This window comes from Kocuria sp. NBRC 114282 (assembly GCF_030268385.1).
Taxonomy (GTDB): Bacteria; Actinomycetota; Actinomycetes; order Actinomycetales; family Micrococcaceae; genus Kocuria; species Kocuria palustris.
The window spans coordinates 114682-170022 of the sequence record NZ_BSQO01000002.1; the positions used below are offsets into that span (position 1 = coordinate 114682).

Consider the following 55341-nt stretch of genomic DNA (forward strand, 5'->3'; position numbering starts at 1 on the left):
CTTCCCCATCCCGGGGCTGGGCGAGTCCGCGATCGGCATGAAGTCCATCGAGGAAGCCGTGGCGGTGCGCAACTGGGTCTTCGAGCGCATCAGCGCCGCCTCCCAGATGGAGGACGGTCCGGAGCGCCGCAAGGCCCTGACCTTCGTGCTGGTTGGCGGCGGCTTCGCAGGCATCGAGACCATCGGCGAGCTCGAGGACGCGGCACGCAGGGCCGCAGAGCGCAACCCGCGCGTGAAGGTCTCCGACCTGCGCTTCGTGCTGGTCGAGGCGGCCGGGCGCATCATGCCCGAGGTCTCCCAGGACCGCGCGGAGAAGGTCGTGGCCGAGCTGCGCTCGCGCGGTGTGGAGGTGTTGCTGAACACCTCGCTGGAATCCGCTGAGGACGATCACATCAAGCTGATCAACATGCAGGACAAGTCCCCGGCCGGCGAGTTCGACGCCGACACCCTGATCTGGACCGCTGGCGTCCAGGCGAACCCGCTGTTCAAGAAGAACACCCCGTTCCCCGTCGACGACCGCGGCCGCGTCCGCGCCGGAGCAGACCTGCGGGTCACCGGCGACGACGGCCCCATCCCGGGCGCCTGGACCGGCGGTGACAACGCCGCAGTTCCGGATCTGTCCGGTCAGGGCCCCGGCGGCTTCTGCGTCCCGAACGCGCAGCACGCCATCCGCCAGGCTAAGGTCATGGTCAAGAACATCCTGGCCGCTCGAGAGGGCAAGCCGCTCGAGGACTACTACCACGAGAGCCTCGGCACCGTGGCGGGACTGGGCCTGTACAAGGGTGCTGCCAACCTCAAGGGCGTCGAGTTCTCCGGCCCCCTGGCTTGGCTCATGCACCGCGGCTACCACGCCTACGCCATGCCGACTCTGGATCGTAAGTTCCGGATCCTCAGTGAGTGGGCCGCCAACATGGTCTTCGGGCGCAACACGACCCAGATCCGCCACGTGCGCGATCCTCGCCTGAACTTCGAGACCGCCACCGGTCAGGAGGTCGTGCGCAAGCAGGTCAAGCTCTGACCCTGCGGACATTGACCGGACGCCCCTTCCGCCCAGGCGGGAGGGGCGTCCGACGTCCAGGCCCCCATAGCCCAATCGGCAGAGGCAGCGGACTTAAAATCCGCTCAGTCTGGGTTCGAGTCCCAGTGGGGGCACCAGCCGACCCTCGGTTCGACGGCCCGCATCCGATCAGTGACAGATGAGCACCCCATCAGCGCTGATGGGGTGCTCATCTGTCACCAACCGGCAGATTGCCGGGGATCAGGCCCGTGCGACCGGGTACATCTGTGCGCGCAGCTGCGAGGCGGGGACCACCTCGCGACCGAACGGGAAGCAGGTCACGGGGATCAGCTTGAGGTTCGCCCATGCCAGCGGGATGCCGATGATCGTGACCGCCTGGGCCACTGCGGTGATGACGTGGCCGAGAGCCAGCCACCAGCCGGCGATCACGAACCAGACGATGTTGCCGAGCCCGCTGAAGGCACCGGCGCGTCGGGTGGTGATGACCTCGCGGCCGAAGGGCCAGATGACGAATCCGGCGATGCGGAACGACGCCAGCCCGAACGGGATGGTCACGATCAGCAGGCAGGCCAGGATCCCGGCCAGCGCGTAGCCCAGGAAGAGGGTCCATCCGGCGGTCAGGAACCAGATGATGTTGAGGATGAATGACAGGAGGCTTCTCATATACCGAGACTAGCCGACGGGGCGCTGCGGCCGCGGGTCCCCGTGACTGCCCGGTAATGCATCGCTCCAGTTCACAGGGCAGATGAGCGCCCCTGAACTGGGGACCGATAAGGTGCTATCGGGGTGGGGCCCGGTCCTACGATGGGGGAGCGGGTCTGGTCGCCCGCGCAGCTACGACGCAGGCAGAGGAGACGAACATGAGCGCTCAGAGCGAGCTGACAGGGACCTGGAGCATCGATCCGACCCACAGCCGGGTGGGCTTCTCCTCGCGCCACGCGATGGTCACCAAGGTCCGAGGCGCCTTCAACGACGTCTCGGGCACCGCGCAGCTGGATGCCGAGGACATGTCGCGCTCGCAGGTGCGAGTCGTCCTGCAGGTGGCGAGCGTGGACACCCGCAGTCCTCAGCGCGATGCCCACCTGCGCAGCGCCGACTTCTTCGATGCGCAGCAGCACCCCACCATCGAGTTCGACTCCACGGCGGTGGATGAGGTGGACGAGAATCAGTTCATCGTCACCGGCGAGCTCACGATCCGGGGCGTGACCCGCACGATCTCCGTGCCGCTGGAGCTGCTGGGCGTGGACACCGATCCGTTCGGGCAGCTGAGGGCCGGCCTGGAGGGCTCGCGGCGCATCGACCGCAAGGACTGGGGCGTCTCCTGGAACACCCCGCTGGACTCCGGCGGCGTGCTGGTCTCGGACAAGATCACCCTCGAATTCGAGCTCTCCCTGGTGAAGGATGCACCCGCAGGCGCCGATTCTGCCCCGCAGGGCTGAGCGGCTGCCGTCGCGGCCGACGGTAGTGTCCCGGACATGGATTCTCCCCTGAGCGCACCCGAGCCCGGCACCCTGAGCATCGACATCTGGTCGGATGTCATGTGCCCGTTCTGCTGCCTGGGCGATCGCCACCTGGAGCTGGCGCTGGAGCAGTTCGAGCACCGCGACGCCGTGCGCGTGCTCTACCACTCGTTCCTGCTCGCCCCGGAGCTCCCCGAGGGCGAGACCATGCCCATGATCCAGATGCTGGCTGAGCACAAGGGCATGAGCCTGGAACAGATCCATGAGATGCATCGTCCGCTGATCGCCCGAGGCCGCGAGGTCGGGATCGACTATGCGATGGATGACGTGATCTCGTCGTCCACGCGCAGGGCCCACGAGCTGGGCCATTTCGCCCAGGCGCGCGGCCGCGGTCCGGAGATGATGCGGCGCCTGTTCCGCGCCCACTGGTCCGAGGGCCTGAATCTCGATGACGTCGACGTCCTCGTCCGCCTGGCCGAGGAGGTCGGGCTGGATCCCGAGCAGGCCCGTACCGCTCTGCAGGAGCGCACCTGGCAGCGGGCGGTCGAGGACGATCTGACGGTGGCCCGCAGCCTGGGGGTGCAGGGCGTGCCGTTCTTCGTGCTCGACTCGCGCTATGCGGTCTCGGGAGCGCAGCCGCCGGAGGTGCTGCTGGAGGCGCTGGGCACCGCTTGGGCCGCCTCAGCGGAGGGCTCAGAGGCGGACGACGACGGCGCCGCGGGCACTGACGGGCATCGGTCCGCGCACTGATCGGCGGGACGTCAGACCGCTCCCACTTCGATCGGATACCTCGCTGTTTCGAGAGAATCCTTTATCATCGCAAGGTTGCTCGAATCGTAGGAGTCGCCTGGGAATCTCCCCATAGCAGTCGTCATGCCCTCTGGGCGAGGTGCTCGCACGCCCGCTCCTGCGGTTCGACCCGAGCACTCGAATCCAGCGAAGGGAGCACTGCGTGAGCGAATCCGAGCACGAGAGGACAGCAGGAGAAGGAGGACAGCGGACGCCGCTGGACCGCCAGCGCCTCGGCGGCACGGACAAGGACCAGCAGCGCGAGACCAAGCGCGAGGAGAGGCGGGCCCCCGTCTCCTCCTCGGAGCTCTCGGCCGGATACTCCGCCCTGACGCAGGACAGGGGCCCGCAGGTCAACTGGGTGGTGTTCCTGATCGCGGCGTGCGCGATCCTGGCGTTCTCCGCCTTCGCGATGGCCGCCCCGGACAGCGCTCGGGAGACCATGCACGGCATCGTGCTGTGGATCGCCGAGAACCTGGGCTGGTACTACGTCCTGACCGTGACCCTCGTGATCGGCTTCGTCCTGTGGGTGGCCTTCTCCAAGGAGGGCTCCGTCCGTCTCGGTCCGGATCATTCGCGCCCCGAGTACAAGTTCTTCACCTGGCTGGCCATGCTCTTCGCCGCCGGCGTGGGCATCGACATGCTGTTCTACTCGGTGACCGGGCCCATCACGCAGTTCATCCACCCGATCGACGGGGACCCGCGCAGCCTCGAGGCCGCGGAGGAGTCGGTCGTGTGGACCATGTTCCACTACGGCGTGGCCGGGTGGTCCATGTACTCCTTGATCGGCATGGCCCTGGGCTACTTCGCCTACCGCTGGGGCATGCCGCTGTCGATCCGCGCGGCGCTGTACCCGCTGCTCGGCAAGCGCGTGCGCGGGGCCACCGGCGATGTGATCGACATCTTCGCCCTGGTCGGCACCGTGTTCGGCGTGGCCACATCCATGGGCATCGGCGTGGTGCTGCTCTCCGTCGGGTTCTCGACGCTGTTCGGCATCCCCGATGGGCTGGGACTGCAGATCGCCCTGATCATCGTGGCCGTGGTGCTCACGATCGCGGCCTGCACGTCGGGCGTGGACAAGGGCATCCGCATCATCTCGGAGCTGAACATCTGGTCCGCTGCGGCCATGCTCGTCTACATCCTGATCTTCGGGCAGACCGCGTTCCTGATGAACGGCATCGTGCAGAACATCGGCCGGTTCATCTTCACCCTGCCCGAGCGCACGCTGCAGACCATGGGCTACAACCCGGACGGCGCGGAGTGGATGGGCTCCTGGACCCTGTTCTTCTGGGCCTTCTGGCTGGCCTGGGGTCCGTTCGTGGGCCTGTTCCTGGCGCGGATCTCCCGCGGTCGCACCCTGCGCGAGTTCGTGCTCGCCGCGATCACGGCGCCGGTGCTGTGCGACTTCCTCATCGTGACGATCTTCGGCAACTCCGCGCTGCACGAGGTCATGGTCAACGGCAACGAGGAGTTCGCCCAGCTGTCCATGGACAGCCCCGAGCAGGGCTGGTACGCGCTGCTGGAGATGTTCCCGGGGGCGACCTTCCTGATCGGGCTGGCCACGCTGTCCGGGCTGCTCTTCTACCTGACCTCCGCCAACTCCGGCGCCATGGTCATGTCGAACTACTCCTCGACCATCCCGGACCCCGCCGACGACGGCCCCAAGTGGCTGCGCATCTTCTGGGCCGTGCTCACCGCGATCCTCACGATCGCGATGCTGATCGCCGGCGGTGTGACGACCATGGAGTACGCCACGCTCATCTTCGCCCTGCCGGTGACGATCGTGGCCTACCTGATCATGGCCTCGTTCACGAAGGCGCTGCGCATGGAGAAGGCCGACCGCGAGGGCCGTGAGCTGCGTCGTTCCAACACCGCCGCCAGTGGCGGCCACGCCCCCGAGCGCAGCTGGCGCCAGCGCCTCGCCAACCTGCGCTCCTACCCGTCCAAGCGCCAGGTCGCCGAGTTCGTGACCAGCACCGTGCAGCCCGCGCTGAGCGATGTCTCCCGCGAGTTCGAGAAGCAGGGCTATGCATCCACGATGGCCGTCAATGAGCTGGCCGAGCACGGGATCCCGTCCTCGAGCATCGAGGTGGACATGGGCGATCATCGCCCGTTCCGCTACGAGGTCGCCGCCGTGGAGACCAACGTCCCCATGGTCGGCGCGCGCATGGGCCAGAACCCGGAGCGCTACTTCCGCCTGGAGGTCTTCACCCAGACGGGCTCCGAGGGCTATGACCTGATGGGTGTGACCCGCCAGCAGATCATCGACGACGTCCTGGACCGCTTCGAGTCCCACCTCGGGTTCCTGGACTACTCGACGCTGCACTCGACGGCCTCCGTGCTGACCCCTCCGCAGGAGACGGATCCCGCAGACGACCTCACGCCGGTGCCCGGAGATCTGCCCGGCCCGCAGCCGGATTCCTCGCGGGTGGTCATGCCGTCGCCCGATGCCCCGGATCCGGATCAGCGCCGCTGAGGCTCCTGACCGGACACAGGCCCCCGTCCCGACGCCGCGCGTCGGGACGGGGGCCTGTCGCATCCGCGGCTCCGCTTCGACGGCGCCTTCCGACGGCTGCCACGGGGATAGCCTGCTCGACATGAGCACGTCGCACGCGGGGCCGAGCACCGGCCCGAGGGAGGCCCCGGCAGGATCCCCCGCCGTCGTCCTGCGCGGGACCCTGGGGCTGGCGGTGGCCATGGGGCTGGGCCGCTTCTTCTACACCCCGGTGCTCCCGCTGATGGTCGCGGCCCTGAACTGGGGCACCGGGCCGAGCGCCTGGATCGCGACCGCGAACTACGCGGGCTACTTCCTGGGCTGCCTGGCCGTGGCCCGGGGCTGGCTGCGGCCAAGCTCCGCGCTGCTGCGCGTCGGGCTCCTGTCCACCGCCGTCCTGCTCGCACTGGTGGCGCTGAGCGGCGAGCCGCTGTGGCAGGCGTCGGTGCGCCTGGCGGCCGGAGTCGCCTCCGGGCTGGTCTTCGTGTGCATCACCCAGCGCATCCCGCAGGTTGCGCGACGCCCGCATGATGCCGGGCTGGTGTACGCGGGAGTGGGCACGGGCATCCTGGCCTCGGGGGCGCTGGTGCTGGCGGTGGGCGGCGCCGTCGGCTGGCGAGGCCTCGGGCGCCCCGGTCCCGGATGACGAGACCCCGGGCTCCCGGCCCGACGGCATGCTCCAGCTGTCCGTGGGCTACTTCTGCCAGGGCGCGGGCTACATCATCATCGGCACCTATCTCGTGGTGCTGGCCGAGCCCGTGTTCGGAGCGACGGCCGCCGCGGCGACCTGGCTCGTGGCCGGAGCGGCCACAGCACCCTCGCCGCTGCTGTGGTCGCTCGTCGCCGCCAGGATCGGCCTCCGCAAGGCATTGACCGTCTGCTACGGGCTGCAGGTCCTCGGCGCGGTGCTGGCGATCTTCGCCTCCGCGCCCGTCCTCCTGCTGGCGGCGGCGGCCCTGTTCGGCGCGACGTTCATGGGCGTGACCATGATGACCATCGGAGTCGGGACGCAGCTGGGGTCCCCGGTCGCGGCGGCCGAGCTCACGACCTGGTACAGCCTGGGGCAGATCACCGGACCGGCTCTGGTGGCGGCGGTGCTCAGCGGCACGATCATGGGCAGCTTCATCGTGGCCGCGATCGCGCTGGCTGCGGGCATGGCGCTGAGCCTGCTCGGGGCGCGGGCCGCGCAGGCTCGGTGAGCGCCTCCGGCATCGTCCGCGGCAAGGCGGCTGGCATCGTCGGCCCGTATCGAGGACAGTGAGGGGATCGGCCACGAGGCCGATGACCCGAGGCCGAAGGAGAGCATCATGGCGGTCTTCCACCATCAGGAGGTCCTCGAGCATCCGCTGGAGACCGTCTGGGACTGGCACTGCCGCAGCGGAGCCCTGACCCGGCTGAGTCCCGAGTGGGCCCAGACGGTGCTGCAGGAGTCCTGGCCGCCGCTGTCGACGGGTTCCCGGGCCCACCTGCGCACCAGCGCTCCGGGCACCGCCGGGTCGGTGCGCGTGCCGTTCGTCAGCGAGCACGAGCCCGGGCCCACGGAGCACTCGTTCGTCGATCGGATGGTGCGCGGCCCGCTGAGCAGCTGGGAGCACACGCACACCTTCGCCGCGCATGAGGACGGCGCGACGCTGATCGCCGATCGGATCGCCTACGAGCCGCTGCCGGGCCGCCTGGGTGAGAGGGCGAGGTTCGTCGCCTCCGCCATGCGCCCCACGCTGGAGGCCACGTTCCGCGCGCGCTCCACCAAGCTGCGCGCGGACCTGGACTTCCAGGGCCAGCTCGACGGGATCAGCGGAGGGCGCAGGCTCAACGTGCTGATCGGCGGTGCCTCGGGGCTCGTGGGCTCCCAGGTCGCGGCCATGCTCTCGACCGGTGGGCACAGCGTGCGCAGACTGGTCCGGCGGGCGGCCCAGCGCGAGGACGAGGTCTCGTGGGACCCGGGCACAGGGCACCTGAATCCCTCGGACGTTGCCTGGGCGGACGTCGTCGTGCACCTGGGAGGAGCGAGCATCGCCCGACGCCTCACCGAATCCGGCAAGCGCGCCATCCGCGAGTCGCGGCTGTCCTCCACCGGGCTGATCGCCGACGTGTGCGAGCGGCTGCCCGCCTCCGTGCGCCCGGAGGCCTTCGTGTGCGCCTCAGCGATCGGGTACTACGGCGGCCAGCGCGGCAGCGAGCAGCTGGTCGAGGGCTCGGCCTCGGGAGGCGGTTTCCTGGCCGAGGTCTGCCGCGACTGGGAGGCGGAGGCCGCCCGTGTGGAGGCCCTGGGCATGCGCCGGGTCAGCATCCGCACGGGCGTGGTCATGACGAGCCTGGGCGGGATGCTGCGGCTACAGCTGCCGCTGTACCTGGCCGGGCTCGGCGGCCCGCTGGGCGGCGGGCGCAATCACCTGTCCTGGATCTCGCTGGATGACCTCACCCGGATCTACGCCCGGGCAGTCGTCGACGGCGGGCTGGAGGGGCCGGTGAACGCCGTGGCCCCGGAGCCGGTGCGCCAGCGGGAGTTCGCCCGCGAGCTCGGCCGCGCACTGCACCGGCCCCGGATCGTTCCGACCCCGGCGCTGGGGCCCAGGCTCCTGCTGGGGAGGCAGGCGAACGAGGAGTTCGTGATGGCCGACCAGCTCGTGCGCCCGGCCGCGCTCGAGGCCCACGGGCACGCGTTCCGCCACCCGAAGCTGGCCGACGCCCTGGGGGAGACGCTGCCGCCGAGAAGCTGATTCAGCTACTCGGCTTGGAATCGCGGGCGAAGCGCTCCGCCTTGATGCGCTCGGGAAGGACGCGGTTCACAGCCGCGGCGCGCTTGGTGGCGGCGTCTCCGCCCACCACATGATCCTTGCCCGCGAACAGCGCGTCGAGGCCCTGCCGCGCGACGACGGACGGATCGTTCTTCCAGTCGTTCGAGCCGAACTTCGTGTCGTCCATGCCGGCCGTGTGGTGGAAGTCGGTGGCCGTGGCCCCGGGCATCAGGACCGTGACGCTCACGCCGAACTCGCGCAGCTCCTGGCGCAGTCCCTGGGCGAAGCTGCTCATGAAGGCGCGGGTGGGCCCGTAGATCGACTCGTAGGGGGTCGGGGTAGTGGCGGACAACGACGACGTGATCAGGATCCGCCCCGCTCGGCGCTGGGCCATGTGCCGGGCCACGTGCTTGGCCAGAACCACCTGGGAGGTCACGTTGAGCCCGAGCATGGCCAGCTCGTCGTCCAGGTCCGTGTCCAGGAAGGACCCGCCGAGGCTGCGTCCGGCGTTCAGCGCAGCGACCTCGAGCGGTGGATCCAGCTGCTGGACAGCCTGCCAGACCGCCTCCGCGCCCTCACGAGTCGACAGGTCGGCCTGGACCGGGTGCACCTCGACGCCCGGCAGCTGCTCGGGCAGGTCGAGGATCCGGTCTCCGGACCCGACGCCCACGATGTCGAAGCCGCGCTCGGCGAGGCCGTGGGCGAGCTGGAGGCCGATGCCCGCGGAGGCCCCGGTGATCAGTGCGAGAGAAGACATGCCACCAGCTTAGGACGTGGCGCGCCAGGCAGCCTTGCGGGGAGGCGCGGACTCACACTGAGAGGCCACTCGACCTGCTCGGGGGCTGGGCGCGGGGCGATTGCTGCAACAGGGCATGAAGAAGGCCCTCCTACCTGACGTCATGCCTGGTCGGAGGGCCTTTCACGGGGTGGAGCTAAGGAGAATCGAACTCCTGACCTCTTCATTGCGAACGAAGCGCTCTACCAACTGAGCTATAGCCCCGGAACGAACCAGATCAGCGTACGCCCCAGGGGGCTGGGCGTCCAACTCCGGGCGCAGCCTCTAGTCTGTGCGGCATGGAATCCCACGCGCACCCGGAGCCCGATCAGCCGGCCCCCACTGACCAGCAGGACGTGCCGGGGCCGTCGTCGGGCGCTTCCGACACCGCACAGGGCCCCGTCCTGCGGGTGGGCTACGAGACCGGGATGATGCCGGGCAAGTGGCTGCGGCGCTGGCGCGAGCGCGGTGACGGGCTCGAGGAGCAGCAGCTGGCACCCGGGCAGTGGCCGCAGGCGCTGGGGGAGACGGTCGACGTCGCCCTGATCCGTCTGACGCCGCACCCGCACACCGAGGCCGGGGCGGCGCTCGCGGACCTGACCCAGCTGCGGGAGTCGTTCCACGTCGTGGAGCTCTATGACGAGCAGCAGGTCGTGATCCTTCCGGTGGACGACGAGCTGACGCTGCTCGACGACGTCCCCGTGGGAGAGCTGGCCGATGAGTGGCTGCTCCAGGAGCTCGACCAGCTGCCCGAGCACCGTCCCTCCGCCGAGGGGCGCGGCACCGACGACGCCGGTGCGCCGCGCCAGCTGCCCGAGATCGCCGACTCCGGGGCCGCCGTAGAGCTTGTCGCGGCCGGGGTGGGCCTGTACGTCGCGCCCATGTCCGTGGCTCGGTGGCACCACCGCAAGGATCTGACCTACCGCCCGATTCAGGACCTGCCGCTCGTGCCGGTCGTGCTGGTGTGGCCGAAGGACCTCCCGGAGCAGACCGAGGCGATGGTCCAGGACTTCCAGGGCATCGTCCGCGGGCGCCGTGAGGGCAGCTCCCGCGGCAGCGAGTCCGAGGCGATCGCTTCCCGGGGAGACGAGGACCTGTCCAACAGCCGCGATCCCGAGGTGCAGCGGGCGGCCAGTGCGGCGCGCAAGCGCAGCAAGGCGAAGTCCGGCTCCGCCTCGGGCGGCTCCCGCACCGGCAAGGGCACGAGCCGCGGCGATCAGCTGGCAGGCAAGCGACTGGCCGGAGGGCGGCCGCGCCGCTCCGGCGGAGGTCGACCCGGTGGCAAGCCCAAGGGCCGCGGCGGAAGGCCCGGCCGGGGGCGCTGAGCAGGCGCTGCCGAGCAGGGTGCCCCGGCCTCAGCCCTGCTTCGGCTGCCCGCCGCCCACGATCGGCTGCGCTCCGGTGGGCGGGGTCGAGTCGTGCGGGGAGTCGACGGTCAGGCCGCCGCCGCGGATGACCGCCTGGTTGACCAGGGGCACTCGAAGGCCCTCGCGGTCGAGCATCTTCTTGATCCGCACGCGCAGCACCCGGGCCACGGCCCACTGCTGGGCCGGAGCGGTCTTCACGGCCAGCCGGACGGTCAGGGACTCGCCGGACAGGGCCTCCACGCCCCAGACCTCCGGCACGCCCATCACGTGCTGACCGACCTCGGGATCCCGAGGCAGCGAGGAGAGCTCAGCCTCGAGGCGGCGGATCATGTCGTCCAGGTCGGCGTCGTAGGGCAGGGGGACGTCGAGCACGCACTGCGCCCAGCCCTGGGACTGGTTGCCCACGCGCAGGATCTCCCCGTTGCGCACGTGCCACAGGGTCCCCTCCACATCGCGCACGCGCGTGATGCGCAGGCCCACGTCCTCGACCGTTCCCGAGGCCTCGCCCAGGTCCACGATGTCGCCGATGCCGAGCTGATCCTCCGCGACGATGAAGATGCCGGAGAGGTAGTCCTTGATCAGCGACTGGGCGCCGAAGGACAGGGCCACACCCGCGATGCCCGCTGAGGCCAGCACCGGGGCGATGTTGAACCCCATCTCGGCGATCACCATCAGCAGGGCGACGGCCCAGATGACGAGCACCACCACGGAGGAGAGCACCGCCCCGACGGTGCGGGCGCGCTGGGCCTGGCGCTTGGTGGCGATTCCGGAGTCCTCGACCCAGCTGCGTGCCCCGGACTCCTCGACCTTCGCGATCACGCGCGCGTGGGTGCCCTTGGCGATGCCGCGCGTGACACGGCGGATGATCAGCCGGACCAGGGCGGAGGCGACCAGGGCGATCATGATGATCAGCAGGATCCGGGAGGGGGCTCCGAGCCAGAAGGACCAGGTCGCCAGGTCCGCGGGGGAAGTCTCTGAGGAGGCCAGCAGCTGCATGCCGGGAAGGATAGTGTCCGCGGCTTGACGACAGCTGATGGCTCCCAGCGGATACCCGGTCCGGTCTGGAACAATGCTGCGACACAGCCGCCCGCCGACGTGCGCCCCGCATGCGCGCCGTCCGCGCGACCGACTTCCCGCAAGGAGACCCATGCCCCTGACCAGCTCTTCCGCGCTGACCATCGCAGCCCAGTCCGCACCGCAGATCGCTGCGCAGTCCGCTTCCGAGGAGGCCGGGCTGACCGGCATCGCCGGATGGTCCGTGGACCTGATGGATGCGATCGGCGCCCCCGGCGCGGGCCTCCTGGTGGCCGCGGAGAACCTCTTCCCGCCGCTGCCGTCGGAGATCATCCTCCCGCTGGCCGGCTTCACGGCCACCCAGGGCGGCTTCACTCTGTGGGAGGCCATCTTCTGGACCACGCTGGGCTCCGTCGTGGGAGCCATGGCGCTCTACGGGTTGGGCGCCTGGCTGGGCCGTCGTCGCCTCTACCTGATCGTGGACCGCCTGCCGCTGGTGGACGTCCACGACGTCGAGCGCACGGAGGACTGGTTCGACAAGTACGGCCCGTACACCATCTTCCTCGGCCGCATGGTGCCGCTGTTCCGGTCGCTGATCTCGATCCCGGCGGGAGTGGAGCGCATGCCGTTCTGGTTCTTCACGGGCCTGACCACGATCGGCTCGCTGATCTGGAACACGATCTTCGTGGTGGCCGGCTGGATCCTGGGGGCGAACTGGCACCTCATGGAGCAGTGGGCCGGGGTGTTCTCCAACATCGTCTACGTCGTGGTCATCGTCTTCCTGCTCTGGTGGGTCGTGAAGCGCGTCCTCAAGATCAGCAAGGGCCGCACCGACGGCTCCCGGGAGGAGTCGGTCGAGGAGATCCTCGAGCGCCGCGCCCGCAAGGACGAGCAGATGCGGCATCAGCGCGAGGAGAAGAAGGCGGCTCGTCGCGCCAAGCGCGCCTGAGTCCCGCACACCGCACGACGACGGCCGGTCACCTCCTCCGGGGAGGCGACCGGCCGTCGTCGTACTCAGGCACGAGCGCTCACAGCCAGTCCTTGTGCTTGAACACGAGGTAGAGCACGAGCGAGCACAGCGCCATCAGCCCCAGCGAGTACGGGTAGCCCAGCGCCCAGTGCAGCTCGGGCATGTCGTCGAAGTTCATGCCGTAGATGCCCGCGATCAGGGTCGGCACCACCAGGATGGCGGCCCAGGACGAGATCCTCTTGGTCTGGTCGTTGAGCTGCATGGCGGCGTCGTTCTGCCGGGCGGCGGTCAGCGTGGCGTCGAGCTGCATGGCGTCGTTGAGCGCCGCGCGCAGCGACTCCACGCGGCGGGTCACCGACACGGCGTGATCGGACACATCGCGCAGCAGGTGGCGCAGGGTCTCGTCGTCCCGGACCCGCTCGGCCCGGGCAACCTGCCCGAGCATGTCCTCGAGGGGCTCGCAGGCGCGGTGGAAGCCGGTGACCTGCCGGGCGAGGCTGTAGATGCGCGGCGAGACCCGGTCCTCGCCGGCCAGCAGATCGTCCTCGATCTGATCCAGATCGGCTGAGACCCCCTGCAGGACCGGGAAGTAGTCGTCCACCATCTGATCGACGACGGTGTAGTGCACGGCAGCCGGCCCCCGGGCCAGCAGCTTGGGATCGTCCTCCAGGCGCCGAGCGGCTCGGCGCAGCACCTCCGACGGCTCGTAGCGCACGGTCACCGCGTAGTCGGTGCCCAGGAAGACGTGGATCTCCCCGATCCGGATCTGCTCCTGGGCATCGTCGTAGACGGCCGGGCGAAGGACCGTGAACATGTCCGGCCCGTAGCGCTCGACCTTGGGCCGCTGATGGGCCTGCAGCGAGTCCTCGACGGCCAGATCGTGCAGCGCGAAGCGCCCCTGCAGCTGGTCGAACTCCTCCCGGGTGGGCGATTCCAGGGCGATCCAGATGAAGCTGCCGTCGTGCTCGGGGGAGTCATCGAGCAGCCGGGCTCCTTCGCGGATCGAGCTCGGGGACGCCAGGAGGCGCCCGTCACGATAGACGGCGCAGTGCTGAAGGGGCATGGTGTCGATCCTAGGGGCGTCGGCGTCGGCGTCGGCGCCGGAGGTCGGGCTTCCCTAGACTGGCGCGCATGGGAATCAGCGGGCAGCAGGAGACCACGGCGCGATCCACCGGCAGGAGCCTCCGGCGCGGCCTGCTGGCGGTCTCGGCGACCGGGCTGCTCGTGCTCACCGGCTGCGGCGACCGCGGCGACGATCCCCAGCCGGCAGTCTCGGAGGAGGGGCCCGTGCTGGTCGGCGCCGGTCCCACCGTCCAGACGCAGGCCGTCGCGGATGCGTGGGTGCTGGCGCTGGAGGACAGCGGCATCGCAGCCGAGGTCCGCGAGGTGGAGGGAGGCCGTGCCGGCTACCTCCAGGCGGTCGAGGACGGCACGGTCGACGTCTACCCGGACTTCACCGGCGACCTCTACCTGGAGCTCGACGCCGCCTCGGCCGAGCAGTCCCCAGCAGAGCCGACCCCAAGCCCCGGGGGGGAGGCGGCAGCCGACAGCGGGGGACTGATCGATTCGCTGACCTCCCTGGTGGGACAGGACCCAGGAACCGCAGGGTTCTCGGATGCCGATGTTGAGGCAGCCGTGCAGGAGCAGCTGCCCGACGGCCTGACCCTGCTGGCCACGGGCTCGGCGGATCGCACCCGGGCCATGGCCGTCACCGCGGCCACGGGTGCGCAGCTGTCCGGCAGCACGCTGGATTCGCTGAGCGGGGACTGCTCGAAGATGACCATCGGCGTCCCCAACGAGGAGACCGAGCAGCCGGTCACCGTGCCGGCGCTGGAGGAGCTCTACGGCTGCGAGCCGCAGAAGGTCGTGGGCTACGGATCGCCGGAGGAGACGGTGGAGGCCCTGCTGCGCGACGACGTGCAGGCCGCAGTGGTGGTCACGACGCGTCCGGAGATCCAGGACAACGCGCTCGTGGTCCTCGAGGACGGCTCCGGCGCCATGATCCCCGAGCGCGTGGTGCCCGTGGCCGATGATGAGCTGCCGCAGAGCGTCCGGACTGTGGTCGATGACGTCGACGGCCGCCTGGATGCCGATGCCATGACCCTGCTGACGCGGATGACGACCTCCCAGGACCTGTACACGCCGTACGAGGCGGCCGATTACTGGTGGGGCACTCAGAACTAGGTCCGCGTATCGTGGGCGCATGCGCAAGATCACCCAGTCCAAGAAGCTCGCCGATGTCCGCTACGACGTCCGCGGTCCGGTCCTCGAGCAGGCGGAGCGCATGGAGGACGCGGGACACCGCATCCTGCGCCTGAACATCGGCAATCCCGCGCCGTTCGGCTTCGAGGCCCCGGACGCCGTGCTGGTCGACATGATCAAGAACCTGCCGAACGCGCAGGGCTACTCGGACTCCCGCGGCATCTTCTCGGCGCGCACCGCGGTCGTGCAGTACTACCAGACCCGCGGGATCATGAACCTCGACGTCTCCGAGGTCTTCCTGGGCAACGGCGTCTCCGAGCTGATCACCATGTCGCTGCAGGCGCTGTGCGACGACGGCGACGAGATCCTGGTCCCCTCCCCGGACTACCCGCTGTGGACCGGGGCCACGGCCCTGTCCGGCGGCACGCCCGTGCACTACGCCTGCGACGAGGCCGACGGCTGGAATCCGGACCTCGAGGACATCCGGGCCAAGATCACGCCCTCCACCCGGGGCATCGTGGTGATCAACCCGAACAACCCCACCGGTGCGGTCTACTCGCGCGAGACCCTGCAGGGGATCGTCGACCTGGCCAAGGAGCATGATCTCATCCTGTTCGCCGACGAGATCTACGAGAAGATCACCTACGACGGCGCCGAGATGATCAACCTGGCCTCGCTGTGCGGCGAGGACGTCCTGTGCCTGACCTTCTCGGGGCTGTCGAAGGCGTACCGCGTGGCGGGCTACCGCTCCGGCTGGCTGGCGATCACGGGCCCCAACTGGAAGGCCGAGTCCTACCTCGAGGGGCTCAAGCTGCTGTCCAACATGCGCATGTGCGCCAACGTCCCGGCCCAGCACGCCATCCAGACGGCCCTGGGTGGGTACCAGTCGATCAACGACCTCATCCTCCCGGGCGGGCGCCTCAAGGCCCAGCGCGATCTGGCCTACGAGCGCCTCAACGCGATCGACGGGGTGACCTGCGAGCCGGCTCGCGGCGCGCTGTACCTGTTCCCCAAGCTGGATGTCGAGAAGTTCGGGATCGAGGACGACGAGCGCTTCGCCCTGGACCTGCTCAAGGAGCAGAAGATCCTGGTCAGCCACGGCTCGGCCTTCAACCTCCCCACGCCCGATCACTTCCGGCTCGTGTTCCTGCCCTCGGTGGAGATGCTCGCCACGGCGCTGGATCGCATCGAGGAGTTCCTGGGCAGCTACCACCAGGTCCGCTGATCGGAACCCCTGACGACGCCGGCTCCCCGACTCCTCGAGTTGGGGAGCCGGCGTCGTTCCGGGCGAGGAGGATCGCGGCACCGCCGATGCGGCGGGCTGGTGACAGATCAGCAGGCCATCAGCTCTGATGGCCTGCTGATCTGCCACCAGCCGGGACTGCGGCGGATCAGTCCTCGGGATCCGTCGAGGCCGGGGGCACGATCGACATCTGCCCCGTGCGGGCATCGACGGTCGCGGTGAACGACGGGCTGCGCAGCATGCGCAGGACCAGCAGCGCGAAGGCCACCAGCACGATCGTCGAGACGACGCCCGTCATGTGGATGGCCTGTGTGTAGGCCTGCCCGGCGGCGTCGATCAGGCGCTGGCCGCCGTCGGACTGCGCGCCGATCGCGTAGGCGCCGCCCAGCGTCTCGCGAGCCGCCTGGGTGCTCTCGGCGTCGAAGCCGTCGGGGACCCGCAGGAAGCGCTGGTAGAGCCCGGTGACGATCCCGCCCACCAGCGAGGTGCCCAGCACGGAGCCGAGTTCGTAGCCGGTCTCGGAGATCGCCGAGGCCGAGCCCGACTTTTCCGGGGGGACCGAGCCGACCACGAGCTCGGTGGACAGCGTGGTCGAGAAGCCCAGCCCCAGCGACAGCACGGCGTAGCCGAGGGTCAGCGGCCACCAGGACTCGTTCGCGAACACCGCGATCACGCCGTAGCCGGCCGCGATGAGCAGCACGCCGGTGACCACGACCGTTCGGGGGCCTGCGGTGCCTGCCCAGCGGGCGCCCACCAGGCCGGAGACGATGGCCAGGGTCATGCCCGGGATGATCATGAGCCCTGCGGTGAAGGAGTCCATGCCCACGACGAGCTGCATGTGCTGGGTCAGGAAGAACAGGAAGCCGAACTGCGCCATGTTGGAGGCGATGTTCACCAGCACGCCGCCGGAGAAGCGGCCCGAGCGGAACAGCCCGAGCTCGAGCATGGGGTGGCTCAGCCGGCGCTGGCGCAGCACGAACAGGGTTCCGAAGGCCAGGCCCACGAGCATGGTCACCACGGCGGTGAGGAGAGACCCGGCGGTGGCCGCGGTCTTGATCCCGTAGACGATCGGGGTCATGGTCAGGATCGCCAGAGCGGCGGAGATCAAATCCAGCTTGCCGGGGTTGGGATCCCGCGACTCGGGCAGGACCAGCGGGGCCAGGACGGCGAAGAGCAGGCAGAAGGGAACGGGCGCCAGGATCGCGGCGTGCCAACTGAACCAGGTGAGCAGCCCTCCGCCGATGATCGGCCCCAGCGCCGCTCCGGCGCTGAAGCCCGCGGTCCACACAGCGATCGCGATGCGGCGGGAGGCGTCGGACGGGAAGAGCACGCGGATCAGGGACAGAGTGGCCGGCAGCAGCATGGAGCCGAAGATGGCCACGGCCACACGGGAGGCGATGAGCATCTCGGGGCTCGTCGAGAGCCCGCCGGCCACCGACGACAGGGCGAAGCCGACGGCGCCGATCATCAGGAGGCGTCGACGGCCGATGTGATCGCCCACGGTGCCCATCGGGATCAGCAGCCCGGCCAGGATCAGCGGGTAGATGTCCACGATCCACAGCAGCTGGGTCCCGGTGGGGCGCAGATCCGCGCCGATGTCCGGCAGGGCGAAGCTCAGGGTGGTGGTGGTGACGGCGACGGTGAGCACCGGGAGCATCAGGGCGGCTAGCCCGATCCACGCGCTGCGCTGGGTGCCCTGCTCCTGGGCGGCGGTCTGGGCAGTGGACACGCTGACCTCCTCACATGCTCTCGGCTCGCGATCTCGAGCGCGGCCGGGGCTGTGCCTCACCGGCGGCTCGGGCGAGCGGTGGCTTCTCGGTGCGCCGTGACAGCGGCGCCCGCGTAACTGTACCGTCTGGACGGTATGGTTTCACGCGAGTGTCGTGAGGCTCACCGCAGCGGCGCAGGACGATCGGATCGACCCGTCGGGTCGACGAGGGAAGGAGGCGGCGTGGCACGCAAGCCCCAGGCCCGGGAGCGGCTCCTCGACGCCTTCGACCGGATCGTCGTGGATGAGGGGGAGCGCTCGGCGACCCTCGAGGCCGTGGCGGCGCGCGCCGGGGTCTCCAAGGGCGGGCTGCTCTACCACTTCTCCACCCGGCAGGAGCTGGCCGACGCCTCGGTGGAGCGCATGCGGCAACTCGCCGAGGAAGGCACGCAGGCCATGGAGGCCTCCGCCGAAGGCTCCGCCCGGGCCTACCTGCGCTCCTCCCTGTGGGCCGATACCGCCCTGGACCGCTCGATCCTCACGACCTCGCGCCTGGTCCAGAGCGGCGATCAGGGTGCGCGGGAGGCCATGCTGGGCCTCGAGGCCCGCTGGTACCGGATGCTCGAGGCCGAGCTGGGCGATCCTGTGACCGCCCAGGCCGTGCTGCACATGGGCGACGGGCTGTATCACAACGCCGCGCTCGGGATCCTGGCTGATCGCGCGCAGGACCGCGAGGCGGTCATGGAGCAGCTGCTCGAGGCGCTCGAGCGGCTTCGCCCGAGCTCCTGAGCCGCGGTCTCAGTCCTGGTCCTCGGCGCTCTCGCGGCGCGCGCGGGCGGCATCCAGGCGGTCTCGGGCGCCGTCGAGCCACTGCTCGCAGCGATTGGCCAGTGCCTCGCCGCGCTCCCACAGCGCCAGCGACTCCTCCAGCGCCGTGCCGCCGGCCTCGAGCTTGGACACGGTGGCCACGAGCTCCTCGCGGGCCTGCTCGTAGCCCATGGACTCGATGTCGGAGAGGTCCGGGGCGGCACCGGGGGAGGACGGGGTGGTCTCGGTCATGAGTGCGGTCCTTTCGGGGAAAGCGGTGATCGTGGGTCAGTCGTCGCGCAGCTGTCCGGGGCGGCGCTCGGAGAGCTCGAGGGTCCGCACCGACAGCTCGCCTGCGGCCAGGCGCACCGTGAGCTCGTCGTCCACGGCCACCTGATCGGTGCCGCGCACCACGGCGCCGCTGTCATCCTGGACCACGGCGTAGCCGCGGTTGAGGGTCTCCTGCGGGGACAGCGCGCGCACCCGCAGCTTCATCTGCTCGATCGCGGTGCGGTCCCGTTCGATCCGGTGGGCGGTGGTGCGCTGGGAGCGCTCGCGCAGGCGGTCGATGTCCTCCTCGCGCACCAGGATCATGCCCTCCGGCTGGTCCAGGACGGGGCGGGAGCGGATCGACTCCAGGGCTCGCTGCTCCCGGTCGAGGAACTGGGTCACCGCGCGATCCAGCACCGCTCGGGCGCGGGCGACGTTCGCCTTCTCCTCCACGAGGTCCGGGACCACGCGCTTGCCGGCGTCGGTGGGCGTGGAGGCGCGGACGTCGGCCACGTGATCCAGCAGCGGCTGGTCGTTCTCGTGGCCGATCGCCGAGATCACGGGGGTGGTGGCATCGGCGACGGCGCGCAGCAGGCGCTCGTCGCTGAACGGCAGCAGGTCCTCGAAGGCGCCGCCGCCGCGGGCGATGATGATGACGTCGACGTCCGGGTGGGCGTCGAGCTCGGCGAGCGCGCCCATGACCTGGCCTGCAGAGGCGGCGCCCTGCACGGCGACGTTGCGGATCTCGAACTGCACCGACGGCCACCGCAGGGACGCGTTGCGCACGACGTCCTTCTCGGCATCCGAGTTGCGCCCGGTGATCAGCCCGACGCGCTGGGGCAGCTGGGGGATCGGGCGCTTGCGCTCGGCGTCGAACAGGCCCTCCTCGGCCAGCGCGCGGCGCAGCTGCTCGATGCGCACCAGCAGATCGCCCAGGCCCACAGGACGCACGCCGTGGCCGATCATCGACAGCCGCCCGGTCTTGGTCCAGTAGTCGGGGCGGACCTGGGCGACGACCCGCATGCCCTTCTCGAGCGGGGTCTCCAGGGCCTGCATCTCGCGAGGGAACAGGGTCACGGGGACCGAGATCTCCTGGTCGACGTCGCGCAGGGTCAGGAAGGTGACGCGCGGGCGCTCGTTGATCTCGATGATCTGGCCCTCGACCCAGGTGGGGTCGCACCGGGCGATGTACGCGTGGAGGTTCTCGGCCAGCAGCCGCAGCGGCCACGGGTTCTCCGGCGTGGTCAGCCCCGCGCGCGGGGCCGGTGCCGGGCGCTGATCGCCGGCGGGGGGCTGTTCCGTCATGTTCCATGCATACCACCCGAGTCGTGCAGGTCACGGGTCCGACGCCGGTGGGTGGACAGCCTGTCCCGGTAGCGTGGTGCGCATGACTGCTCAGCGCTCCGAGACCCCCGCCGGAGGCCTTCCCTGGGACCGGCCTGCGCCCGCGGCGCGACGTCGCGGTCCCGGTGCGCTGGGCGTTCTGCGCACCGTCGTGGCCTCGGTCCTGGCGCTGTGTGCCGGGCTGGCGGCGGTGATGGCCGTGGCGACCACCTGGATCGATGACACCGTGATGGATCGCGAGGGCTTCTCGGCGCTGTCGGAGGACCTGCTGGCCGATCAGCAGCTGCGCGGCGAGATCGAGGACATGGCGCTGGACTCCGCCTCCCAGGCCGTCCAGAACGCCGACACCGGGGACATCCCGCTGGGCGGGACGATCACCGGCTGGGTGGACCGCAGGGTGCAGTCGACCATGAGCGACTACTTCGACGGCGACGCCTACCAGCAGGACATGCGCGAGGTCCTCGAGGGCACGTACGACGCCAACGTCGCCGCTGCCGAGAGCCCCGACGGCGCCCCGGAGGACCTGCAGGTCGAGGTCGCGCCGGTCATGGACGGGCTCTCCGAGGCGATCAGCGACCGGCTGCCCTTCGGCCTGGAGGTCGATCTGTCCTCGATGGATCTGGTGGGCATCCAGGACGGCGTGGCCGAGATCCCCGACTCGGCCACCGGCCCCGCGCTGGATCAGCTCTCCGAGGTCTCGGATCAGGCGCCGTACTGGTGGATCGCTGCTGCGGTCGCCGCTGTCCTGGCGCTGCTCATCGCCCGGCATCGCGAGTGGGCGCTGCTGGGGGCAGGCATCGGTCTCGTCGGCGGCGTGATCGCAGCCGGGATGGTCCTGCAGGGCTTCGCCGACTCGGTCATGGCCTCCCCGGACCTGGAGGGGGTGGGTCGCACCGTGGTCGATCGGCTGTTCGCGGTGCTCGGCGCGGGCCTGGACCAGCGGCTGAGCCCCTGGCTGTGGACCGGGGTGGCGCTGACCGCAGCAGGGGTGGTCCTGGGCGGGCTGCGCCTGACCTGGCGCCTGGGCGGCGACGACGCCTCCGGCGGTGACTCGACGACCGGGCTGAGCCGAAGCGGTCGGCGGGTCATCGAGGCCTGATGCCGCGTGGCCGCCGGCAGTGATCCGGTGACATGCATGACATGTCCCCGGCACCTGTGGAGCCCGTAGAATGCGGGGCATGTCCGCACCCGTCGCTCTCTCCATGCCCGTCGTCCCCCGCGTGCGCCGCTCTCCTGAGGAGGTCGCGGCGGCAGCGCCCGTCGAAGGGGACAAGAAGGTCCTGCTCGCCTCTCCGCGCGGCTACTGCGCCGGCGTGGATCGTGCGGTGATCGCGGTCGAGAAGGCGCTCGATCACTACGGCGCGCCGGTGTACGTGCGCAAGGAGATCGTGCACAACAAGCACGTGGTCCAGACCCTCGAGGCGGACGGCGCGGTGTTCGTGGAGGAGGTCGACGAGGTCCCGGAGGGCTCGCTGCTCGTGTTCTCCGCCCACGGCGTCTCCCCGGCGGTCGTGAGCTCGGCCGCCGATCGCGGCCTGCAGACCATCGACGCCACCTGCCCGCTGGTGACCAAGGTGCACCGCGAGGCCGTGCGCTTCGCCAAGCAGGGCCGTCAGATCCTGCTCATCGGCCACGTGGGCCACGAGGAGGTCGAGGGCACCTACGGCGAGGCCCCGGACCGCACGATCATCGTCAACGGCCCGGAGGATGTGGCGACGCTCGAGGTCGAGGACCCCGACAACCTCGTGTGGCTGTCGCAGACCACGCTGTCCGTGGACGAGACCCTCGAGATCGTCACCGCCCTGCGCGAGCGCTTCCCGAACCTGCAGGATCCGCCCTCCGACGACATCTGCTACGCGACCTCCAACCGCCAGGGCGCGATCAAGGAGATCGCGCCGCAGACGGATCTGGTGATCGTGGTGGGCTCCCCGAACTCGTCGAACTCCGTGCGCCTCAAGGAGGTCGCCGCCGAGTACGGCGCGGCTCGCGCCGAGCGCGTGGACAACGCGAACGAGGTGGACGAGTCCTGGTTCGAGGGCGTGCGCACCGTGGGCGTGACCTCGGGCGCCTCCGTGCCGGAGGTCCTGGTCCGTGACGTCATGGCCCTGCTGGCCGAGTACGGCTACGCCGACGTGGAGGAGGTCGTCACGGCCGAGGAGGACATCCTCTTCTCGCTTCCCAAGGAGCTGCGTGCGCGTCTGACGGCAGACGGCGACGCCACCCGCAACCTCGGAGGCCGCGGAGCACGCCCGGCGCGCTGAGCCTGTCGGCCGATCGACAGGTCAGTCCTACGGCCCCTCCTGCGTCTCCTGGTCCAGCAGCTCCGGGGCTGTGATCGCACGCGGGGTGGACTCGACCGTGGCCGTCTCCAGGCGGTCATCGGCCGGTGCCGTGACATCCAGGTCGTTGAGCCGACGAGCCGTGGGCAGCACGCGGGTCTCGAGCGAGCCCACGAGCTTGTTGTAGGTCTCCACGGAGCGGCGGATGGACCCGCCCATGGCGCTGAGGTGCCCGCCCACGGTGCCCAGCCGGTCGTAGAGGTCCCGCGACAGCTGCAGCAGCTGCGAGGCGTCCTGGGCCAACGACTCCTGGCGCCAGGAGAAGGCGACCGCCTTGAGCGAGGCAAGCAGGGAGACCGGCGACACCAGGGCCACGCTGCGCGCTGCAGCGTGATCCAGCAGCGAGGGATCCGCCTCCAGCGCGGCCGACAGCGCCGACTCCACGGGCACGAAGCACAGCACGAGCTCGGGCGAGCCGACGCTCGAGGTCCAGTACTTCTTGGAGCCCAGGGCGTCCACGTGCGCTCGCAGGGCATCGGCGTGGCCCTTGAGCAGCTTGGTCCGGGCGGCGAGGGCCGGCTCCGAGCCGTCGTGGCCGAGGTCCTGGGCGCGCAGGTACGAGGCCATGGGGGCCTTGGCATCAACGATCAGCCGCTGCTCCCCGGGCAGCTTCACGACCATGTCCGGACGGTGCGCGCCGTCCTCGGTCTGCACGTGGACCTGCTCCTGGAAGTCGACGTGGCGCAGCATCCCCGCGGCCTCCACCACGCGGCGCAGCTGGACCTCGCCCCAGGTGCCGCGGGCGGAGTTGGAGCGCAGCGATCCGGCCAGTGATCCCGTGACGCGCTGCAGCTCGGCGTCCGCCTCCCGAGCCTGCTCGAGCGCGCGGGAGACCTCCCCGAACTGCTGGGAGCGATCCTTCTCGAGCCGGGTCACGTGCTCCTGGACCCCGCGCAGCCGATCGGCCAGCGGAGCCAAAGCGGTGAGGACGTCCTGGTCCTGAGCAGAGCGCTCCTCCAGCGCGGCCACCCGCTCGGTCTGCAGTCGGGAGCTCTCCTGCGCTGCGGCGAGCCGGCGCTGCAGCTCGGCGTTGTCCTGACGCATGCTCTCGAGCTCCCGGGCGTCCGCTCCACCGGCCGCACCACGGGAGGCCAGCAGCCAGCCCACGGCCAGCCCGGCCACAGCGCCTGCGATGAAGAGCAGCAGGGGGAGGACGATGCCGAGGGAGGAGGTCTGTTCCATGCGACTCAGATTCTCAGCCCGCTCCGACAGCACAGCGCGGCCCTGTTCTCGGACGGAGCCGCGCTGCGACGAGAACCCTCAGTAGGTCAGAGGCTCCACTCCCAGCCTTCGGAGTCGAAGAGCGGGGCATACACCAGCGTGCCGGAGGAGTCGGTCACGTCGAGGATCAGTGATCCGGAGACGTTCTCACCCGGGCCGATCTCATCGGGCAGGGATTCGCCGGTGTCAAGGCACATGTAGCTGGCCACAGTGCCGATGTCATTGGCCGTGCGACCGGAAGAGTCCACGAACTTCCAGTCGTACGGATTGAACATCATGGAGTTGATGTAGAACAGTTCCTCCAGGTCCTCGGCGGAGCCGGTGGTGGCCATGATGTCGACCTTGACGAAGGACTCGTTCTCCGGGGCCTCCGCGTAGGGGCTGGTGCACTGGAAGTCCGACTGGATGTCGGTGACCTTGAAGGACAGCGCCTTCTCCCCGGAGGAGGCGGTGAGGCTCGCCTCCTCACCGACCCGCTTGGGGATATTGCCGCGCTCGCTGAGACCGGAGGCGTCAGTGGCAGGCTTCGCCGCCGCATCGCTATCGGCCGCCTCCGAGGCCTGCCCCGAGGCCTCGGCGGAATCGTCGCCGTCGGCCGCGGGGGAGTCCGCTGCGGCTTCCGGGGACGCCTCGGCGGAGGGCTGATCCTCGGCCGGGGCCGTCTGCGTCACCGTCACGGTCTCCGGTGCCGGCTCGGGCTCGTCGGAGGAAGAGTCCGGAGTGCATCCGGACAGCGCCAGCGTCAGCCCCAGGAGGCTCGCGGCGAACAGGGGGTGACGGGGGTGGGACACAGGGGCCTCCGGGTTCTCGGGCATTCGGCCATCGTTCAGGCTGTGTCCAACATCCTAGGAGGTTCTCCATGCGAACCGATGCACTGACAGCTCAGAGCCACCCGTTGTCCTGCGCCGCCCGTGCTGCCGCGGCGCGATTGGCCGTATGCGTCTTGCCGATCGCCGAGGACAGGTGGTTGCGCACCGTGCCCTGGGACAGGTGAAGGCGGGCGGCCATCTCCTTCACGGAGGCGCCGTCCAGGGCGATGCGCAGGACGTCGCGCTCGCGCTCGGTCAGGGGGCTGCCGCCGGTGATCAGCGACTCCTCGGCCAGGGAGGGGTCGATCACGCGTCCACCGCCGTGGACGGTGCGCACCGCGGCGGCCAGCTGCTCGGCAGGCGTGTCCTTGACGACGAAGCCGCGTGCCCCCGCCTCCAGCGCCCGGCGCAGGTACCCGGGGCGCCCGAACGTGGTGACGATGAGGCTGCGGCACCCGAGCTGCGCGTCCCGCAGGGCGGCGGCGGTGTCGATGCCGTCGAGGCCGGGCATCTCGATGTCCAGCAGCGCCACGTCGGCCCGGTGCTCGCGCGCCAGGTCCACGACCTCCGTTCCCGAGCCCGTCTGGGCGACGATCTCGAGGTCCCCTTCCAGCTCCAGCAGCGCGGCCAGGGCGCCGCGGACCAGCGCCTGGTCATCGGCCAGCAGCACGCGGATCTTCTCGGTCATGGCAGCCGCACCTCCAGTCGGGTTCCGGGTCGATCGGGGGAGGCATCGGCGGCGCTGAGGATCAGCTCGCCGCCTGCCTGGCGCACTCGCTCGCGCATGCCGCGCAGGCCGTTGCCCGTGCCCGCGCCCGGATCGGTTCCGACGCCGTCGTCCTCCACCACCAGTCTGCCGGGTCCGGCCTCCACCGTGCAGACGGTGGCCTGGGCATGGCGGATCACATTGGTCACGGCCTCGCGCAGGCACCAGGCCAGCAGGGTCTGCTGCTCGGCCGGCAGACCAGCAGGGCCGGGCAGCCGTGCCTCGATCTCGGCGGCGTCCAGGGCCGTGCGCGCCGCGCCCAGCTGCGCCGCCCACTCGGGGCTGTGCAGACCGCCGACGGCCTGCCGCACCTCGCTGGCGGCCTCGCGGGACAGTGCGAGCACCTCGTCGAGCTCGGCGATCGCGCGCTGCGGGTCGCGCTCGACCATCCGGCGAGCGAGCTCGGTCTTGACCGTGATGACGGTCAGCGAGTGCCCCAGCAGGTCGTGGACGTCGCGTCCCAGCGATTCCCGCTGCTGCGCCAGGAGCAGTTGCTCAGCGAGGTCGCGTGTGCGCTCCTCGCGGTCTATCACGGAGGCCAGCACGGCCATCAGGACCGAGGACATGGCGATGACCGGGACGGCCCAGAACAGGTGCTGAGGCCACACCCAGATCAGCAGGGCCGCCGTCAGCGCGTCGAGCACCAGGATCCACATCACGCGGGAGCGCACCGAGGGGAGGCGGAATGCGAGCAGCGCCACCAGGAAGGGGAAGCACCCCAGCACCGACCCGCCCAGCAAGGGGGTCAGCAGGGCGAGGCACAGAGTCAGACCGAACAGCCACATCAGGGTGGCCGGGGTGCGCGGCAGGCGGCTCAGGGCGCCCGGCTCCCACCAGGACAGGACGTAGACGACGGCGAAGAGCAGCAGGAGCCCGACGCCGACGGCCATGGCCGCCGGGCCGTGTGCGCTGCGCAGCAGACCGACCACGGGGAAGGCCAGGAAGATCAGCCAGATGGAGGCATAGAGGGTCGATCCGACGCGCTCGTCGTGCGTGGTCTCGGCGGGGGAGATGGTCATGCCCGTGCCGTCGAGCGCCGGGCCGCCAGCAGGGTGGTGACGGCGAAGATCGCGGTCCAGGCGAGCACATTGACCAGAAGTCCCAGCAGGCTGTCCTCCTGTGCGGCGTTCATCCCGGTGGTCATCCCCTCCATCTGCGGCCAGGAGGCCAGTCCCTTCAGCCCGTACATGGGAGTGAACTTGGCGATCTCCAGCAGCGTCCCGGACAGCGGCATGAACAGGTTGCCGAAGAACGCGAGCACCACGAGCAGGCCCGAGGCGGCCCCGACGGCGGACTCCGAGCGGAACAGCAGCCCGAAGGTCAGCCCGTAGAGCGCGAACATGGCCGAGGCCGCCACGGTGATCAGCCCGGTGGAGAACCAGATGCCGATCGGGCCGATGTCGGCGCCCGTCAGCGCAGCCACGATGAAGACGACGATCACCGGAAGCGCTGCGATGGCCAGCGCCACCAGGACCTTCGCGGCGGCGTACTCCGCCTGGCGCATGGGAGTCAGCCCCAGCAGTCGGCCCCATCCCTTGGAGCGCTCGACGGCTGCGGTGCCGGCGATGTTGGTCGTGGCCACAGTGGCTCCGTAGACGGCCATGGAGACGGCGATCGTCCCCGCGACATTGCCTGAGCCGGCGGGGAAGTCGCCGAACTCCGTGAGGGCCCCGAACATCAGGTACAGCGCAGAGGGCAACACGATGACGAAGAACAGGCTCTCGACCATGCGCAGATTCCGTCGTAGGTCGTAGGCGGCGTAGCGCAGGACGGCCAGGACGGGGCTGCGTCGAGCTGCAGAGACAGGCGAGGGCGCTGCCTGCGCGCCGTGTGCGGTGGAGGTGGTCATGAGGAGGGCTCCTTCATCCGGGTGGACGGCTGTCCGGGGACGCTCAGGCGTCGTCGTCGGCGGTTGTCGAGGTCAGTCCCACGAAGGCCTCCTCGAGGCCGGCCTGGACGATCAGCAGGTCGCTGGCCCGGGTCGTGGTCAGCAGCGTGCGGGCGATCATGTCGGTATCGGCGCCGCTGAAGACGGTGCGCTCCGGGGTCTGCTCGATCTGCACGCCCTCCGGAAGTCGGCTCAGCACGGAGGCCGGATCGCCGTCGGCGGGATCCCAGCGGCAGGTGACGCGCCGCAGCCCGCCCATGGCGCGGATCTGCTCGGTCGTGCCGTCGGCGATGATGCGCCCGGCGCTCACCACGACGATGCGGTCGGCGAACTGCTCCGCCTCCTCGAGGTAGTGGGTGGCGAAGATGATCGTGCGCCCCCGCTGGGCCTCCTGGTGCATGGAGGCCCAGAACTCGCGTCGCACGGTCACGTCCATGCCGGCGGTGGGCTCGTCGAGCACGAGCAGCTCGGGCTCGCACAGCAGGGCCAGGGCGAAGCGCAGACGCTGCTGCTCGCCTCCCGAGCACTTGGAGACCTTCCTGCGGGCGATGCCGGAGGCTCCGGCGCGCTCCAGCGCCTCGTCGACGGGAAGGTGGCGGGGATGCTGCGTGGCGACCATGGCCACGGTCTCGCGCACGGTCAGGTCATCCAGCAGGGCTCCGCTCTGCAGCACCGCCGACACCCGTCCCTGGTTGACGGCCTGGCGCGGGGGAAGCCCGAGGACGCGGCAGGTCCCGGACGTGGGGTCGGTGAAGCCCAGCACCATATCCAGCGCTGTGGTCTTGCCAGCGCCGTTGGGGCCCAGCAGGGCGACGATCTCGCCTTGGGCGATCGTGAGATCCAGTCCGTCGACGGCTGCGACCCGGCCGGAGCGTGTGCGGAAGCTCTTGTGCAGGTTGTTCAGCTCGACAGCCGGGGGAGCGACGGGCTCCGAGCGGGGGTCTGGGGCATCGGGTGCTGTGCGCATGCCCCCATGGTCCACCGCGCGGGGCCCTGTCCGCCGTCAGGAGGTGTCACGACCTGGCCATGACAGATGGCCCATATGTGCGGGACGATCCCGACGGGATCAGTAGATGCCGTCGGGGCTGGTCGCCCTCTGGTTGTAGTCCTTGACCACGGAGGGGTCGAGGGGCAGGCTCCCGGGCTCGACGATGCGCCCGCCGGCGATGCTGCGGATCACCACCGTGTTCGTGATCCGGCCGGCCCCGCTGGTGCTCGAGGCGCCGTCGCGGAACGTGAACAGGATCTGCGGGTTCCTGCTGGAGCGCGATTCGCTCGTCACGCGGGTCGCTGCCGGGATCATCCACTGCAGGCGCGTGGTGCGGGTGGCGGGATCATATGCGGAGTGGAGGACGCGGCGACGCGAGATGGTCGACGGGGTGGGTGCTCCGAGAGCTGGCATGGACTCCTTTCGCGGTGAACTGCGCCCGGGTGTCGTCGAAGTCACGGGGTCCCGCACTCATGCGAGTGCGGGACCCCGTGGCCTTGGAGCCGAGATCTGAGATCTGTCGACACAGGTCAGGCGGTCGGCGGGAACTCGCCCTCGTGGTCGACGGAGTCGCTCGCGTCGTTCCAGGTGAAGGTCGACTCGGCGCGGCCCTGGGGTGCGGCGTTGGGTTCGTCACCCTCCAGATACCGGTAGGTGATGGAGATCGAGCCGTCGTCGATCCGCTCGATCTGCGGGACGAAGGCCTGCGGCTCGGCCGTGGCAGTGCCCTTGTAGATGCCGTGGTGGAACAGCATCACGCTGTTGGCCGAGGAGGCGGTGCCGCCGTGCGGGACGACGATCCACGACAGGTCGGCGCAGCGGTCGTAGCCGGAGGTGTCGGCATGGTCGAGCAACTCCGTGCTGTCGTCGGCGCTGAGGACGAGGGCGCCCCAGACGGAGACGGCCTCCTCTCCGGTGAGGTCGGAGCAGGACTGTGAGGGCTGGTTCTGGGGTGGGGCGACGTCGGCGGCATGCGCTGCGGTGCCGGTGCCGAGCAGCAGAGCGGAGGCCGCTGCGCCGGCGATGACGGAGTCTCGGAGCTGGGTGCGGTTCATGAGTCTCACCTCGTGAGGGTCGATCGTGCTGAAGCGACTGGATTTCGGTGCTCAGAAAGGCCGCCGCCTGCCCAGGGGTCGGGCGGCGGAGAGGGGATCAGAAGGTGTCCGGGAACTCGCCCGAGTGCTCGACGGAATCGGACGCCTCGTCCCAGGTGAAGGTGGACTCCGTGGTGCCCTCGAAGCCGACGGCATCGTCGCGGTGGCCGTAGGGGTACTCGATGCTCAGGGTGTCGTCGTCCACCCGCTCGATCTCCGGGGTCCACTCGTAGGCCTCGGCGGTGTCTGTGCCCAGGTACTCGCCGTCGTGGAAGAGCATCACGATGAAGTAGCCCGGGCTGCCGGCCGGCACGCCCTCGTCGGTGGCGTAGCTGACGGTGATGGCCGAGAGGCCGTCGCAGGGGTCGTAGTGCTCGGTGTCGGCCATGCCGCTGTCGGCGGTCCAGGTGTAGTGGCCGTGGTCGGCGTCCGGCAGGTCGTCGGCCTTCTTGTCGAAGGCCTCCTGGCCGGTCAGGCCGTCGCACTTCTCGGCGGCGGCGGCCTGGTCGGCCTCGTACGGGTCAGTGGGTTCGGTTCCGGGGCCGGCGGGGGCGGCCTGTGCCGCGACGCCCGAGCCCAGGAAGAGCAGGGAAGCCGCTCCGGTGGCGATGGCGGTGCTGCGGATCTGCTTGCTGTTCATCGTGCTCACCTCGTCGAGGTGTCCTGCATCGCGATTTGCGATGGCACCTACGTTTGCAGTCGCGATTCGCGGTCGCAAGGGGTTGTGATCGGACCGTGATGTTCGGCCGCTGGGCGGACCGCCGCGCCCGTCGCCGGTAGGGTGTCCTCCCGTGGCTCTTACTATCGGAATCGTCGGTCTCCCCAACGTCGGCAAGTCGACCCTGTTCAATGCGCTGACCCGCAACACCGTGCTCGCGGCGAACTACCCGTTCGCCACCATCGAGCCCAACGTGGGCGTGGTCAGCCTTCCGGACGAGCGCCTGGATGCGCTCGCGGGTATCTTCGGGTCGCAGAAGATCCTCCCGGCCACGGTGTCGTTCGTGGATATCGCGGGCATCGTGAAGGGCGCCTCCGAGGGGGAGGGGCTGGGCAATCAGTTCCTCGCCAACATCCGCGAGGCGCACGCCATCGCCCAGGTGGTCCGCGCCTTCGACGACCCCGACGTGGTCCACGTGGACGGGAAGATCGATCCCGCCTCCGACATGGAGACCATCAACACCGAGCTGGTGCTCGCCGACCTGCAGACCCTCGAGAACGCGATCCCGCGCCTGGAGAAGCAGGTCAAGATCAAGAAGGCGGACCCCGCCAAGCTCTCGGCCTATCAGGCGGCCTACGAGGTGCTCTCCGAGGGGCACACGATCTACTCCCGCAAGGACTCGCTGGAGCTCGATCAGATCCGCGACCTCACGCTGCTGTCGGCCAAGCCGTTCATCTTCGTCTTCAACTGCGACGAGGGCGTGCTCGGCTCGGCCGAGCGCCAGGCTGAGCTGGCCGAGCTCGTGGCCCCGGCCGAGGCCGTGTTCCTGGACGCCAAGCTCGAGTCCGAGCTCGTGGAGCTCTCCGAGGAGGAGGCTGCCGAGATGCTCGAGATGTCCGGGCAGGACGAGGCCGGCCTGGACAAGCTGGCGCGTGTGGGCTTCGAGACCCTCGGGCTGCAGACCTACCTCACCGCCGGCCCCAAGGAGGCCCGTGCCTGGACCATCAACAAGGGCGACACCGCTCCGCAGGCTGCCGGTGTGATCCACACAGACTTCGAGCGCGGGTTCATCAAGGCCGAGATCGTGTCCTTCGACGACCTCGTGGCCGCCGGCTCCATGGCCGATGCCAAGGCCGCCGGCAAGGTGCGCATGGAGGGCAAGGACTACGTCATGCAGGACGGGGACGTGGTGGAGTTCAGGTTTAATGTGTAAAAACCCCGTATTTCCAGGGGTTTAGGCGCATCTGCTCTCACCTACGATCAAGACTCGCGTTCCGATCTAACGTTTCAGTGCGGTCAGGAGCGGCTGCAGCCCAGGCTGCGGGTGTTCTTGAGCGCGTGGCGGCTCGGTCCCATCCATGAAACTCGACCGGATGGATGTCGCGACTGTGCTACATGATCGGTGCGCGTGGACGCCCTGACACTCCTCGAGGTGTGACTTGTATTCACGGGAAGCTGTACTGCCGGACCAACTTGCTGACTCAAAAATCGGCCTGTCTCAATATTCGGATCCCGACACCCGAGGAGCTCACGGCGTTGTGTCGGCGCTGAACTAACCGTCTCCCTTCACCCTGTGAGAGCAGTCGGAGGATCTCGTCCCAGCTTCCGTCTGCCATTCACTGGCGGTGCCGCCTGGCTTCTGTGTTCCACGATCCGAATGTGGATGGTAGCTCGCGCCAGCGCCAGGGAACTAGCGCCAGGATCCGCCGTTCGGCGTAGTAGGACATCGCCGTTATAGCATTAGCTCATGATTAGGACCATCCTCGCGCAACTCTCAGCGGTTGCCTCGATCGTGCTGACAGTGCTGTTGGCTGGCTCTTTGGGAGAACTGCTCATGACACCCTGGAAGGCCATCCTGGTCGTGGTTGTCGTGGCGGTCGCCATCTCGCTAGCTCTGTGGGAAGTGATCACTGCCGTGCGGTTGCGGCCCATTGCGTACAAGGGAAAGAAACGCAACGAACGCATCCAGAAGTACATGGCGAATCTCACGAGGTTCGATGGGCAGTGCGTCGTTTCATCCAACGATCTGAGCTGGGTGTCAGGCGAAGCGTACGAGATGCTCATGAAGAAGGCGGCAGAGCGATCCCTGGTGCTGGTGATGCCGAGAGAAAACGAGATGAGCCGTAAGCTCGTGACGGCCGGCGCGGAGGCGCGCTATTACGGTGACGAAACGTTCCGACTTCGGAGTAGATTCACAGTCGTTAACTCGAACAGGGCTGACGCATGGGTGGCTGTCGGATATGGGCGCAAAGGCGCGCACATGATCCGGGAACTCCACTCCAGTGACGACCCGACGCTGAACATGTCAAAGGACTTGATTGACATGGCCCGCCGTCTTGCAGAGAAGGGGGCAAGGTGACTGAGCCCGTGAGGTTCTACGATCACAAGGACGGGGCTGACATCGTTCGCGAATGGGATTCAATCGCCCCGATCCGTGACCGTCAGGTCGCACTGCATCAGGACACGTCGTACGAGCGCGTCCTCGAACCGTGGATTCTCGGGCGGGTCGATCGTTCAACTGCGAAGCGCATAGTCGACGTCGGGTGTGGGACGGGGCGGCTCACATCGAAGCTGGCGATCCGGTCTAGTGAAACGCTGGGGATCGATCCGAGCGCCGTGAGCATTGGACTGGCTCGCGCTCACGATGATGTGACGCGATTCGAGGTCGCGACCGCTGAAGAATGGGTGCGCCGAGGCTCCGATGCACGGTTCGACTTGGCTGTGGCGAACATGGTCCTCATGGACGCGCTTGATCTGGATGAGATCGTCGGTGCCCTTGCGGCGCTGGCGCGCGGTGGAGTAGTGCTCTCGACTATTGCTCACCCGGCCTTCTGGCCAATTTACTGGGAATATGCCGGCAGTGACGGGTTCAGTTACCTCGATGAGAAGGTGGTTGAAACCCCATTCAGGACGAGCTCGCAGTCCTACAGGCTGGTGGCAACTCACGTGCACCGGCCCATCGAGATGTACCTGCGTTCATTCCGTCGGCACGGGCTAAAAGTGACCGCGTTCGAAGAGCTGCGGGGACCGGAGAGCATCGAGAAGTTCCCCTATCCGCGGTTCATTGGCATCGAAGCCTCGGTGCTGCCGTGACTTGGCTCCCGTAATGGAGCGGGCACGAGGGGTTGTGATCGCGCCGTGGCACTCATTACGGTGAGCCTTGCCAACGGTTGAACGGCGACTGATAAACCGACATGTCTCAATACTCTGATGCCGGCAGCTGAGGCGCTCACGGCGTTGGGTCAGCGCTGGACATGCTGTCGCCGTCACTCTGTGAAAGCAGCCGGCTGACCTCGTTCCAGCTCCCGTCTGCCAGCCACTGACCGTACCGCCGAGCTGCCGACTGGCCCGCGCGGGCTGCTCAGAGGAAGATGTCGCCAGCGTTTCGTGATGTTCTCTAACCGTGGCGACGTGGTTGAATTCAGGTTCAATGTCTAAAACAGGCTTCTGACCAGCGGATTTATCTTCGCAGCTTCCAGCCTGGCCCGTCAGTCGAGTTCCGATCTGCCATCAGTTGCTAAGCCTTTGTCTCGCTGACCTGGGATTTTGAGCGGCCTCTGCGGAGTGTCCGCAGTGGCCGAGCCTTGCTTATGCGGTACGGGCGCGTCGCGGGCAAGCACCCCCGATGGTCGGTTCTGGGGAAGTTTCGGGTTGTTCGACGCGCGATCTCTCCCGAGTTGCGCTGACTCAAAAATGGGTCTGGCTCAAAACTCGGAGCTCGACGGGGATCGATCGTTGCAGGTGGTCCCTTCACGCTCACGGCTGCCAAGTTGCTGACATGTCGCCTCAGGTCAAGCCCCGGGACGTGGTGTAGCCGTTGGTGATCCTTCAGTTGTTGGTGTCGGTTAGGCGCTGAGCTCGAGGGCAGGGTCGCTCACCTCCTCGGTTCCGGTGTCGAGGATGAGGGTGAGGCGGGACTTGGCGAGGACGTCGACTCCGAGGTAGCGGCGGTCTTCGGCCCATGAGGGTCTTGCGATGGGGTAGGAATCCAGTAGCTACGGTTTGTGTGGACAGAAGAGGGAGTGTCATGGGGAAGAAGCAAGCTCGCGATCTGCCTTCAGGGAGAATGGTCACGGCCGATGATGAGGGTCTTGCCGCGGCCTTTGAGCGCATGGGGGAAATGCTTGGTCGAATGAACGAGGGGGAGAACCCGAGGGAGTACGTGCTTCGTGGCCCAGCGATAATCGCCGAGCATGTCCAGGCCATCGCGGAGTCGTTGAAGGACGCTGACGCCTTCGACGTGATCGAGCTCATGCGGATGCGCGAGATGCCGATGATCCTCGAGGGCTACCGCGAAAGCCTTGCTGATCAGATGCCGGCAGCGGTCGAACTCGTTGCGCTCATCCTTCTTGCCAGGGGTCAGCGCGCGCCTGTGTCGACGCCGACGAGCAAGACCCGCCCCGCGGGATTGATTCCCGACCTGCACGAACGGGCGCGGGAAATGCTGACCTTGGGCTCCTTCGCCCTATTCAGTTCGGGTGAGCGAAACGAATTCGGGCCACTGACCATGTTGTCCGCCCAATTCGTCAGCCACAATCTGACAGTGCAGTTCATGCAGTACGCGCATATCCATGACGAGATCAACGAAGCGCTGTTCTCATCGCGCCACCTCGGAGAATTGCTCCTCGAGACGCTTGGTTTCAGCTACGAGGACTTCTGCGCTGTGCGTGAGGCGATCGTTCGCGTCCACGGGGAGAAGTTCTTCGCCATCCGTGACACCGTTGGCGAGATGTTCGAGCAGCGTGACGAGAAAAAGGACGATCCTGCGTTTGAAAAGGACGCGCGCTCCGCTCTGATGAGTATGCTGGAGCTTCCTGGAGAGCGCGCAACCCTCACTGTTCAAGAGATTGCCGAAGCGTCGGGCGTGCCGGCAGATCGGACCCAGGCCGTTCTGGATCGGTTCAGCCTGTCGTTCAACGACGCTGACGACGCGCTCGCCTTAGTGACGAAGTTCCTGAGCGGCGATAATCCGTTCCGCTCCGCATCGCTGGTCAAGGACGCCGACGGCAACTACATCCTGACAGGCAAGCCGATCGGCACCGACTGCTTCCGTCAAGTCGTCGAAGAGGCGCTCAAGGCGGTCCCCGCAAAATTTCGCCGTTATGAGAAGCGCCGCATGTTCGTGAGCGAGGGGCTCGCTCTGAAGCGTCTGGCCGCCCTCCTGGGCTCAGACGCAGCTCACGCGAACCTCAAATACTTCCGCGCCAATCCGGGCGTCGAGGTTTCTGAGCTCGGACCCGATGCGCAGGACATCAACTCGATCGCCGAGCAGACTGAAGCAGACGGGCTGTTCATCATCGAGGACGTCGCGATTTGCGTAGAAGTGAAGGCAAAGAGCATCTCCAGTCACGCGCGGCGCGGGCATGTCCAGAGATTATCTGCCGACCTGCGGGAAACGGTCGGGAGCGCGACCGAGCAGGCGCTCAGGCTTGAGAACCATATCCGAACCAATCACGGGCTGTGGCTTGAGAATCGCGAATGGCTGGATCTCTCGGAGATCCGCGAGATTCGATCGGTGACCGTCTACCTCGACGACTTCGGCCCGCTGTCCACTGCCTTGGACGAACTCGTGCGTGCCAAGGTGGTGGGAAGTGATCGTTTCCCTTGGCTCGTGACTTTGCATGACCTCAGCGTCATTGCCGAGGTCATCGATAGGCCTGCGGAGTTCCTGCTCTATCTGCGACGTCGCACAGAGTCGGAAGTGTCGCTGAAGTTCTCAGCCGTCGACGAACTCGATCTCTTCATACTGTTTCTCTCGGGCGGCTTGTGGGTTGAACCGGACCCTGATCGGGTAAGCGAAGAGTTCCTTGGCGTCGCGCCTTCTACGGTCAAGGAGCGTCGCCGGTATCAGGAGTCGGCTGTTCCCACTCGAGTGATGACTCAAACCGATGAACTGGACGCTTGGGTCTACTTCCAGGAAGGCTCGAGCGATGTGAAAGCCGAGAAGCCTTCCTTCGGCGTCCTGCCGGGCATCGCCCGGATCGTAGACTTCCTTCAGGATGGGCACAAACCAGGGTGGTTCCGCTTCAGCGCTGACCTGTTGAACCTTGCTGAGGAGTCGCAGGAGTCGCTGGGCGACATGGTCGAACACTTGGCGTCGAAGACTCGGCAGGACGGCCTCCACCACAATTCATTGATGGCGTTCGCCGGAGCTTGGGGCTACCCGACGTTGTTCATGGGCTCCAAACCTCGAAAGATGTCTATCCAAGAGGCCAGCACCCGGCTCGCGGCCTACGGATTCGCGAAGAAGCACCAGATTCAGTCGGATCGTGCGCTCATGGTGGTCTTCGATGAGGAGCAGCGCATCAGATCGATCCGTTATGACAACTCGCCTCCGGCGGAAGACAGAGAGCTTGACGGCTTCGTTGCGGAGATGGGCCTCATCCCTCCGGCCGTCATGGGACGTCCGATCCCACCGTCGGCGCGAAGGGCGACCGCCAGGCTGAATCCGAGTCGGAAGCCGAAGAAGAGGGGTAAGCGAGGCCGCTAACGTCCCCGCAACACCGCACGAGAGTCGGTTGCCTCAGCAACGTGGGGTTCACTCTGGCAGATCTCGTTCCGCCAGAGTGCGAGTGATCTCATCCCACTGCGAGCTCTCTACCAGTTGGCGGTGCCGGCGCAGGGCCGTCTGCCATGACCCGAACTCTTTTGGCAGCTCGCGCCACGTGATGCCAGTGCGAGTCTTGTAGAGAGCCGCGTCGACGATTGTGCGTACGTCAGTGCGTGGCCGTCCGCGGCGAGGTTCCTCTTCTGTGTGAACGATGTGCTTGATCCAGCTCCATTGCTCATCTGTGAGTCGTTGATAGTCGGGCTGGAGGCCCTCGGCAAAGCTGTCGTCGTCACCATCCTTCGCATGGTCATCGATTCGCACGGCTTTGACCACGCCGCGGATGACAACGCATTCGGTGCATTGGACAGTTGACTCAACATAGCGGGGAGAGTGCCCGGCCAAGGTCTCGACGTGCTGGCAGGTCAGTTCTACGCGCCAGGTGGCGCTGCGGTCGACGTGCAATGAGTGCGGGTACAGGAGCTGTCGGAGCTCATCGCGCTGAGCCGGCGAAAGTGGCGGGAACGGGCAGCACAGATGACAGTGCTCCACCCTGTTGTTCTCGAGACGCCAAACACCCATCTTGCATGCCGTGTGCTCGGCTCGGAACTCGGCATTGTCGGCGTCGATCCGCGCAAGGCCCTCTTCGTCCGTGCCCAGGGCCGGCTCGCCGAGAAGGGCGCGCCCACATGCGCGGCAGGGTTCGCCGGCTGCAAAGGCTTCATACGGAAGCTGGAGGTCGTTGCCTGCCCATTCCCTCCGCTTTGCCTCCTCTGCTTGGGCCCACGATTCCGAGAGCAACGCGCGGCTACGCGGTGTGTGCAAGACGCGGGGGAGAGCTGTCGAGCTCCCGTCGGGGATCTGCTGCGAATCGGACATCGTCACGCTCTCTTTTGAGGTCTGATGTAGTTGCAGCGCGAGTCGTGCGTGACCCGACTGGACGGCAACTGGAAGCGATAACTTCCTGGAAGTTATGACTACCAGACCTGAGGCTGGTTGGGTGACAGAACCGCTGAAAAAGGTGCTCGGAGCGCAGGTGCGCGATCTGCGCCTTGCGCGCCATCTGTCGCAGGAGGGTCTCGCCGAAGAACTCGGTGTCTCGACTCGGTATCTCGCGGGGATCGAGCGCGGCGAGCGCAACCTCACCCTGGATTCCGTCGACGCCCTCGCCGAGCAACTCGGCGTCGAGGCGCGTTCGCTGATCATTCGACATTGATGCCCGCTGTGTGAGCTGGAGGCCAGTGCGTCACACCGGAGAACGACGCACTGGTCGATCGCTGGGTCACGTTCCCGATGATGGGTTGCGTCGACTCGTTGAACGTGACGGCCGCAGCGGCTGTGGCGTTCCACGCGACGCGGTGATCATGTGGGAAGCCCCAGTGTCAGCGGCACCCGATATCGTGAGAGCAAGTAACCCAACACTGTGATTGCGCCGTGGCGCGGAGGAGCACGACCGATGGCACCGACCACCAAAGAGGCGCAGCGAGCTGAGTTGCACAAGACGATCTGGCGGATCGCGAACGACCTGCGTGGCAGCGTCGACGGGTGGGACTTCAAATCCTACGTGCTGGGCATGCTGTTCTACCGGTTCATCTCCGAGAATCTCACGGCGTACATCAATCGCGGCGAGCAAGAGGCTGGTGACGCGTCGTTCGACTACGCGCAGATGCCGGACTCGCAGGCGGACTTCGCGCGCGACGAGGTCGTCGCCGAGAAGGGCTTCTTCATCCTGCCGTCCGACCTGTTTGTCAACGTCCGGGCGCGTGCGGCGGGCGATGAGAACCTCAATGAGACGCTCGAGCGGGTCTTCAAGAACATCGAAGCGTCCGCGCTGGGTACAGACAGTGAGGATGACATCAAGGGTTTGTTCGACGACTTGGACGTCAACAGCAACAAGCTTGGATCGACTGTTGCGAAGCGCAATCAGCAGTTGGTGAAGCTGCTCGACGCAATCGGTGATCTGCCGCTGGGGCGGTGGGAGGACAATTCGATCGATCTGTTCGGGGACGCCTACGAGTACCTGATGCAGATGTACGCGGCCAATGCCGGCAAGTCCGGTGGTGAGTACTACACGCCGCAAGAGGTCTCCGAGCTGCTGGCGCGCATCACGGTGGTCGGAAAGAAGCAGGTCAATAAGGTCTACGACCCAGCAGTCGGCTCGGGTTCGTTGCTGCTGAAGTTCGACAAGGTGCTCGGGAAGAACAACGTCCGCCAGGGGTTTTACGGTCAGGAGATCAACCTGACCACGTACAACCTCGCGCGGATCAACATGTTCCTGCACGACGTCAACTACGCGGACTTCAATCTGGCCCACGGTGACACGCTCCTCGACCCCGCGCACTGGGACGACGAGCCGTTTGAAGCGATCGTCTCCAACCCTCCCTACTCGATCAAGTGGGAGGGCGATGCCAACCCGCTCCTGATTAACGACGAGCGGTTCGCGCCGGCCGGTGTTCTCGCGCCGAAATCGAAGGCCGACTTGGCTTTCACGATGCATATGCTCAGCTGGCTCGCCGTCAACGGCACGGCCGCGATCGTTGAGTTCCCCGGTGTGCTGTACCGCGGGGGAGCGGAGAAGAAGATCCGCCAGTACCTCATCGACAACAACTACGTCGACGCGGTGATCCAGCTGCCGCCGGACCTGTTCTTCGGCACGACGATCGCGACCTGCATCCTCGTGCTGAAGAAGTCGAAGAAGTCCGGCGACGTGCTGTTCATTGACGCATCCGCGGAGTTCAAGCGCGTCGGCAACAAGAACAAACTGCTCGAGGAGCACCAGACGAGGATCCTCGACGCATTCACGACGCGCGAACCTGAAGACTACTTCGCCACGATCGTCAGCAATGAGGACATCGCGGCGAATGACTACAACATCGCGGTGTCGTCGTACGTGGAGGCTGAGAATACTCGCGAGGAAGTCGACATCACAGATCTGAACGCCGAGATCGCGCGCATCGTTGCCCGTCAGGCCGAGCTGCGCACGGCGATTGACGAGATCGTGGCGGATCTGGAGGGCTCCAGGTGAGCCGCATCGATGAACTGATTCGGGAGCTGTGCCCGGATGGCGTTCGACATGTTGCGCTTTCCGAGGTTGCCGATTACTCCTCGACGCGCGTGGATGCCGCTGATCTCGACGAAACCACCTTCGTTGGCGTCGATAACCTCGTCGCCGAGAAGGGCGGTCGCGTCGATGCAAGTTACCCGCCGAACACCGCCCGTCTGACCGCCTACGAGGCAGGGGATATCCTGCTCGGAAATATTCGCCCGTACCTAAAGAAGGTATGGCGAGCGACGAACGAAGGCGGCTGTAGCGGCGACGTCCTAGCGATCCGGATCAAGCGTGAGACCCGTGCCGAGGTCGAATCTGAGTTCCTCTACTATTTGCTTTCCTCCGACGCCTTCTTTGCATACAACATGCAGCACGCAAAGGGTGCCAAGATGCCGCGCGGAAACAAAGCCGCGATTCTCAATTATCGAATCCCCGTGCCGCCTCTCGAGGTGCAGCGCGAGATCGTGCGATTATTGGATAAGTTCACTCAGCTGGAAGCGGAGCTGGAAGCGGAGCTGGAAGCGGAGCTGGAAGCGGAGCTGGAAGCTCGACGCGCCCAATACGATTACTACTTTAATGACTTGCTTTCATTTGGCGCAGATGAAGCGCAGGAGTTCACGCTTGGCGACATTGGTCGAGTGGCGATGTGTAAACGAGTCTTCAAGAGTGAGACACGTGACAGTGGGGGCGTACCATTCTATAAAATCGGCACATTCGGTGGTCACCCTGACGCATATATCTCACGAGATTTGTTCGACTCTTATCGTGAGAAGTTCTCTTTCCCGAGCTCTGGTGATGTTCTGATCTCTGCGGCTGGCACGATCGGTCGCACCGTTGTCTACGACGGTGAGGCGGCGTACTTTCAAGATTCAAATATCGTGTGGCTTGACCATGACGAGTCGATCGTGACGAACGCATATTTGAAGCATTGGTATAAAGTGATCGAGTGGGCTACTGATGGTGGAACCATTAGGAGACTGTACAACTCTAATCTATTGCGAGCGCGGATCTTAGTGCCTCCGTTTGCAGAGCAGGATCGGATCGCTAAGATGCTCGACAAGTTCGACGCACTCGTCAACGACATCAATATCGGTCTCCCGGCTGAACTCGCTGCTCGTCGTAAGCAGTACGAGCACTATCGTGATCGGCTGTTGGCGTTCAAGGAGCTGGCGTCGTGAGTGATGCGCCGGCGCATACGTACGATCCGATCGCTGTCTCGTCGGAGAGTACGGTTGTCGCTGAGTATGTTCACGATCCGTCGCAGGCTGATGCGTATCAGTCGGAGTCTGGGCTCGAGAAGGAGATGATCCGACTCCTTGAGGGGCAGGCGTACGACTACCTGCCGATCACGTCGGAGGCGGAGCTTGTCGCGAACGTGCGCATTCAGCTCGAGAAGGTCCACAGGATGACCTTCTCGGATTCCGAGTGGGAGCAGTTCTTCACAACCAAGGTCGCCGGTGCCAACGACGGCATCGTCGAGAAGACTGTGCGTGTGCAGGAGGATCACGTCCAGATCCTCAGGCGCGATGACGGGACGACGAAGAACATCGCGCTGATTGACAAGACGAACATCCACAACAATCGGCTGCAGGTCATCAACCAGTACGAGATCGCGCGCGGCGATGGTGACGCTAGCGACGGTGGTGCGAAGTATGCCAACCGTTACGACGTGACCGTGCTGGTCAACGGGCTGCCGATGGTGCACATCGAACTGAAGCGTCGCGGCGTGGACATCCGGGAGGCCTTCAACCAGATCAACCGGTACCAGCGCGACAGCTTCTGGGCCGGCTCGGGCCTGTTCGAGTACGTGCAGCTGTTCGTGATCAGCAACGGCACGCTCACGAAGTACTACTCCAACAGCACTCGAAACAGGCACCTGGCTGAGCAGAAGAAGTCTGGTGGTGCCGGCAAGGGCAAGAAGTCGAGCAACTCGTTCGAGTTCACCAGCTGGTGGGCGGACGCGAACAACAAGCCGATCGCCGAGCTGACGGCGTTCGTGAAGACGTTCTTCGCGAAGCACTCGCTGTTGAACATCCTGACGAAGTACTGCGTGCTCACCGCGGATCGGGACCTGCTGGTAATGCGGCCGTACCAGATCGTCGCGACTGAGCGGATCCTGCAGAAGATCCAGATCTCGACGAACTACAAGACGCTCGGCACACTCGATGCCGGCGGATACGTCTGGCACACCACCGGCTCGGGCAAGACCCTCACCTCGTTCAAGGCAGCGCAGCTCGCATCAAAGATGCCGAGCGTGGACAAGGTGCTGTTCGTCGTGGACCGTAAGGACCTCGACTACCAGACGATGCGTGAGTACGACCGGTTCGAGAAGGGCGCGGCAAACTCGAACACATCCACGGCGGTGCTGAAGAAGCAGCTCGAGGACTCCGGTGCGCGGATCATCATCACGACGATCCAGAAGCTGTCGACGTTCATCAAGGCGAACAAGGGCCACGCGGTGTTCTCGGGCCACGCTGTGATCATCTTCGATGAGTGCCACCGGTCGCAGTTCGGCGATATGCACACCGACATCACGCGCGCGTTCAAGCGGTACAACCTGTTCGGGTTCACCGGCACGCCGATCTTCGCCGCGAACGCCAGCAGCGGTGGCAACCCCCAGCTGCGCACGACCGAGCAGGCGTTCGGCGACAAGCTGCACACGTACACGATCGTCGACGCCATCACAGACAAAAACGTGCTTCCGTTCCGGATCGACTACATCAACACCATCAAGGTCGGAAACCCCGACGACTCGCAGGTGTCAGCGATCGACCGTGAGCGAGCTCTCCTGGACGTGCGTCGGATCCGGGACGTCGTGGCATACACCCTGGAGCACTTCGATCAGAAGACGAAGCGCTCGTCGAGTTACGAGCACGGAGTCGTGACGAACGTCGCCGACTCGGTACGCGGCCGGCGTCAGGCGGAGGCGCTCAAGGAGCGGAAACGAGTTCGCGGATTCAACGCGCTGTTCGCGACCGCGTCGATCGATGCCGCACGCCGTTACTACAACCAGTTCCAGCTGCAGATGGAGGAGCTGCCACCGGACAAGCGACTGAAGGTCGGGCTGATCTTCAGCTACGGCGCGAATGAGGCCGAAGCCGACGGCATCCTCGATGATGAAGCGTTCGACACCGATGCGCTCGACCTGGACACGCGCTCGTTCCTGGAAGACGCGATCCAGGACTACAACGACATGTTCGGGACCAGCTACGACACGAGCGCCGACCGGTTCCAGAACTACTACAAGGACCTGTCGCAGCGGATGAAGAACCGCGAGATCGACCTGGTCATCGTGGTGAACATGTTCCTCACCGGCTTCGACGCGACGACGCTGAACACGCTGTTCGTCGACAAGAACCTGCGTGCCCACGGACTGATCCAGGCGTACTCGCGCACGAACCGCATCCTCAACTCGGTGAAGACCTACGGCAACATCGTCGCCTTCCGCGATCTCGAGGAAGAGACGAACGCTGCGCTGGAACTGTTCGGCAACAAGGATGCCCGCGGCGTCGTCCTGTTGAAACCGTACGGCGACTACTACGGCGCGTACGTCGACAAGGTCACCGAACTGCTCACGCACTTCCCGATCGGGCAGCAGATCGTGGGGGATCAGGCGCAAAAGGACTTCATCCAGCTGTTCGGCACGATCCTGCGGCTGCAGAACATCCTCACGTCCTTCGACGACTTCGACGGCAACGACCCACTCACCGAGCGGCAACGGCAGGACTACACCAGCATCTACCTGCGGCTCCGCGATGAGTTCACGCGCGATCGTGACGGCGACAGAGAAGTCATCAACGAGGACGTCGTGTTCGAGATTGAACTCGTCAAGCAGGTCGAGATCAACGTCGACTACATCCTCATGCTCGTCGAGAAGCTTCGCGCCGAGAAGGGCGACGGAGAGGACAAAGAAGTCCGCGCCGAGATCACGCGCGCTGTCGATGCGAGCCCGACCCTGCGAAGCAAGCGCGATCTCGTCGAGGACTTCGTCGAGTCGGTGTCGCTGCAGGGCGCGGTCGAGGAGCAGTGGCAGTCGTATATCTCCGCGAAGCGCGAGGCTGAGCTTCAGGAGCTCATCGAAGCGCACAAGCTCAAGCTGGAGGAGACGCAGTCGTTCGTGGATGAGGCGTTCCGGGACGGACAGCTGCGCACGGCGGGAACTGAGATCACCCGCATCTTGCAGCCAGTGTCACGGTTCAACCGCGAGTCCAACCACGGCGACAAGAAGAAGCGGGTCATCGAAGCGCTCTCCAGATTCTTTGAGCGGTTCCGCGGGCTTGCCTCGGGGGATCAAGAGTCTAGGGACTGAGGCCCGCAATGAGTGGGATCATGGGCTCATGACCGAGGACAACCCCGAGCGCGCGCCGAAGGTCATCCGCTGTGAGCACTGGTCTGAGGAGCTTGGTCGCTTCGGCGGCTGGCACCACCACGAGGGCCCTCACGCGTGCGACTGGGGGAACCACGACGGCGAGTGTCCGTACTGGGTCAGCGTTGGCGGTAGGCCAAACCTCCCATCTCGGTAGAGGGAGTCGGGTAGCCATGCCAAGCCGTCCAGTGGCGCGCCGGCTGGCACCCTCGCGACTCTGCCAGAACCCCGGGTGATAGCTTGGTTCCAGGTCATACGGCGGCCTACGGGACAGCCTTAGCGCCAAATGTTCCGAAATCATCGGAACTCGGTGGAGTTCCGGTTCAACGTGTGAGCGAGTCGCCGTTCACCCTCGCGACCGGGTGAGTTCCTCTGCGAACTCCGTCAGGAACTGGTCGCCAGCCGCCGTGCTGCGGGGGCGACGGTGCCCAGGGGACATTGCCCTCGAGGTGATGTTGCGCCGCGAGATGGGCGATGAGGGCCCGGGTGGAGTCGCTGGTGAGGCCTATGGTCTGGGCGCTCCGGCGCGCGTCAGCGATGCTCCGAGATCCGTGGCCGCTCATCGGTAGACCTCTCTGCGGTGCCCGACCCGGAGGATTAGCACGACCAGCTCATCATCCACGACGTCATAGACGACTCGGTAGTCGCCGATTCGGATGCGCAACTCGCCCTCGCCGCCCTGAAGTTTGATGCAACCGGGTGGGCGAGGATCATCAGCAAGGGCGTTGAGTGCCTCGAGAATACGTCGGGCGGTCTGACGATCTAGCTTCCGAAGGGCTTTCGCCGCCGAGGCGACGTAGGTGACGCGATACGCCACGGATCAGAGTCCGAGCTCGGCGACCAGATCCTCATGGGAGACGCGCTCGGTCTCTTCACGCGCGGCCGCCGCAGCACGGATGTCGGCTTGATCTTCCAACGCCTGGAGTGCGCGATCGTAGAACTCCGGGGACACGACGACCGCGCGACGACCAGCGCCGCGCGAGGTGATCTCGACGGGCTCGCGCTGTGCTGCGGCGATGAGATCGGCCTGGCGGCTGCGGAAGTCGGAGAGCGTCACGGAAGTCATGTCCTGATGGTACATCTTGTACAAGATGGCGTGATGGTCACTTGCAGGGGCCGCTCTGCCCGGCGCCGTGATCGGGATGTCGAGGACCTGAGGATCCCGCCGGGGAACCAACCGTCTGGAGAGGCTTGCAGGCGATCGTCGCGGACAGCTCCGTCGGGCGGTCCGAAGCAAGGCGGCGCGATTCCATGATCCCGTGCAGATCGGGGCCTGGGCCCAGGGTGGCGAGATCGAGCTCGCGAACGCGATCTTCGAGTACATCGAGGTGTTCTACAACCGTCGTCGACGGCACTGCTCCATCGAGTACGCGACACCCCACGACTACGACCTCGCCCGCACCTCGCGGGCACTCACCACCACCGGAAGCTAGCGACCAAGAGTGGAAACCAAACCGTAGGGCGGGTCAAGATGTCACCGGATCGTGCAGCAGACCCAACTGACATGGCAGTAGATCTGCAGGGCAAGAGAGTCACGATCCTCGCCGCGGACGGGGTCGAGCGCGTCGAACTCGAGCAACCACGCGAGGCTCTGGACAGGGCCGGCGCTCGGACCGGGGTCCTCTCGGTCGATGAGGGCGAGATCCAGGCCCGCGAGAACGACCTGGATCCGGCGGGGACGTTCGGCTTCGACGGGCTGGTGGCTGAGGCCTCGGTGGCCGACTACGACGCCTTGGTGCTTCCGGGCGGCACGGTGAACCCCGACAAGCTCCGGATCGACGAGGACGCTGTCGCCTTCGTCCGGGACTTCGTCGAGAGCGGCAAGCCGGTGGCGGCGATCTGTCACGGACCGTGGACGTTGATCGATGCCGACGTGGCCACCGGTCGCACCCTGACGTCCTTCCCGAGCATCCGCACGGATCTGCGCAACGCCGGCGCGAACGTCGTCGACCAGGAGGTCGTGGTCGACAAGAATCTCATCACCAGCCGCTCGCCGGAGGACCTGCCGGCGTTCTCCGAGGCGATCGTGTCCCAACTCGCGGGCACCACGACAAAGGAAGAGGAGACATCATGAGTGTGACCAAGGGATTGCTGGTCAGGTTTGACGCGTTGCCCGGCAAGGAGGACGACGTGAAGGAGTTCCTTGACAGCGGACGTGCGCTTGTTGAGGAAGAGCCGGCGACCACCGCGTGGTTCGCGATCCGCCTCGGGCCCTCCTCCTTCGGGATCTTCGACGTGTTCCCCGATGACGCCGGACGTGACGCTCACCTGTCCGGCCCTGTTGCGGTAGCTCTCGGCGAGCAGACCGGTGCGTTGTTCTCCGAACCGACGATCGAGAAGCTCGACGTGTTGGGCTCCAAACTTCCCGCCTGACACCACAGACCGAGAGTACTGACCCCGACGTGAGGGGTCGTTGCGCGCGGTGACTTCGGGCTGACACAGCCCGTTGACGTCGTGGCAGCGGCCCCTTACTTTTGAGGTCTATCTCACATCCCTAACAGATCGAGGAACCGCGATGACAGGAACTGACGACGACGTTGCCCCGACGCGTTTACCCGAGGTAGCAGTGATCGGGGGCGGGATCGTCGGTCTGTCTACGGCGTACGCGCTGCGGGAGCAGGGCGTACCGGTGCGCTTGTACGAGGCCGGTCTGCCCGGAGCGGGCCAGTCCGCGGGCGAGTCGCGGATCTTCCGGCATGCCCACGACGACCCGCGACTCGTCGCTTTCGCGCGCGAAAGCCGCGGTATATGGGATGAGTGGGCCGAACACTTCGACGTCGAGCTGGTCTCATCAGACGGCGTCGTGGCGATCGGCGACAGCGCCCTGACGCGGCTGCGGGTGCTCGACCAGGTCGGCGGCGTGGAAGCGCACGAGATCGAGGCAGCCGAGCTCGCCCAGCGAATGCCGCTGCTCGCTGGGTACTCGGGGCCAGCGGTGCTCGACGAGTCGGGCGGCGCGATCCGCACCCGCGCCGCGATCACGGCACTCGCGGGTGCCCTCGGAGATGCCATCACCACCGCAGAGGTCATCTCCATCGATCCCCGCGGCGATGGGACGGTCGAGGTGCGCAGCGTCACCGACCGGGCTGTCTACTCCAAGGTGGTCGTGTGCGCCGGCCGCGAAACCGCCCGCCTGGCCCGCAGCGTCGGCCTGTCGCTGCCGGTTCGCCTTGCCGCACACGTCCGGCTGACCTTCGACGTGAAAGCCGCCGCCCCGGCACGAGTCGCGTGCCTGCAGGACAGCAGCGGCGTCTTCGGCGAAGTCGGCGTGTACGCGACGCCGCTACCGGGCAACAGCAGTTATTCGGTCGGACTCAGCGACACCGTCGGCGTCCGCGACGACGGAACGTTCATCGACCCTGCGGCGATTCGATCGCTGGACGAACGCGCGCGCGAATACGTGACACGGGCGCTGCCAGGTCTCCACCCAGAGCCGCGCGACTTTCTTCACTGCTGGGTGACCGACCTCCCATGGAGCGAGGACGGCGTGGCCGTGTGGGAGGCAGGCCCTGTCCTTTTTGTGGCCGGTCACAATCTGTTCAAGCAGGCACCTGCGCTGGGTCGCGCTCTTGCCCGGGCTGCGACCGGCGGCGGTCTCGCCGCCGACCTCACGCCCGCCGCTCGCCTCGGCGAAGCCCTGCGATAGTTCGCCTGACCCCAGAACGGACGCACTCAATGGGTAAACGTCTCCTCGTCGAGGACAACGGCAGCCCGCCCTGGGTCAACCCAAAAGTCGCGGCTGGACAGCAGTCACAGGCTCAACCACCTTGTCATGGGGTGTCTTCATCGTGAGGATCGGTACGCGGAGGTGCCGCAGCGGGATCCGTCACTGCGGGATCCGCTCGCGGTGCGACCCGGCGCGGGATGATGAAACCGCGTCGCAGTGCGGGGTTCGGACCTAGCCGTCAGGTTGTGAATCGGCCCGGGTTTGATGCCGCTGCTGTCCATCCTTCCGGACTCAAACAGCAGCGGCATCAACCCGGGCCGATTCACGTACTCGTGGGTCGAACCCAAGGACCCGCGCTACTGCGAGCCCCACATCCTCGTGTGCGAAGAGCCGGTCACCGCTCCCCGGCGTCGAAACCAGACCTGCAGACGAACTTTGAGCCAGCCGACCAGGCTGCGTGACGATCCAATGTCACCCATCCGAGCAGCAGCCCCTGACTTCGGGCCGCGTTCAACGATCAGAGGCCAGGAGCAGGCTGCACCGGTCGCTTTGGGCAGTAGACCAAGCCCACCTAGCATTGACGTATGGGTACGTTCGAATTACCTGCTGGACGGTCGCGCCGGTCGGTCCTCGCGGGGCTGCTGACGGTCCCTTTCGCTGGGCTAGCGAACGGATGTGCACCAATCAGCAGGAACGACGACGAGACTCCGGATGCGCGGATCGCCCTCGTGTACCGCGGCCCGGCGGGGTGCGCAGGATGCTCGGAAACTCTTGCTGAGCGACTGTCGCAATCACCGCTTGGTATGGACGTTGCGTTTATCGGCCCGCATGAAGAATCCCCTCTCAAATCAAGTGCCCTTTCTGGAGTCGCTCTCTACGCTCAGCCCGGCGGTGGGGACGATATTCGTGCCGCTGCCCAGAGTTTTCCTGCGGATTTCATCCGCGGGGTGAGTGACTTTGTGGCTACCGGCGGTAGCTACCTCGGCATCTGCATGGGTGCATATCTCGCAGGGAGCGAGGGCTTCGGCTTTTTCAGTGAATCCGTCGAGGGGGAGGTGGGCGTTCCCGACTTCCCTGTGAAAGATAGTACGGATGATGTGGTGGCAGTCACGTGGGGCGACACGTTGCGATGGACCTACTTTCAAGAGGGCGCGCGGTTGCCTGGGGACGGCGCTGAGGCCTACGCCCACTACGAGACAGGCGACCTCGCCGCCGCGTGTTATCGGTTTGGCGATGGAAGTGTGGGCTTGATCGGCCCTCATCCGGAGGCGGACGCAACCTGGTTCGAGGACGCCGATCTCTTTGATCAAGACGGCGACGACTGGCGATATGCGCTCCCGCTCGTCAAACGGGTTCTCAGCTGACCGTCGGGACGGCCAAGTGCGACACAATTGGCCCAAGGGGGAGTAACAAAGCCCACTCTTGTCCTCCGAAGGCTCACTCCAGCTGCGAAACGCCGTGGAGTTTCGGTTTAACGTCTGACGTCATTGATGCGATGCGTTAAGCCTGCCACGCTGGTCGCGTGATCAGGTCCTTCGCCGACAAGGCGACTGAGCGGCTCTGGAATGGCGACAAGGTGCCATCGGTTGATCCCCGTGTCCAGAAGGCGGTCCTTCGAAAGCTGACGCAGATCCACGCCGCCCGCTTTCTCGACTCGCTGCGTGTGCCTCCCGGCAATCGGCTGGAGTCGCTGAAAGGCGACCGGTCGGGGCAGCACAGCATTCGAGTCGATGATCAGTGGCGGATCTGCTTCCCCCGGAGCGATGGAGGTGCTGAGGTTGTCGAACTCGTCGACTATCACTGACAAGCGGGATCCCATCCACCCCGGTGTGGTCCTCATGGAGGACTTCATCGAAGGCTTCGGGATCACGCAGCACAAGCTGGCTGTCTCCATCGGCGTCCCACCGCGGCGCATCAACCAGATTGTGCACGGCAAGCGGGCGATCACTGCTGACACAGCGCTGCGGCTTGGGCGGTACTTCGGTATCGACCTCCAGTTCTGGCTCAATCTGCAGGCTCACTTCGACCTTGAGCTCGCGCAGGACCGGGCGGCCGAGCAGATCGCAGCGATCACTCCACTCGAAGCAGCGTGACTCGGAAGCTCCCGACGGACCCCGATCGCCCTATTGCCGGGATCATCGTCCGGCAGTACCGGCCAGACGATGCCCACTCCACCCGCGACGTCTTCGACAGGGCGATCCGCGGCACTGCGGCGCGCTTCTACGATCCGGCGCAGATCGAGGCCTGGGGCCAGGGCGGCGACGTCGACCTGGCGTCATGGAATGAGCGCCGCGAGCGGGCATGGACGATCGTGGCCGAGTCGGAGGGCCGCATCGTCGGGTTCGCGGACCTTTGCGACGGCGGCCTTCTCGACATGCTGTTCGTCCACCCGGACGCTGGTGGGCGTGGGGTGGCGCGTGCTCTGGTCTCGGCGGTTCTCGATCATGCCCGGCGGAACGGAGTGCCCCAGGTGACCACGTATGCGAGCCGGGCCGCTCGGGCAGTCTTCGAGAGGCTCGGTTTCGTCGTCGATCGTGAGAACTCGGAGAATCAGGTGCGCGGTGTTTTCGTGCCCGACTGCGAGATGCACATCGATCTGACCGAGGACGAGGATCAACTCATAGTCGCGACACATCCGTCAGTGCCGGAATCCGATACGGCCCCGACCTTGAGTCCACGTTCGGGAGATGCGGCGACGACGGAGCCGTCAGACCTCTCAGCGCTGCGCGTGAAGGATCTGCTGCAGCTGGAGGCAGCCATCGTCTCCGAACTCCGAGGGAGGGGTCTGGTGCGCACCAACAACAAGCCGCTGGGTGACATCGCTGAGCAGATCGTGCTCGCGCGCGAGGTCCCAGCTGCCGATATCGAGGCTGCGACGAGATGTATCCCTCATATCAACGGTCGCCAGCCGACGCTCCGCCAGATCGAATCCCTGGGCGACGACGTGACCGAGGAGATGCGGGCTGCGTACGCGGCACTCGATGCAGTGGCCAGGGCGTGACAGCTGCGAACAGAGCGATCCATCAGGATTGAACGGCCTGGTTCAGGGCCCGCAGATCACCCTGGTACCGATTCCGAGGCTGTCGGTTCTAGCTGGTGTCGTCTCTCGGAAGATGCTTCCCACCCGCAGTCATCGCAGACTCCGGTGGTGTCGCCGATGCTGTGCACCGGGTGCAGGACAGACCACAGCTTGCGACGCTCGTAGAACCATCGTTCGACGTCTCCGGCGGCTTCCATAGCTTCGCCTTCCGAGGAGAAGCCGCCGGTGTATCCGGGGTGGATGTGCAGGGCGGGGCCGCCGTCGCCGCGGATGGCCTTGATGTATCCGGTCGTGAGCTCGTATCCGCGGATCCCGATCGTCGAGGTGATGCGGCGCAGCAGCGGCCTGTTCTCCATCGGCATGCGCTTGGCCGTCAGGGCTTCATCGAGGGACGCAGTGCGCTGACGCTGTTCGGGTGCCTCCGGGGTTCCGCCGAACGGGGTGCTGCGGGAACATGATGACCTCGGTTCCTCAGCCGTCGGCGCGGCCGTTTGCAGCAGAGGTGACGAGATCGCTCTTGCTCAGAGCCTGGCCGGCCTGAATGGCAGCGATCCACGCGTCAGTGTCAGCGACGGCGGCCCAGTTCGAGTGCAGCAGGGCCATGAGCGTCTCGTGCACCTGCTGGGCGGAGGCGCGGCCGGCGCCGTTGGCGATGTCGATCGCGCCGGTGGCGTCGGAGAGGACCTCGACGGCGAATCCGAGCGGCTCGGCGCCGACGGCCGAGCCGATGACGCAGTTGTTGGTCATGTAGCCGACCAGGGTGACGGTGTCGACGTCCTGCTCGCGCAGCCACTCCGCCAGTCCGGTCTGGGCGAAGACGCTGGAGAACTGCTTGCTGACGCGCTTGGCGGCCCGGTCCTCGAAGGCCGCGATCTCAGGGTGGTTCCCGACGGTGGCCGATCTGGAGGCGAAGATCGGAGCGCCCTCGGGCAGCTCGTGCTGCACCAGGACCACGGGGATGTCGGCGCTCTCAGCGGCCTCAATGGTCGACCGGATGCGAGCGAGCGACTGTTCGCGGGGCGGGTGCTGGATCGGCAGAAGGCCATCGAAGTACTCCTGCTGGGCGTCGATGACGATGAGGGCACGGCGAGGTGCGGTCATGACGGGCTCCTGTTCTGAAGATGCGCGCTCGTGTTTCCCGCCATCGTCGCAGACCCACGTCGCGGCCGTCTGCCAGTTCCCACAGATCAGTGCGCGGACCCGAGGTAGAGATCGGCGGCGTTGTCCCAGAACACGGCGGAGACCTGCTCCGGGCTCAGCGACTGCGCGATGCGCTCGAGGTCGTGGACGCCGCGGGCCAGGGTCTCCAGGTCGTCGAGGTCCGCGGAGCCGCCGCGCGCGATGTCGAACCGCACGGCTCGGACGCCGGCGTCGTGCAGAGCCCGGATGTCGTCGTCGGGTGTGTCGCTGGGGATCTGCGTGACCCCCGCGAATGTGGGGCCCAGCGCGGCCAGCGCGTCGATCAGATACCCCTGGTCGAAGGCCTGGAACGATCCGGACACGACCGCGCCGCCGGCGCGGCCTCAGCTGCTCCTCCGTGGCGTGCAGGGGCGCTGATGGGAGTGGCGTGATCCATCGGAGAGCATCCTTGCCCGCCCGCAGGGCCGGAGATGGCGAAACGGCAGGGGAGCGCTGAGGCTGCCCAACTCATCGTGCGAGTGCCCGAGGGCGCGGTCAAGAGTCGGCTCGAGCACCCCGGGAATACGTGACACGTCCACCAGGTTGACGGGGGCATGAAGGCATTCGGATTCCTCAGCTTCGGTCACTACGGCTCCGGGCGCGGCCCCGGCGATCCCGACGCGCGTCAGGTCCTCCACGACGCCGTCGAGATCGCCGAGGGTGCCGACGAGATGGGCGTCAACGGCGCGTACTTCCGCGTCCACCACTTCGCGCGGCAGGGTGCGGCTCCGGTGCCGCTGCTCAGTGCCATCGCCGCACGCACGCAGCGCATCGAGGTGGGCACCAGCGTCATCGACATGCGCTAGAGCATGTCGCGGTTGTGACACTCGTTCCGTAAGCTTGGTTGCATGGTCGAACTGGTAGCGCTGAGGAAGACGAACGAGGTGGCCGCGTACGTCCGCGCCTCCATGGACCGCAAGGGCGACCGCTGGACGGTCGATACGCAGCTGAGGAAGATCAGGGCGCTGGCCGAGGCCAAGGACTGGAACGTCGTCGAGGTCTACGAGGACAACGCCGTGTCGGCGACGAAGAAGCGCCGCGCTGGCACCCGCTGGGCCGAGATGCTGGACGACGCCCGCGCGGGCCGCTTCTCGATGGTGGTCGCCGTGGACATGGACCGGCTGCTGCGCAGCACGAAGGACCTCAACACCTTGATTGACCTGGGGCTGCGGGTCGTCACCGTGGACGGCGAGATCGACCTCTCGACGGCCGACGGTGAGTTCCGAGCGACGATGCTCGCGGCACTGGCCCGGTTCGAGGCCAGGCGTAAGGCGGAGCGTCAGATCAGGTCGAACGAGCGCCGACGCTTCGAGGGCATCCCGACGAGCGCCTGGAAGGCGTTCGGGTGGACGCGAGAGGGCGAGCTGATCCCGGTGGAGGCCGACGCCGTCCGGCGGGCCTTCGCCGCGTTCCTCGGCGAGCCGTCGCTGTCGATCCGGCGAATCCGCGAGGATCTGAACGGTGCCGGTCATCTCACCGCCCGCGGGTCGGAGTTCTCCGTCGATGCCGTGCGCTACCTCCTGGCGAACCCGCTCTACGCTGGCTACATCAAGCACTACGCGTCGGGCGAGCTGTACCCGGTGCAGGGCGACGCGTTCCCGCCCATCGTCGGCGAGCAAACGTGGCGGGCCGCGGTGGCGAAGCTGGAGGACAACGTGCGAAGGTCGGCGAGGCAGGGTAACCAGCCGAAGTACCTTCTGTCCACGATCGGGCTGTGCGGGAAGTGCGGCGCGACGCTCGTCTCCGGGACGAACAGTCGCAAGCAGCCGACGTACCGCTGCGGCGAGCAGTTCCATCTCACCCGCCAGCGCGAGCCCGTCGATGCGATGGTGACCGAGGCGGTGCTCACCCGCTTGTCCTCGGTGGATGTGCACAACCTCGTGATGCCGCAGGAGGACGATGGGCCAGATCACGAGGAGTTGCTGACGGAGCGGAACGCCCTGGTCGAGCGGGTGAAGGAGCTGAGCCCGCTGCTGCGTGACATCCATCAGCCGGTCCTGGAGATCACGGCGGCGATCAACGACGTGAAGGCCCGCATCGATGAGATCGACGCGGAGCTGCTCGACCGTTCGGTGTCGGTGGCGGCGAAGTTGCTCGCGGACGTGGACGAGCCGGTCGGCACCGCGGAGCGCCGCGAGGTGGTCGAGGCGAAGTGGAAGACGTTGGACGTGGACCGCCGCCGGATGCTCGTGGACGAGCTGGTGACGGTGACCATCGAGCCCATCGCGCCCGGTCACGTGAAGTTCGACCCCGACCTCATTCGTATAGAGCCGCGTCGCGACTGACACGCGAGTCGACTCGTCAGTGGACTGGTGAGTCGACTCGTGGGAGAATGGTTGCAGACAAGAAGATCCCACCGGGGGCCAGACTTTGAAGCTGGCGGTACTACTCCCGGATGAGTAGCCGGTCAAACAGCCCAATTACCATGGCGGGGAACCGGAAGCACACTCATGTTTGAGGACTTCCGATGTCTGTCGTTATCGACGCTCCCCGCGCATCTGCGCTGGACTGCCCTGGGCTCGACCAGGATTCGACCCCCGATCCGCAGGCTGATGGGCTCGATCCCGTCATCGCTGCCGCCCTCGCCGCCGGTCGCCGAGCTGGTGAGCGCCTGGCCCGCACGCCGCTGACTCCGCGCCAGCGGGCCGCGGTCGCCGCCGTGATGGGTGGTGATCGCTGATGAGCGCCAACTCCGCCGCCTTCGCCCACGTGAACGGCTTCCGCTGGCGTGTGGGCGACCCCACCCTCGCCGACAGCGAAGCGCACCTCTACGACCTCGGCGTGCTCCGCTCCGTGCTGGAGGAGGCCGTCGAGATGGCCGTCGCCGATGCCCGCGCCGACGGGGTGACCTGGGCCAAGATCGGCGACGCCCTCGGCGTCACGCATCAGGCCGTCATCAAGCGTTACCGCAAGGGTGGTGCCCGATGAACGCCGCCGAACGCACCAGCGCCACCGCTCCCGCTGACCTGACCAGCCCGACCGATGGGCCTGGCCTGGCATCCGCCGGAGGCGGGCTGCCCGTCGTCGTGATGCCCGTCCTCATCCGTGCTCCGCACTCCAAGAGTTCTGGAAGCCTCATCCGTTCCTACGGGCGCGGCAAGGGCTTGTCGATTGCCGCGCCATGCAACAACATGCCTGGTCAGCTGCCGGTTTCGCCTTCGCTCCACCGCGTGACCCCGCAGGATCATTTGGGGGTCAATAGGGGGTCATTTAAGGCGCCGCACGCTCCTTCCGACGTCCTGGGCGGTGGTCGCCGTGGCTAAGCAGGAGAACAACCCGACGAGCATCGGGCTCACGCAGTACCTCGATCCGTCGTACTGGACCTGGGCCGCCGAGGACGCGAACGGGGCCGCGCTGCTCCAGCAGGGAGCCGGGGCGATCCTCGCCTACGTGGTGCAGCGGCTCGAGGCGATCGGCTGTGAGGTCGTCGAGGCCTACGGCATCGTGCACGATAAGGACGAGCGCGAGGTCTGGAGCGACACCGAGAAGACCCTCGTGGTCGAGCCGAAGCCGGATCACCTGCACGCGGTG

55 protein-coding genes, 2 tRNA genes and 2 pseudogenes (2 of these 59 cut by a window edge) are annotated in these 55341 nt (G+C 67.0%); 36 read left to right on the top strand and 23 right to left on the bottom strand.

Translation table 11 applies throughout. The features are described from left to right. Both QSJ40_RS04165 and QSJ40_RS04170 read left to right on the top strand, forming a co-directional pair. A protein-coding gene (locus QSJ40_RS04165; protein WP_040561362.1) for an NAD(P)/FAD-dependent oxidoreductase crosses the window boundary here: on the top strand, positions 1 to 1018 show its 3' portion. It extends 371 nt beyond the left edge of the window; only the last 1018 of its 1389 coding nucleotides appear in the window; the start codon falls outside the window, past its left edge; it ends in the stop codon at positions 1016 to 1018. Between the two features lie 60 nt (positions 1019 to 1078). Then, positions 1079 to 1155 (top strand) — tRNA-Leu (locus tag QSJ40_RS04170). 103 nt (positions 1156 to 1258) lie between these two features. On the opposite strand, the gene QSJ40_RS04175 is transcribed toward QSJ40_RS04170, so the two are convergent. After that, complete coding sequence (locus QSJ40_RS04175; RefSeq protein ID WP_006215493.1) at positions 1259 to 1681, bottom strand: YccF domain-containing protein; 423 nt, start codon at positions 1679 to 1681, stop codon at positions 1259 to 1261. A gap of 197 nt (positions 1682 to 1878) precedes the next feature. On the opposite strand from QSJ40_RS04175, the gene QSJ40_RS04180 reads away from it, so the two are divergent. The 6 genes from QSJ40_RS04180 (at position 1879) to QSJ40_RS04205 (ending at position 8481) form a co-directional block, all read left to right on the top strand. Beyond that, the gene (locus QSJ40_RS04180) at positions 1879 to 2457 is read left to right on the top strand and encodes a YceI family protein (RefSeq protein ID WP_006215492.1); all 579 of its coding nucleotides are present in this window, start codon (positions 1879 to 1881) and stop codon (positions 2455 to 2457) included. A gap of 36 nt (positions 2458 to 2493) precedes the next feature. Continuing rightward, on the top strand, positions 2494 to 3228 hold the full coding sequence (locus QSJ40_RS04185; RefSeq protein WP_006215491.1) for a DsbA family oxidoreductase: 735 nt from the start codon (positions 2494 to 2496) through the stop codon (positions 3226 to 3228). A 202-nt stretch (positions 3229 to 3430) separates the two neighbouring features. Next, entirely contained in the window at positions 3431 to 5743 is a 2313-nt protein-coding gene (betT, locus tag QSJ40_RS04190; protein ID WP_006215490.1) for a choline BCCT transporter BetT, read from the top strand. Positions 5744 to 5864: 121 nt separating this feature from the next. Further along, positions 5865 to 6407, top strand: a complete 543-nt coding sequence (locus tag QSJ40_RS04195) for a YbfB/YjiJ family MFS transporter (protein ID WP_006215489.1) — start codon at positions 5865 to 5867, stop codon at positions 6405 to 6407. Further along, positions 6292 to 6960 carry a YbfB/YjiJ family MFS transporter gene (locus QSJ40_RS04200; RefSeq protein WP_502875240.1) on the top strand — a complete coding sequence of 223 codons (669 nt, stop codon included), beginning with the start codon at positions 6292 to 6294 and terminating at the stop codon, positions 6958 to 6960. The genes QSJ40_RS04195 and QSJ40_RS04200 overlap by 116 nt, the downstream gene beginning before the upstream one ends. A 108-nt stretch (positions 6961 to 7068) precedes the next feature. Continuing rightward, positions 7069 to 8481, top strand: a complete 1413-nt coding sequence (locus QSJ40_RS04205; protein WP_006215487.1) for a TIGR01777 family oxidoreductase — start codon at positions 7069 to 7071, stop codon at positions 8479 to 8481. Between the two features lies 1 nt (position 8482). Here the strand turns inward: QSJ40_RS04205 and QSJ40_RS04210 are convergent, their stop codons facing one another. Together QSJ40_RS04210 and QSJ40_RS04215 are read right to left on the bottom strand one after the other, a co-directional pair. Then, positions 8483 to 9256 carry an SDR family NAD(P)-dependent oxidoreductase gene (locus tag QSJ40_RS04210; RefSeq protein WP_006215486.1) on the bottom strand — a complete coding sequence of 258 codons (774 nt, stop codon included), beginning with the start codon at positions 9254 to 9256 and terminating at the stop codon, positions 8483 to 8485. A gap of 170 nt (positions 9257 to 9426) precedes the next feature. Further along, positions 9427 to 9499: transfer RNA gene (locus QSJ40_RS04215), tRNA-Ala, on the bottom strand. A gap of 74 nt (positions 9500 to 9573) precedes the next feature. Between QSJ40_RS04215 and QSJ40_RS04220 the strand changes: the two genes are divergently transcribed. Then, positions 9574 to 10599: a LysR family transcriptional regulator substrate-binding protein gene (locus QSJ40_RS04220; protein WP_285729058.1), complete on the top strand. Its 1026-nt coding sequence runs from the start codon at positions 9574 to 9576 to the stop codon at positions 10597 to 10599. Between the two features lie 30 nt (positions 10600 to 10629). On the opposite strand, the gene QSJ40_RS04225 is transcribed toward QSJ40_RS04220, so the two are convergent. Further along, a complete protein-coding gene (locus QSJ40_RS04225) occupies positions 10630 to 11637 on the bottom strand; it encodes a mechanosensitive ion channel family protein (protein WP_006215484.1) in 1008 nt (335 codons plus the stop codon). Between the two features lie 151 nt (positions 11638 to 11788). Between QSJ40_RS04225 and QSJ40_RS04230 the strand changes: the two genes are divergently transcribed. Further along, positions 11789 to 12604 carry a DedA family protein gene (locus QSJ40_RS04230; protein ID WP_006215483.1) on the top strand — a complete coding sequence of 272 codons (816 nt, stop codon included), beginning with the start codon at positions 11789 to 11791 and terminating at the stop codon, positions 12602 to 12604. A 79-nt stretch (positions 12605 to 12683) separates the two neighbouring features. On the opposite strand, the gene corA is transcribed toward QSJ40_RS04230, so the two are convergent. Next, the gene (corA, locus tag QSJ40_RS04235; RefSeq protein ID WP_006215482.1) at positions 12684 to 13688 is read right to left on the bottom strand and encodes a magnesium/cobalt transporter CorA; all 1005 of its coding nucleotides are present in this window, start codon (positions 13686 to 13688) and stop codon (positions 12684 to 12686) included. Positions 13689 to 13756: 68 nt separating this feature from the next. Here corA and QSJ40_RS04240 point away from each other — a divergent pair, with 68 nt between their 5' ends. Next, positions 13757 to 14809 (top strand): glycine betaine ABC transporter substrate-binding protein, encoded by a 1053-nt coding sequence (locus QSJ40_RS04240; protein ID WP_006215481.1) that lies wholly within the window; start codon positions 13757 to 13759, stop codon positions 14807 to 14809. Between the two features lie 19 nt (positions 14810 to 14828). After that, complete coding sequence (locus tag QSJ40_RS04245; RefSeq protein WP_006215480.1) at positions 14829 to 16052, top strand: pyridoxal phosphate-dependent aminotransferase; 1224 nt, start codon at positions 14829 to 14831, stop codon at positions 16050 to 16052. A 166-nt stretch (positions 16053 to 16218) separates the two neighbouring features. Here QSJ40_RS04245 and QSJ40_RS04250 read toward each other — a convergent pair whose 3' ends face one another. Next, positions 16219 to 17799, bottom strand: a complete 1581-nt coding sequence (locus tag QSJ40_RS04250) for an MFS transporter (protein WP_268142405.1) — start codon at positions 17797 to 17799, stop codon at positions 16219 to 16221. 222 nt (positions 17800 to 18021) lie between these two features. Here QSJ40_RS04250 and QSJ40_RS04255 point away from each other — a divergent pair, with 222 nt between their 5' ends. Further along, positions 18022 to 18567, top strand: coding sequence for a TetR family transcriptional regulator (locus QSJ40_RS04255; protein WP_006215478.1), 546 nt, complete (start codon positions 18022 to 18024; stop codon positions 18565 to 18567). 9 nt (positions 18568 to 18576) lie between these two features. Here QSJ40_RS04255 and QSJ40_RS04260 read toward each other — a convergent pair whose 3' ends face one another. Together QSJ40_RS04260 and xseA are read right to left on the bottom strand one after the other, a co-directional pair. Then, on the bottom strand, positions 18577 to 18837 hold the full coding sequence (locus QSJ40_RS04260; RefSeq protein ID WP_006215477.1) for an exodeoxyribonuclease VII small subunit: 261 nt from the start codon (positions 18835 to 18837) through the stop codon (positions 18577 to 18579). 36 nt (positions 18838 to 18873) lie between these two features. Then, positions 18874 to 20160 carry an exodeoxyribonuclease VII large subunit gene (gene xseA, locus QSJ40_RS04265; RefSeq protein WP_006215476.1) on the bottom strand — a complete coding sequence of 429 codons (1287 nt, stop codon included), beginning with the start codon at positions 20158 to 20160 and terminating at the stop codon, positions 18874 to 18876. A gap of 82 nt (positions 20161 to 20242) precedes the next feature. On the opposite strand from xseA, the gene QSJ40_RS04270 reads away from it, so the two are divergent. Together QSJ40_RS04270 and QSJ40_RS04275 are read left to right on the top strand one after the other, a co-directional pair. Next, positions 20243 to 21298 (top strand): hypothetical protein, encoded by a 1056-nt coding sequence (locus tag QSJ40_RS04270; protein WP_285729068.1) that lies wholly within the window; start codon positions 20243 to 20245, stop codon positions 21296 to 21298. Positions 21299 to 21377: 79 nt separating this feature from the next. Beyond that, a complete protein-coding gene (locus tag QSJ40_RS04275; protein WP_053448192.1) occupies positions 21378 to 22460 on the top strand; it encodes a 4-hydroxy-3-methylbut-2-enyl diphosphate reductase in 1083 nt (360 codons plus the stop codon). A gap of 27 nt (positions 22461 to 22487) precedes the next feature. On the opposite strand, the gene QSJ40_RS04280 is transcribed toward QSJ40_RS04275, so the two are convergent. From QSJ40_RS04280 to QSJ40_RS04320, 9 genes are all read right to left on the bottom strand, one after another. Beyond that, the gene (locus tag QSJ40_RS04280) at positions 22488 to 23720 is read right to left on the bottom strand and encodes a DNA recombination protein RmuC (RefSeq protein WP_285729070.1); all 1233 of its coding nucleotides are present in this window, start codon (positions 23718 to 23720) and stop codon (positions 22488 to 22490) included. Between the two features lie 86 nt (positions 23721 to 23806). After that, on the bottom strand, positions 23807 to 24574 hold the full coding sequence (locus QSJ40_RS04285) for a DUF4352 domain-containing protein (protein ID WP_285729072.1): 768 nt from the start codon (positions 24572 to 24574) through the stop codon (positions 23807 to 23809). Positions 24575 to 24641: 67 nt separating this feature from the next. Continuing rightward, positions 24642 to 25256: a response regulator transcription factor gene (locus QSJ40_RS04290; protein ID WP_285729074.1), complete on the bottom strand. Its 615-nt coding sequence runs from the start codon at positions 25254 to 25256 to the stop codon at positions 24642 to 24644. Next, the gene (locus tag QSJ40_RS04295) at positions 25253 to 26353 is read right to left on the bottom strand and encodes a sensor histidine kinase (RefSeq protein WP_285729076.1); all 1101 of its coding nucleotides are present in this window, start codon (positions 26351 to 26353) and stop codon (positions 25253 to 25255) included. Before QSJ40_RS04295 ends, QSJ40_RS04290 begins: the two co-directional genes overlap by 4 nt. Continuing rightward, entirely contained in the window at positions 26350 to 27183 is an 834-nt protein-coding gene (locus tag QSJ40_RS04300; RefSeq protein WP_285729079.1) for an ABC transporter permease, read from the bottom strand. Before QSJ40_RS04300 ends, QSJ40_RS04295 begins: the two co-directional genes overlap by 4 nt. Before the next feature lie 43 nt (positions 27184 to 27226). Continuing rightward, positions 27227 to 28189: an ABC transporter ATP-binding protein gene (locus tag QSJ40_RS04305; RefSeq protein WP_051452732.1), complete on the bottom strand. Its 963-nt coding sequence runs from the start codon at positions 28187 to 28189 to the stop codon at positions 27227 to 27229. Between the two features lie 99 nt (positions 28190 to 28288). Continuing rightward, positions 28289 to 28624, bottom strand: coding sequence for a hypothetical protein (locus QSJ40_RS04310; RefSeq protein ID WP_024291019.1), 336 nt, complete (start codon positions 28622 to 28624; stop codon positions 28289 to 28291). A gap of 116 nt (positions 28625 to 28740) precedes the next feature. After that, the gene (locus tag QSJ40_RS04315) at positions 28741 to 29265 is read right to left on the bottom strand and encodes an LppP/LprE family lipoprotein (RefSeq protein WP_006215466.1); all 525 of its coding nucleotides are present in this window, start codon (positions 29263 to 29265) and stop codon (positions 28741 to 28743) included. A gap of 97 nt (positions 29266 to 29362) precedes the next feature. Continuing rightward, the gene (locus QSJ40_RS04320; RefSeq protein ID WP_155931028.1) at positions 29363 to 29944 is read right to left on the bottom strand and encodes an LppP/LprE family lipoprotein; all 582 of its coding nucleotides are present in this window, start codon (positions 29942 to 29944) and stop codon (positions 29363 to 29365) included. 151 nt (positions 29945 to 30095) lie between these two features. Between QSJ40_RS04320 and ychF the strand changes: the two genes are divergently transcribed. From ychF to QSJ40_RS04340, 4 genes are all read left to right on the top strand, one after another. Continuing rightward, the gene (gene ychF / locus QSJ40_RS04325; RefSeq protein WP_053446988.1) at positions 30096 to 31175 is read left to right on the top strand and encodes a redox-regulated ATPase YchF; all 1080 of its coding nucleotides are present in this window, start codon (positions 30096 to 30098) and stop codon (positions 31173 to 31175) included. Between the two features lie 534 nt (positions 31176 to 31709). Continuing rightward, positions 31710 to 32321 carry a hypothetical protein gene (locus QSJ40_RS04330; RefSeq protein ID WP_285729092.1) on the top strand — a complete coding sequence of 204 codons (612 nt, stop codon included), beginning with the start codon at positions 31710 to 31712 and terminating at the stop codon, positions 32319 to 32321. An 8-nt stretch (positions 32322 to 32329) separates the two neighbouring features. After that, complete coding sequence (locus tag QSJ40_RS04335; protein WP_285729094.1) at positions 32330 to 33055, top strand: class I SAM-dependent methyltransferase; 726 nt, start codon at positions 32330 to 32332, stop codon at positions 33053 to 33055. 934 nt (positions 33056 to 33989) lie between these two features. Further along, positions 33990 to 36452 (top strand): hypothetical protein, encoded by a 2463-nt coding sequence (locus tag QSJ40_RS04340; RefSeq protein ID WP_285729096.1) that lies wholly within the window; start codon positions 33990 to 33992, stop codon positions 36450 to 36452. 48 nt (positions 36453 to 36500) lie between these two features. Here the strand turns inward: QSJ40_RS04340 and QSJ40_RS04345 are convergent, their stop codons facing one another. Then, positions 36501 to 37388 carry a transposase gene (locus QSJ40_RS04345; protein WP_285729098.1) on the bottom strand — a complete coding sequence of 296 codons (888 nt, stop codon included), beginning with the start codon at positions 37386 to 37388 and terminating at the stop codon, positions 36501 to 36503. Positions 37389 to 37509: 121 nt separating this feature from the next. On the opposite strand from QSJ40_RS04345, the gene QSJ40_RS04350 reads away from it, so the two are divergent. The 4 genes from QSJ40_RS04350 (at position 37510) to QSJ40_RS04365 (ending at position 43867) form a co-directional block, all read left to right on the top strand. Beyond that, the gene (locus QSJ40_RS04350; RefSeq protein ID WP_285729099.1) at positions 37510 to 37725 is read left to right on the top strand and encodes a helix-turn-helix domain-containing protein; all 216 of its coding nucleotides are present in this window, start codon (positions 37510 to 37512) and stop codon (positions 37723 to 37725) included. Positions 37726 to 37965: 240 nt separating this feature from the next. Next, entirely contained in the window at positions 37966 to 39534 is a 1569-nt protein-coding gene (locus QSJ40_RS04355) for a type I restriction-modification system subunit M (protein ID WP_285729101.1), read from the top strand. Beyond that, positions 39531 to 40736, top strand: a complete 1206-nt coding sequence (locus QSJ40_RS04360) for a restriction endonuclease subunit S (protein WP_285729103.1) — start codon at positions 39531 to 39533, stop codon at positions 40734 to 40736. The genes QSJ40_RS04355 and QSJ40_RS04360 overlap by 4 nt, the downstream gene beginning before the upstream one ends. Then, complete coding sequence (locus QSJ40_RS04365) at positions 40733 to 43867, top strand: type I restriction endonuclease subunit R (protein ID WP_285729105.1); 3135 nt, start codon at positions 40733 to 40735, stop codon at positions 43865 to 43867. Before QSJ40_RS04360 ends, QSJ40_RS04365 begins: the two co-directional genes overlap by 4 nt. A 616-nt stretch (positions 43868 to 44483) precedes the next feature. Here the strand turns inward: QSJ40_RS04365 and QSJ40_RS04370 are convergent. Together QSJ40_RS04370 and QSJ40_RS04375 are read right to left on the bottom strand one after the other, a co-directional pair. After that, a complete protein-coding gene (locus QSJ40_RS04370) occupies positions 44484 to 44741 on the bottom strand; it encodes a type II toxin-antitoxin system RelE family toxin (RefSeq protein ID WP_024291016.1) in 258 nt (85 codons plus the stop codon). A gap of 3 nt (positions 44742 to 44744) precedes the next feature. Further along, on the bottom strand, positions 44745 to 44990 hold the full coding sequence (locus QSJ40_RS04375; RefSeq protein ID WP_024291015.1) for a type II toxin-antitoxin system prevent-host-death family antitoxin: 246 nt from the start codon (positions 44988 to 44990) through the stop codon (positions 44745 to 44747). Positions 44991 to 45216: 226 nt separating this feature from the next. On the opposite strand from QSJ40_RS04375, the pseudogene QSJ40_RS04380 reads away from it, so the two are divergent. The 8 genes and pseudogenes from QSJ40_RS04380 to QSJ40_RS04415 form a co-directional block, all read left to right on the top strand. After that, positions 45217 to 45357 (top strand): annotated as a pseudogene (locus QSJ40_RS04380) (IS3 family transposase); the annotation flags it as partial. 71 nt (positions 45358 to 45428) lie between these two features. Continuing rightward, the gene (locus QSJ40_RS04385) at positions 45429 to 45998 is read left to right on the top strand and encodes a type 1 glutamine amidotransferase domain-containing protein (RefSeq protein WP_285729109.1); all 570 of its coding nucleotides are present in this window, start codon (positions 45429 to 45431) and stop codon (positions 45996 to 45998) included. Next, complete coding sequence (locus tag QSJ40_RS04390) at positions 45995 to 46297, top strand: putative quinol monooxygenase (RefSeq protein WP_094450912.1); 303 nt, start codon at positions 45995 to 45997, stop codon at positions 46295 to 46297. The genes QSJ40_RS04385 and QSJ40_RS04390 overlap by 4 nt, the downstream gene beginning before the upstream one ends. Positions 46298 to 46439: 142 nt before the next feature. Continuing rightward, positions 46440 to 47570: an NAD(P)/FAD-dependent oxidoreductase gene (locus QSJ40_RS04395; RefSeq protein WP_285729117.1), complete on the top strand. Its 1131-nt coding sequence runs from the start codon at positions 46440 to 46442 to the stop codon at positions 47568 to 47570. A 605-nt stretch (positions 47571 to 48175) separates the two neighbouring features. Further along, complete coding sequence (locus QSJ40_RS04400; protein WP_352156052.1) at positions 48176 to 48955, top strand: BPL-N domain-containing protein; 780 nt, start codon at positions 48176 to 48178, stop codon at positions 48953 to 48955. A 158-nt stretch (positions 48956 to 49113) separates the two neighbouring features. Further along, entirely contained in the window at positions 49114 to 49395 is a 282-nt protein-coding gene (locus QSJ40_RS04405) for a type II toxin-antitoxin system RelE/ParE family toxin (protein ID WP_206389864.1), read from the top strand. After that, on the top strand, positions 49355 to 49684 hold the full coding sequence (locus QSJ40_RS04410) for a HigA family addiction module antitoxin (RefSeq protein WP_285729120.1): 330 nt from the start codon (positions 49355 to 49357) through the stop codon (positions 49682 to 49684). Before QSJ40_RS04405 ends, QSJ40_RS04410 begins: the two co-directional genes overlap by 41 nt. Beyond that, positions 49681 to 50592 carry a GNAT family N-acetyltransferase gene (locus tag QSJ40_RS04415; protein WP_285729123.1) on the top strand — a complete coding sequence of 304 codons (912 nt, stop codon included), beginning with the start codon at positions 49681 to 49683 and terminating at the stop codon, positions 50590 to 50592. Before QSJ40_RS04410 ends, QSJ40_RS04415 begins: the two co-directional genes overlap by 4 nt. A gap of 56 nt (positions 50593 to 50648) precedes the next feature. Here the strand turns inward: QSJ40_RS04415 and QSJ40_RS04420 are convergent, their stop codons facing one another. From QSJ40_RS04420 to QSJ40_RS04430, 3 genes and pseudogenes are all read right to left on the bottom strand, one after another. After that, a complete protein-coding gene (locus QSJ40_RS04420; protein WP_285729125.1) occupies positions 50649 to 50987 on the bottom strand; it encodes a hypothetical protein in 339 nt (112 codons plus the stop codon). 115 nt (positions 50988 to 51102) lie between these two features. Next, positions 51103 to 51732, bottom strand: coding sequence for an isochorismatase family protein (locus tag QSJ40_RS04425; RefSeq protein WP_053446994.1), 630 nt, complete (start codon positions 51730 to 51732; stop codon positions 51103 to 51105). A gap of 176 nt (positions 51733 to 51908) precedes the next feature. Continuing rightward, a pseudogene (locus QSJ40_RS04430) lies at positions 51909 to 52154 on the bottom strand (amidohydrolase family protein); the annotation flags it as partial. Between the two features lie 210 nt (positions 52155 to 52364). Between QSJ40_RS04430 and QSJ40_RS04435 the strand changes: the two are divergent. The 5 genes from QSJ40_RS04435 to QSJ40_RS04455 all read left to right on the top strand — a co-directional run. Next, positions 52365 to 52616 (top strand): LLM class flavin-dependent oxidoreductase, encoded by a 252-nt coding sequence (locus QSJ40_RS04435; protein WP_285729131.1) that lies wholly within the window; start codon positions 52365 to 52367, stop codon positions 52614 to 52616. 42 nt (positions 52617 to 52658) lie between these two features. Further along, positions 52659 to 54095: a recombinase family protein gene (locus tag QSJ40_RS04440; protein ID WP_126855856.1), complete on the top strand. Its 1437-nt coding sequence runs from the start codon at positions 52659 to 52661 to the stop codon at positions 54093 to 54095. A gap of 182 nt (positions 54096 to 54277) precedes the next feature. After that, complete coding sequence (locus tag QSJ40_RS04445; protein WP_053446998.1) at positions 54278 to 54490, top strand: hypothetical protein; 213 nt, start codon at positions 54278 to 54280, stop codon at positions 54488 to 54490. Beyond that, positions 54490 to 54738 carry a helix-turn-helix domain-containing protein gene (locus tag QSJ40_RS04450; RefSeq protein WP_035123395.1) on the top strand — a complete coding sequence of 83 codons (249 nt, stop codon included), beginning with the start codon at positions 54490 to 54492 and terminating at the stop codon, positions 54736 to 54738. Before QSJ40_RS04445 ends, QSJ40_RS04450 begins: the two co-directional genes overlap by 1 nt. Before the next feature lie 318 nt (positions 54739 to 55056). Beyond that, positions 55057 to 55341, top strand: the start of a protein-coding gene (locus tag QSJ40_RS04455) for a Rep family protein (protein ID WP_053446999.1). It continues 1137 nt past the right edge of the window; only the first 285 of its 1422 coding nucleotides appear in the window; the start codon lies at positions 55057 to 55059; its stop codon lies beyond the right edge, outside the window.

Bases quoted from the DNA above. Each gene is read 5' to 3' on its own strand.
- QSJ40_RS04175 (WP_006215493.1), bottom strand. From the start codon at position 1,681: ATGAGAAGCCTCCTGTCATTCATCCTCAACATCATCTGGTTCCTGACC.
- QSJ40_RS04180 (WP_006215492.1), top strand. From the start codon at position 1,879: ATGAGCGCTCAGAGCGAGCTGACAGGGACCTGGAGCATCGATCCGACC.
- QSJ40_RS04185 (WP_006215491.1), top strand. From the start codon at position 2,494: ATGGATTCTCCCCTGAGCGCACCCGAGCCCGGCACCCTGAGCATCGAC.
- QSJ40_RS04195 (WP_006215489.1), top strand. From the start codon at position 5,865: ATGAGCACGTCGCACGCGGGGCCGAGCACCGGCCCGAGGGAGGCCCCG.
- QSJ40_RS04200 (WP_502875240.1), top strand. From the start codon at position 6,292: ATGCCGGGCTGGTGTACGCGGGAGTGGGCACGGGCATCCTGGCCTCGG.
- QSJ40_RS04205 (WP_006215487.1), top strand. From the start codon at position 7,069: ATGGCGGTCTTCCACCATCAGGAGGTCCTCGAGCATCCGCTGGAGACC.
- QSJ40_RS04210 (WP_006215486.1), bottom strand. From the start codon at position 9,256: ATGTCTTCTCTCGCACTGATCACCGGGGCCTCCGCGGGCATCGGCCTC.
- QSJ40_RS04220 (WP_285729058.1), top strand. From the start codon at position 9,574: ATGGAATCCCACGCGCACCCGGAGCCCGATCAGCCGGCCCCCACTGAC.
- QSJ40_RS04225 (WP_006215484.1), bottom strand. From the start codon at position 11,637: ATGCAGCTGCTGGCCTCCTCAGAGACTTCCCCCGCGGACCTGGCGACC.
- QSJ40_RS04230 (WP_006215483.1), top strand. From the start codon at position 11,789: ATGCCCCTGACCAGCTCTTCCGCGCTGACCATCGCAGCCCAGTCCGCA.
- corA (WP_006215482.1), bottom strand. From the start codon at position 13,688: ATGCCCCTTCAGCACTGCGCCGTCTATCGTGACGGGCGCCTCCTGGCG.
- QSJ40_RS04240 (WP_006215481.1), top strand. From the start codon at position 13,757: ATGGGAATCAGCGGGCAGCAGGAGACCACGGCGCGATCCACCGGCAGG.
- QSJ40_RS04245 (WP_006215480.1), top strand. From the start codon at position 14,829: ATGCGCAAGATCACCCAGTCCAAGAAGCTCGCCGATGTCCGCTACGAC.
- QSJ40_RS04260 (WP_006215477.1), bottom strand. From the start codon at position 18,837: ATGACCGAGACCACCCCGTCCTCCCCCGGTGCCGCCCCGGACCTCTCC.
- xseA (WP_006215476.1), bottom strand. From the start codon at position 20,160: ATGACGGAACAGCCCCCCGCCGGCGATCAGCGCCCGGCACCGGCCCCG.
- QSJ40_RS04270 (WP_285729068.1), top strand. From the start codon at position 20,243: ATGACTGCTCAGCGCTCCGAGACCCCCGCCGGAGGCCTTCCCTGGGAC.
- QSJ40_RS04275 (WP_053448192.1), top strand. From the start codon at position 21,378: ATGTCCGCACCCGTCGCTCTCTCCATGCCCGTCGTCCCCCGCGTGCGC.
- QSJ40_RS04280 (WP_285729070.1), bottom strand. From the start codon at position 23,720: ATGGAACAGACCTCCTCCCTCGGCATCGTCCTCCCCCTGCTGCTCTTC.
- QSJ40_RS04285 (WP_285729072.1), bottom strand. From the start codon at position 24,574: ATGCCCGAGAACCCGGAGGCCCCTGTGTCCCACCCCCGTCACCCCCTG.
- QSJ40_RS04290 (WP_285729074.1), bottom strand. From the start codon at position 25,256: ATGACCGAGAAGATCCGCGTGCTGCTGGCCGATGACCAGGCGCTGGTC.
- QSJ40_RS04295 (WP_285729076.1), bottom strand. From the start codon at position 26,353: ATGACCATCTCCCCCGCCGAGACCACGCACGACGAGCGCGTCGGATCG.
- QSJ40_RS04300 (WP_285729079.1), bottom strand. From the start codon at position 27,183: ATGACCACCTCCACCGCACACGGCGCGCAGGCAGCGCCCTCGCCTGTC.
- QSJ40_RS04305 (WP_051452732.1), bottom strand. From the start codon at position 28,189: ATGCGCACAGCACCCGATGCCCCAGACCCCCGCTCGGAGCCCGTCGCT.
- QSJ40_RS04310 (WP_024291019.1), bottom strand. From the start codon at position 28,624: ATGCCAGCTCTCGGAGCACCCACCCCGTCGACCATCTCGCGTCGCCGC.
- QSJ40_RS04315 (WP_006215466.1), bottom strand. From the start codon at position 29,265: ATGAACCGCACCCAGCTCCGAGACTCCGTCATCGCCGGCGCAGCGGCC.
- QSJ40_RS04320 (WP_155931028.1), bottom strand. From the start codon at position 29,944: ATGAACAGCAAGCAGATCCGCAGCACCGCCATCGCCACCGGAGCGGCT.
- QSJ40_RS04330 (WP_285729092.1), top strand. From the start codon at position 31,710: ATGATTAGGACCATCCTCGCGCAACTCTCAGCGGTTGCCTCGATCGTG.
- QSJ40_RS04340 (WP_285729096.1), top strand. From the start codon at position 33,990: ATGGGGAAGAAGCAAGCTCGCGATCTGCCTTCAGGGAGAATGGTCACG.
- QSJ40_RS04345 (WP_285729098.1), bottom strand. From the start codon at position 37,388: ATGTCCGATTCGCAGCAGATCCCCGACGGGAGCTCGACAGCTCTCCCC.
- QSJ40_RS04355 (WP_285729101.1), top strand. From the start codon at position 37,966: ATGGCACCGACCACCAAAGAGGCGCAGCGAGCTGAGTTGCACAAGACG.
- QSJ40_RS04375 (WP_024291015.1), bottom strand. From the start codon at position 44,990: ATGACTTCCGTGACGCTCTCCGACTTCCGCAGCCGCCAGGCCGATCTC.
- QSJ40_RS04385 (WP_285729109.1), top strand. From the start codon at position 45,429: ATGGCAGTAGATCTGCAGGGCAAGAGAGTCACGATCCTCGCCGCGGAC.
- QSJ40_RS04390 (WP_094450912.1), top strand. From the start codon at position 45,995: ATGAGTGTGACCAAGGGATTGCTGGTCAGGTTTGACGCGTTGCCCGGC.
- QSJ40_RS04395 (WP_285729117.1), top strand. From the start codon at position 46,440: ATGACAGGAACTGACGACGACGTTGCCCCGACGCGTTTACCCGAGGTA.
- QSJ40_RS04400 (WP_352156052.1), top strand. From the start codon at position 48,176: ATGGGTACGTTCGAATTACCTGCTGGACGGTCGCGCCGGTCGGTCCTC.
- QSJ40_RS04410 (WP_285729120.1), top strand. From the start codon at position 49,355: ATGGAGGTGCTGAGGTTGTCGAACTCGTCGACTATCACTGACAAGCGG.
- QSJ40_RS04420 (WP_285729125.1), bottom strand. From the start codon at position 50,987: ATGGAGAACAGGCCGCTGCTGCGCCGCATCACCTCGACGATCGGGATC.
- QSJ40_RS04425 (WP_053446994.1), bottom strand. From the start codon at position 51,732: ATGACCGCACCTCGCCGTGCCCTCATCGTCATCGACGCCCAGCAGGAG.
- QSJ40_RS04435 (WP_285729131.1), top strand. From the start codon at position 52,365: ATGAAGGCATTCGGATTCCTCAGCTTCGGTCACTACGGCTCCGGGCGC.
- QSJ40_RS04440 (WP_126855856.1), top strand. From the start codon at position 52,659: ATGGTCGAACTGGTAGCGCTGAGGAAGACGAACGAGGTGGCCGCGTAC.
- QSJ40_RS04445 (WP_053446998.1), top strand. From the start codon at position 54,278: ATGTCTGTCGTTATCGACGCTCCCCGCGCATCTGCGCTGGACTGCCCT.
- QSJ40_RS04450 (WP_035123395.1), top strand. From the start codon at position 54,490: ATGAGCGCCAACTCCGCCGCCTTCGCCCACGTGAACGGCTTCCGCTGG.